This window comes from Paraburkholderia phenazinium (assembly GCF_900100735.1).
GTDB classification, from domain to species: Bacteria; Pseudomonadota; Gammaproteobacteria; order Burkholderiales; family Burkholderiaceae; genus Paraburkholderia; species Paraburkholderia phenazinia.
In genome coordinates, this window is record NZ_FNCJ01000035.1 from 1 (window position 1) to 45823 (window position 45823).

Consider the following 45823-nt stretch of genomic DNA (forward strand, 5'->3'; position numbering starts at 1 on the left):
GTCTGGATGCCCGCCAGCACATCCTCGCCGAGCCCACGCGAGCCGATCATCGAGGCGATCACCACCATCGACAGCGCCATCATCGTCGTCTGGTTGATGCCGGCCATGATGCTCGGGCGCGCCAGCGGCAACTGCACGTTCACCAGCAACTGCCAGCGGGTGGTGCCGAAGGCGCGCGCCGCTTCGACCACGTCGCCATCCACGTGACGGATGCCGAGATCGGTCAGACGGATCAGCGGCGGCAGGGCGTAGATGATGGTGGCGAGAATCGCCGGCACCTTGCCGAGGCCGAACAGCATCAGCACCGGGATCAGGTACACGAAGCTCGGCAGCGTCTGCATGATGTCGAGCACCGGCAGCAGGATGCGCCTTAGCCACGCGCTGCGCGAGGTGAAGATGCCGAGCGGCACCCCGAGCAGCACCGACAGCACGGTGGCCACCAGCATCAGCGCGAGCGTCTGCATCAGCTTGTCCCACAGGCCGAAGCAGCCGATCGCGTAGAGCAGCAGCACGAAGAAGGCGGCGATCGGCAGGCGCCGTGTCGCATTCCACGTGATCGCGCCCACCGCGAGCAGGAGCAGCCACGCAGGCGTGGCCCGCAGCGCGCCTTCGAGCGGCACCAGCAGATAGCGCAGCAGCAGGATGCTGAAGTTGTGGAAGCTGTCACCGTGCGCGGTGACGAACGACTGGACGACGTCGTTCACCCAGTCGGCAATCGACAGATGCAGGAAAAACGAGTTCATGATGCGCTCGGGAATTTAGCTAGCCAGGCTCGCCTGGATTTTCGTGGCGACGTCGGCCGGCACCCACTGCTTCCACATCTCCGGATGCGTACGCAGGAACTGCGTGGCCATCGTGCTGCCGTCGACCTTCTTGACGCTCATGTCGAGGATAGTCTCGTTCAGGAAGTCCATCGGGAACTGGACCTTGTTGAACATCGCCATCAATTGCGGATCGTCGTTGTAGAACGGCGTCGATACGCCCACCGTCACATGCGAGACCATGTACGACGAGGCGCACTGCGAAGTGCTGCTTTCGTCACGCAGGGTCTTCCAGCAATCGGCGTTGTACGGCGGCATCTTCAGTTCGGTGAGCTTGTACCTGGCCATCAAGGCGGCCGGTCCCCAGTAGTAGAAGAGGATCGGCTTGCCGCGCGTGTAGGCCGAGGCGATCGCTGCATCGAGCGCGGCGCCGGTACCCGGGCGGAAGTTCGTGTACGAATCGTCGAGCTTGAGCACCTTCAGAAGACGCGTATTGACGCGCTCGCAATCCCAGCCACTCGGGCAATTGAGGAAGCGGCCCTTGTTGGGCTCCTCGTCATCCACGAACACGTTCTTGTACTTTGGCAGATCGGTCACGGCAGCGAGTCCCGGCGCCGACGGTTTGATGCCGCGCGCAGCGTCCCCCTTCACGACATAGTCCGGTACGAACCAGCCTTCCTTGGTGCCGCCCGGCAGGGTGTCGCCGACCAGCTTGACGCTGCCCGAAGCGACCGCCTTCGCGGTGATCTCGCTGCGGCCCGTCCACTGTTCGGCCCACACTTGCACGTCGTTGTGCGCGAGCGCGGTTTCCGTAGCAGCAGTGCTGCCGGGGACCACATCCGTCTTGCAGCCGTAACCTTTCTCGAGAATCTGCCGCAGCACTTCGGTGGCGAACGCGCCGCTCTCCCATGTGATGCCGGCAAAGTGCACCGTCTTGCCCGCGCCGCACCAGTTGTCCGCCGCATGAGCCGAGCCGGTTGCGAGCAACGCAGCGGTCAGGAAGGCGGCGCGAAGTTGTCTGAGTTTCATGGTTGACTGTCTCCTGTGTCGTTTGAATGTCTTTTTAGTTGATCGTCGTCGTGCGTGTGCGGCACCAGGCCCGGCGTGTAACGCGACTGCCCAAACCTTCGTGCGGCTGTGCGCTCAGGACCCGATCCGCATGCGACGGTGTAGCGTGATTGTGCTGTTCGTTGCCGCTGGCGAAGAACTGATGTTTTTTGATCTCAGGTATGAGCCTGACTCAACTTCGGGTTTTTACCGAGCGGTGCGGCGGGCGGGGAGAACCGGGCGCGTGGGTCGTGCGAGCGCGCCGGGTGGGGTGTAGGTGGCCGCGAGCGCGGCCACCGGCAGGCAACTGCAGAGAGAAAAGGCGGCGGGCTGTCCCGCTTCAGAACGGCTTGCCGTTACCGTTCTTGCGCAGCTTCGCGTGGATTGGACTAGCGGGCCTCGCCGGTCCGGTCTTCATCAGTGGCCTGAGCAGCCTGAGTGGTCTCAGCGCCATGCGTACGCATCGCACAGGCATTCGGATGATCGACCAGCGAAACGAAGCGCGGCGGGGTGAGGCTGCCGTCGATGGTGTCGACCGCGCCTTTTTCGATATCGTAGACCCAGCCGTGCAGGTTCAGCCGCCCCTGCGAGAGCGCTACCGCGACCGATGGATGGGTCTTGATGTTGGCGAGCTGGGCCTCGACGTTATCGCGCACCAGTGCATTGAGGCGCGCCTGCGGCGTGGCATGGTTGCGTGCGGCGTTGACGGCCTTGGCGGCGTCGGCGTGGCGCAACCAGGCGGCCACCGCCGGCAGGTGATCGAGGCACATGCAACTCGAGATGGCCGTCATCGCGCCACAATCCGAATGCCCGCAGATGACGATGTCTGTCACGCCCAGCACGGCGACCGCATATTCGACGGTGGCCGAGACGCCGCCCGGCTCCGGCCCATACGACGGCACGATATTGCCGGCGTTGCGGATCACGAACATGTCGCCGGGCTCGCGTTGCGTCAGCAGTTCCGGCACCACGCGGCTATCCGAGCAGGTGACGAACAGCACGCCGGGGTTCTGGCTGGTGGCGAGCCGCTTGAAGAGCGCGGAGCGGGCGGGGAACACCTCCCGCTGAAATTTCAAAAAGCCTTCGATGATGTCCTGCATGAGCGTTTCTCCCGGTACCGATCAATGACGCAAGCATGATCTCATTTAACTATAGGGTCCAAGACAGTATTATGATGGATCCAATAAGTCACATCTATAGTCGAGTTGGCATGCTGCTACGTCATATCCGTTATCTGCAGGCAGTTGCAGAACACCAGAACTTCACGCGCGCCGCCGAGGCCTTGCACGTCTCGCAGCCCACGCTGTCGCAGCAGATCCGGCAACTGGAAGACGGTTTGGGGGCGCAGCTGTTCGACCGCTCGGGCCGCACGGTGCGGCTGACCGATGCGGGCGAGGCCTATCTGCGCCACGCGCGGCGCGCGCTGCAGGATCTCGATGCCGGCAGGCGGGCGATTCACGACGTGCGCGATCTGAGCCGCGGCGCCCTGAGACTGGCGGTCACGCCGACTTTTACGGCCTACCTGGTCGGCCCGTTGCTGGCCCGCTTCAACGAGCTTCATCCGGGCATCGATGTGAGCTTCGAGGAGACCACGCAAGATCGCATCGAGGCGGCGTTAGCCGACGACCGGCTCGATATCGGCATTGCGTTCGACGAGATGCGCGCTCCGGAGTTGGATAGCGCAGCGTTGTTCGTCGAGACGCTCAGTCTGGTGGTCGGGCCTGCGCATCGCTGCGCTACGCAGACGGCGGCGCTGCCGGCGGGCGAGGTGGCGGCGGAGTCGTTCGTCCTGTTGAACGGCGATTTTGCAACGCGCCGCTATATCGATCTGTACTACCGGCAGCAGGGCATCGTGCCGCGCGTGGCGATCGAGGTGAATTCGATTAGCGCGGTCGTGGAGATCGTGCGGCGCGGCCAGCTTGTCACGGTGTTGCCCGATGCGATTGCCCGCGAGCATGAGGGCTTGTATCCGCTTGCGTTGACGCCGGCTTTGCCGCGTCGCACGGCAGCGCTGCTATGGCGCAGCGGCGCGTATCGGAGTGCGGCGTGCGATGCATTTGCGGAGCTGGCGATCGAGTGGGGCTCGGGCCGGCCGCGTTAGTGCGAAAGGCTGATCGGCGGGAGCAGGTGCAGCGTGTGTTGAAGGACCGGGTACACGCCCACGATGAAGGCGGCGTAGAGCGCGGCCATCGTTACGCCGGCCGCGGTTCCCCAGACGTCGCGCGAGGCGGCACCCTGGCGAAAGTACACCGGCAGGCCCACGATCACATAGCCGAACACGAAGAAGGCAAGCACCGCCCACACGGGCGACATATCGTGGCCGATGTATTCGAGCAGATGGATCAGGTTGGGATTTTGCATAGAGTCATGCGGGATCTGAAGAGTAAAACTACCCAGGTCGAGGCGATTACAACTGATGCGAAAACGCGGGTCAAGCGGCAAAAGGTTAGCGTTTTTTACACAGGAAATAGCACGCTCGACAGCTTTCAGTTCTGTATTGTTTTAGTCGTCTGATTGGCGACTGATTTTGGAGATCTGAAAGCTTGTGCTGGCCCGAATCACGCTCGATGTTTCATGACAAGGCAATGCCGTCTCGCTCAGCTTGCCGGCCGTTCGCGACCTTTGCGCAATGGCTCGATTAATGACGACAGACCGTTGTGGTCGATCTCATGCATCAGGGCGAGCAGGCGGCCGATCTCGCCAGGCGGAAAGCCCTGGCTCGCAAACCAGTTTAGGTAATGCCCGGGCAAATCGGCAATCAACCGGCCTTTATATTTGCCGTAAGGCATCACACGGGTGACGAGCAATTCGAGGTGTTCCGGATTCATCTTTTAGTCTTGCACTGTCGCAGTAGGGTGTTGCCGAATTCGGCCGCTGGCTTCATTTTAGCCGCCCTGCAAGCATTGCGCGGCCGTGGTAAGTTCGGCATCTTTCGTACACTCAGACAACAGGAATCGTTCGATGGAATACCGCAAACTGGGCAATACCGGCGTCGAGGTGAGCCTGATCGGTCTTGGCACGATGACCTGGGGCGAGCAGAACAGCGAGCGCGAAGCACACGAGCAGATCGACTACGCGCTCGACCACGGCGTCACCCTGATCGACGCCGCCGAAATGTACCCGGTGCCGCCGCGTCCCGAGACGCAGGGCTCGACCGAGCGCTACATCGGCACGTGGCTCGCGCAGCATCGTAGCGCGCGCGAGAAAATCGTGCTCGCCACCAAGATTGCCGGCCCGGCGCGTCAACCGCATAACCCGCGCCATATTCGCGGCGAGGGCAATCAGTTCGACCGCAAGAATCTGACCGAAGCGCTCAACGACAGCCTTAAGCGTCTGCAAACCGAATACGTCGATCTGTACCAGTTGCACTGGCCCGATCGCAGCACGATGACGTTCGGCCGCAGCGCGTATCCGTGGGTCGAGGATGCCTACACGGTGCCGATCGAGGAAACCCTGTCGGTGCTCGCCGAGTTCGTCAAGGAAGGCAAGGTGCGGCACATCGGTGTGTCGAACGAAACGCCGTGGGGTGTCGCGCAGTTCCTGCACGCAGCGGAAAAGCTCGGCTTGCCGCGCATCGTCAGCATCCAGAATCCGTACAGTCTGCTGAACCGGACCTTCGAAGCGGGGCTGTCGGAATTCACCCATCGCGACGGCATTGGCCTGCTCGCCTATTCGCCGCTCGCATTCGGCTGGCTGTCGGGCAAGTATGAAGGCGGCGCGCGTCCGGCGGGCGCCCGCATCACGCTGTTCGAACGCTTCCAGCGCTACAGCAAGCCGCAGGCGCTGCAGGCGATCAGCCGCTATGTCGAACTGGCGAAGCGCCATGGCCTGTCGCCCGCGCAGTTCGCACTGGCCTTCGTCAATAGCCGGCCGTTTTTGACGAGCAACCTGATCGGCGCGACTTCGATGGCGCAGTTGAAGGAGAACATTGCGAGCGTGGACGTGAAGTTGTCGCCCGAGGTGCTGGCGGAAATCGACGCGTTGCACGAGCTGCAGCCGAACCCGGCGCCGTAACAAACGTTGTCACTGCGGTGCATGGAGCTGGAGTAAGCGCTAAAGCACTAACTCCAGCCGACAAAGAAACGGGCCCGCTTGCCGATGCAGCGGACCCGTTGTCCATTCGGCGGTGGCTCAGCGAATCCTGAGCTTCGTTCTGACCGCATACAGCGCGATGAGGCTCAGCACCGCGCAGAACATCAGATAAAAGCCCGGCGCCAGCTTGTTGCCGCTCGCGGCGATCAGCCACGTGATGATGAAGGGCGCAAAGCCGCCAAAGACCGTCACGCCGATGTTGTAGCTGACGGCGAGACCCGTCGCCCGTGTGCGGGTCGGAAAGATCTCAGACATCAAGGCGGGCAACGCGCCGAAATACGCGGCCTTCAGCGCGCCGATCCAGATCATCGCCACCAGCATCGTCGCAAACGAGGCGTGCAGGTTCATGTAGAGGAAGGTCGGATAGACGGTCGCCAGCATCAGCAGCGCGGCGGCTGCCATGATCCGCACGCGTCCCGCGCTATCCGACCAGTGGCCGATGACCGGGGTGAGCACGGTCAGCACCAGACCGGTTGCGAGCGTCGCGGCGAACCCGGTCACGGCAGGCAGATGAAGCTGCTTGATCGCGTAGGTCGGCATGTACAGGATCATGTAGTTGGCCGCGGTCGAGATGACAAGCGCACCCACCGCCAGCAGCACACGGGCCTTTTGCGTCGCGAGCAGATCGCGCACTGGTGTGTGGGTCTGCGTTTGGGTCTTGCGCTGCGTGTCGAACTCCGCTGCCTCGTCGACATACTTGCGAATGTAGAAGCCGACCGGCCCGATCGCGAGGCCAAAGAGGAACGGGATGCGCCAACCCCACGCTTCGAGCTGCGCGCCGGAGAGCTGGCTGGTCAGCAGGGCGCCGAAGCCTGAAGCAAGAAGCGTCGCCAGCCCCTGGCTCGCGAATTGCCAACTGCCCATGAAGCCGCGTCGTTCGGGGGCGTGCTCCACCAGAAAAGCCGTCGAGCAGCCGAACTCGCCGCCCGCGGAAAATCCCTGCAGCAGACGCGAGAGCAGGATGCCGAACGGCGCCCATAGGCCGATCGTGGCATACCCCGGCATGATCGCGATCATCAGCGTGCCGATCATCATCAAACCGATCGACAGCAGCATGGAGGCCTTGCGTCCGGCGCGATCCGCAAACGAGCCGAGCACGAAACCACCGAGCGGCCGGATCAGGTACGAGATACCGAAGGTGCCGAGCGTGAGCATCAGCGAGATCGATTCGGTGCTGGCCGGAAAGAACAGCTTGGCGATGGTGACGGCGAAGAAGCCGTAGACCACCAGGTCGAACCATTCGAGCGCGTTGCCGATCGATGCCGCGAGAATGATCCGATGGACTTTCGCCGCGGAGGGCCGCGCGGCAGCAGCAGGCAGGGTGGACGTGCTCATGGTGGTCAGGTCTCGCGACGGCGTAGGGTGGGCCGCCGGCTACGCGGCGGGTTTGCGTCAGATTCGATGCGGTTTCACGAGGTGCTTGCAATGAGCGGCGGCAAGTGCGCCCGCGATACGTCTGCCGTGTGGATGGGCCGCGTGCATCTGCAGCGCTCATGCGCCGGCAGCGTGCTCGCGGCCGACAGCCGCTCGTCAGGCGTGCGTTGCGTGCGCCGTGTGCGCTTTGGGTGGGTTCTCGCCGAGATCCCAGAAGAGCCCCGCCATGATCTGCAGTCCTTCGCGAACGACCGGCCCGAGCAGATGCTCGTTCGGCGCGTGCTGCGAGCAGGCCGGATACGAATGCGGCACCCAGATGGTCGGCAGGCCCAGCGTGTCGGCGAAGACTTCGTTGGGCAGCGTGCCACCGAGGTTCGGCAGGACCGCGGTCTTTTTGCCGGTGGTGTGCTCGAGCGATGCGATCGCCCAGGTGACCCACGGATCGTCCGGATCGAGCCGCGTGGCCGGCGCGCCACGCTCCATGCTGACCTCGACCATCGTGAAGCCGTGCGCATCCAGATGCGTGCGCAGGTGCTGTTCGAGGTTGTGCCAGTCGGTGCCCACCACGAAGCGCAACTGGCAATGCGCGAAGGCGGACGACGGAATCGCGTTGACCGGGTTCTCGGGATTGCCGGACTTCATCGCCAGCACTTCGAAGCTGTTCCAGCCGAACACGCGTTCGGCCGGCGTGAGGCCGGGCTCGCCCCAGTTGTCGTCGACGGCGGGGTCGCCCGGGCCGCCGCCCACGCTGATATCGGCGAGCGCCCGGCGCACCGCCTCGGGGATCGGCGGCGGACGCAGGCCGTCGACGGCAATTACCCCGCGTGCATCCACGAGGCTTGCCAGCGCGTTCGAGAGGACCGTGGCGGGATTGCGCAGCAGGCCGCCCCAGTTGCCCGAGTGATGCGCGCCGTCGCGCAGGTTCAGCTCGAGCTTGAAATTTACCGAGCCGCGCGAGCCGAGGAACACGGTCGGGCGGCGCGCGGCCAGACGCGGGCCATCCGAGGCGATCAGCACGTCCGCAGCGAGTGCGTCCTTATACGTATGACAGATGGCGTCGAGACCCGGCGAGCCGGTTTCCTCGCCCATTTCAATCAGCAGCTTGGCGTTGAAGCCGAGCTTGCCTTCGCGGGTGGCAAGCACGCTGGCGAGCGCCGCCAGATTGATGGTGTGCTGGCCCTTGTTGTCGGCGGTGCCGCGGCCATACCAGCGCTCGCCTTCGATCTTGACGGCCCACGGCGTCAGCGGTTCGCGCCATTGGCTGTCGTAGCCGCGGACCACGTCGCCATGGCCGTAGATCAGCACGGTCGGCAGTTCGTCGCTTTCGTGCCGCGTGGCGATCAGGAACGGCCCTGCGCCGGCCACCGGGTTGTCGACGATGCGGGTGGTGAAGCCGAGCCGCTCGGCCTCCGGGACGATCTCGTCGGTCAGATAAGCGAGCAGGGTGGCGGCGCGGCCGGCTTCCTGGCTTTCGGTGCGAAAGCCGACGCGGCGGTTGAGGTCGGCGAGAAAGGCACCCGAATCGAAGTGGTGCGTCGCGTGCTGGATGGCCTGGGTTCGGCTCAAGTTCGTCTCCGGTGGGGGCGGTAGAGGAAGAGGGAGGACTGTTGATCAGCTTGCGATCAATTCTAGGAGGCCGTTTTTTTTGTCACAATGATCGTATTTCGAAGCTTGCGTTGCCAAAAAGGCAAAGCTCGAACCACCTTCGCGAGATCTGACCGGATGGCTCTTTCCCTGCACGGCATCGCCTTACGCTATTTCGTCGAAGTGGCGCGCACCGGCTCGTTGAGCGAAGCGTCGGCGCGGCTGCACGTGGCCGTCTCCGCAATCAGCCGGCAGGTCGCGCGGCTCGAGAGCGAGCTCGGCACCCCGCTGTTCGAACGGCGGCCGCGCGGCATGGCGCTCTCCGAAGCAGGCGAGCGGTTGCTTGCTTACGCGCAGCGCAGCCTGCTCGAAGCCGAACACGTGATGAAGGAGATTGGCGGTCTCGATGCCTTGCATGGCAGCATGGTCAAGGTCGTCAGTTCCGAGGGTTTTGCCGCGGATTTCCTGCCGGGTGCGCTGGCCGGCTTTCGCCTCAAGCACCCGGGCATCGACTTCAACCTCGCGGTGTTGACGCCAGGCGAAGCGACCCGGCGGGTGCGCGACGGCGACGCAGACCTCGCCTTGACCTTTAGCTTGGCGCCTGAAAAGGGCGTCAAGGTCGAGCATACGGAACGCGCCCCGGTGTTCGCGCTGATGCCGGCCGATCATCCGCTGGCCGCGCGCTCGAAAGTGTCGCTCACGGATCTGCAGCACTATCCGCTGGTGCTGCCCGAAACCGGCACGACCATCCGCCAGTTGATCGACATTACCTGCGCGCTTGAAGGATTGCTGCTCGAACCGGATCTCACCAGCAACAACAGCGGCGCAATGTACCGCTATGCGCAGCAATCCGGTGCGATTATGTTCACCGGCTTGCTCTCGGTGCGCGACCGCTATGCGGAGGACGGCTTCGTGGTGGTTGCGCTGAGCCATCCGCAGATGCGTCAGCGCAGCATCCAGGTGCAGACCATGGCAGGGCGCGAGTTGCCGGCTTCGGTGCGGGCGTTCCGCGATTTCCTGATTGCAGAGATCAAGACCCCTCAAGCGCGCAACCACCCCATGCGATAATTCGGCTTACCGTTTGCTTCCATCCCGGCTATTTCAGCTTCATTTGAAATTGGCCCTTCTTTCGCGCGTCGTCCAATTGAAAAACCTGCTTGTGCCGCTCGATCAACTGGGGCGCTTCGACGAGATCGTCGATGTGCGTACGCCGCTCGAGTTTGCCGAAGACCATATTCCGGGCGCGCTGAACGCACCGGTGCTGAGCAATGAAGAGCGGGTGATCGTCGGCACGATGTACAAGCAGGTGTCGCCGTTCGAGGCTACCCGGGTGGGGGCGGCGATGGTGGCGCGCAACATCGCGCAGCATCTCGAGACTACCTTTGCCGACCGCCCGCGCAACTGGCGTCCGCTGATCTATTGCTGGCGCGGTGGCAAGCGCTCCGGTTCGATGACCACCTGGTTCAACCTGATCGGCTGGCAGGCGCGCCAGCTCGAGGGCGGCTACAAGGCGTATCGCGGTTCGGTGCTCGAGGCGCTCGCGAGCCTGCCGGGACAGTTCGACTATGTGGCGCTGCTCGGCCACACCGGCAGCGGCAAGACCCGGCTGCTGCAGGCGTTGCGCGCGGCCGGCGCGCAGGTGCTCGATCTGGAGGAACTGGCCTGCCATCGCGGCTCGCTGCTCGGCGCCTTGCCGGACCGCGCGCAGCCGGCGCAGAAGGCCTTCGATACCGCGCTGGTCGGCGTGCTGTCCGGCTTCGATGTGCGGCGGCCGGTGTTCGTCGAAGCGGAAAGCCGGCGCATTGGTGCGATCACGCTGCCGCAGACGCTGCTCGAGCGCTTTCATGGCGGCGCGTGTGTGGATGTCGAGGCGAGTCATGATGACCGCATTACCTTCTTGCTGCAGGACTACGCGCATCTGTTCGACAACCCGGCCTCGTTCAAGCAGCAACTCGACCGTCTGATCGGCCTGCATAGCCGCGAGCAGGTCCGGCATTGGCAGCAGTTGATCGACGCGGGGAGCGCCGCGGGTCACGAGGGTGGGGCGGGTGACGCTGGCGCCCGTGCGGAACTGTTCAGCGAGTTGATCGAGCGCCACTACGATCCGGCCTATCAGCGCAGCAGCCGCCAGCATTTCAGCCGCCTGGGCGAGGCGCTGCACTTCCAGTTCAGGCCGAATGCGGCTGACAGCGTCGGCCAGGCGGCAGCGCTGCTGGCGGGCCTGGCAGAGGCCGGTGGCAAGGCGTCGGCGGGTGGGGCCGCCCTTGCATCTGCAAGCGCCTCGCCTGAGCGCACTGCCGGTCAGACCGCGGCGGAGGCTCGCGTGCCGGGCGATAAGGTCGTGCTCCCGGCCGCCGTCAAACCGCAGTAGTCTTCTGACCACACCTACCCATACCAAAAACGATGAACACCACACGCCAAACCCAACCCGCCGCCGGCTGGCTGATCTTCCTGCTGATCGCGGTCGCCGGGCTCTTTTACGTGAAGTGGTTTCCGTACTATCACCGCGCGCTTACGGCTGCCGAAACCCATTCGATCGGCAAATCGATCCTGATGGGCACCGACGCCAGCCCGCCGGCGCCGTCGCTGGCGGCCGCGCTCAGCTATGCGCTCGCCTACGGCATGGCGATCTGGCAGGCGATGGTGCTCGGTCTGGTGCTCGGTTCGGCGGTCCAGGTATTGTTGCCGGTGCAATGGATTGCCCGAGTGCTGGGCAAGACCAGCTTCGGCAGCGTCGCGGCCGGCGGGTTGCTGGCCATCCCCGGCATGATGTGCACCTGCTGCGCGGCCCCCGTGGTGGTCGGCCTGCGCCAGCGCCAGGCCTCGCCCGGCGGAGCAATCGCCTTCTGGCTCGGCAATTCGGTGCTCAATCCGGCCACGCTCGTCTTCATGGGCTTTGTGCTTGGCTGGAACTGGGCAGTGCTGCGCCTCGTGCTGGGCGTGCTGATGGTGTTCGGTCTCGGCTATCTGGTGAACCGGCTGGTCACTCCGCAAGAAGCCACGGCCGCGCAAGGGCAGCTCGCCCAACTCGTCGCCCAGCAGGAAGAGGCGCGCGGCAATGCGTTCATGCGCTGGCTGGGCCTGTTTGCCCGCATGGCAGTGCGTCTGATTCCCGAATACATCGTGCTGATCCTCTTGCTCGGCGCGGCGCGGGCGTGGCTGTTCCCCCATGTCGGCCCGGAAATCGGCAATCAGTTCTTCTGGATCGTCGCGCTGGCGGTTGCCGGCATGCTGTTCGTGATCCCCACCGCCGGCGAGGTGCCGATCATTCAGGCGATGCTCTCGCTCGGCATGGGCGTGGGCCCTGCGGGCGCGCTGCTGATGACCTTGCCGCCGATCAGCGTGCCGTCGCTGGCGATGCTGGCACGCTCGTTCCGGCCACGTCTCCTGACGCTGGTAGCGGTGTCGGTGGTGCTGTTCGGCGTGGTGGCCGGCGGCCTTGCCGTCGCTCTCGGATTCTGAATCGAGCCGGCGGCCCGTGGCGTCGCGCCTGGCAAATCTTCAATGCCAGATGGCGAATCACATCCTACACTGGGGAACGGAGGGCGCTCAGATCGAACTGCAGCCGGGTTCGAGTGGGCTGAGACGTTCACCGGTGGTACGATTCAGCGCAAAAAAAGCACAAGCGGCGTGCGCTCCTGCGGCATGCAGGGTGAGAAAGCGCCGCATACACTCGAGCGATAGCAATCAGGAAATAGAATGGCGCAACAAAAAACAAATCCGAAACTTGAACAGGCGCTGACGCGCGGGGACCTCGCGATCCGCCAGGCGAACTCGGCGCGTGCCACCGCGCTGCTGCGCGCCTTGGGCAAAATGATCATCGAAGCATCGGCAACCATTGGCGTGGAAGCCTTCACGCTGATTCCCGATGGCGATCGCATTTACGATCCCGCCGACGGCCTCTGGCCCCAGGAACTGCTGGTGTCGCTCGACGGCCCGGTGGAAGAGTCCGATCCCGACGAGGTGCGCACGGTTCGCCTGATCGCCGACGATCCGGGCACGCTGTTTCGCGTCGAATGGCAACGGGCGGACGGCAAGATCGGACGCCAGGAAGGTGGCCCGTTCGCGACGGTCGCGTTCATCTCCGACGTCGATATTCCCTGGACGGACGACGAAGACTGAGTTGGGTCTGAGTCTGGCCTGATTCTGGCGTTAGCGCATCATCCGGCGCCGGAACAGCACGGCCGAGATACAGAACGGCACGACCACGTAGGCGGCCAGCACTGCGACGTGCAGCGCTACATGATCGAGCGGCCGGCCGAGCATGGCCGGCCGGATCAGATCCACGGCGTGGGCGAGCGGCAACAACTGCGTGACGAACTGCGCAACGGGCGGCAACTGCGCAATCGGAAAGAACACGCCGGAGAGCAGTAGCATCGGCGTGAGCGCAAGCGTCTGATAAAACATGAAGAAATCGTACGACGGGGCGAGCGCCGTCACGATCATCGCCACAGCGGCAAACGCGAGGCCGGTCAGCGCGATGACCGGTAGCGCCAGCAGCATCGACGGGAAGTTCGCGTAACCGAGCGCACCGGCCACCAGCATGATCGCGACGCCGGACAGCATCGACTTGCTGCCCGCCCACATCACCTCGCCCAGCACGATATCGCCTAACGTAAGCGGCGTGTGCATGATCGCCTCCCAGGTGCGCTGCACGTGCATGCGCGAGAAGCCCGAGTACATCGATTCGAAGCTGGCCGACATCATCACGCTCGAAGCAACCGTGCCGGCCGCCAGAAACGCGATATACGACACGCCGTCGACGTGCCCGACCATCAAGCCGAGCCCGAAGCCCAGACCGAACAGATAGATCATCGGATCGGCGAGATTGCCGAACATCGAGGCGAGTGCGAGCTTGCGCCACACCAGATAGTTGCGGCGCCATACCGCGATCCAGTTGACGGCATTGGCGGGCAGGGCGGCGAAGGGCTCGGCGGCCGGAGCGGCCTGGCTGGGGGTGTCGTAGCTGCGTGCGTCCATGATTGTTATGTCCTGCTTCAGTCCTGCATTTCGCGGCCGGTGAGCCGCAGAAACACGTCTTCGAGATTGGCCGGCCGGTGCAGGTAGCGCAGGTCCGAACGCTGCTTGAGCCGTGCATGCACCGGCTCTGCCTGGGTGACGTAGCAGAACAGCGTTTCACCGCTGATCTCGGTGCGTTCGGCGAGCGGCGCGAGTTCCTCGCGTAGCGCGACGGGGTCCGCTCCGTAAATCTCGATCACGTCGCAGCCGATCTCCGAGGCGATCAGGTCATTCGGCGCGCCTTCCGCAATCTTGCGCCCTTCTTCGATGACGCATAAGCGATGGCAGAGGCGCTCGGCTTCTTCCATGAAGTGCGTGGTCAGGAGAATGGTCTTGCCGCGTGCGAGCAGCGAGCGCAGCCGCTCCCAGATCAGATGGCGCGCCTGCGGGTCGAGGCCGGTCGTGGGTTCGTCCATGATCAGTACGTCCGGATCGTTGACGAGCGCGCGGGCCAGCGTCAGGCGCCGTTTCATGCCACCGGACAGCTCGCCGACCCGCGCGTCCGCCTTGCTTTCCAGCCGGGCGAATTCGAGCAGTGACGGCACCATTGCACGGGTTTGCGCCGAACTCAGGCCGAAGTAGCGGCCGAACACCAGCAGGTTTTCGCGGACGGTGAAGTCCGGGTCCAGGTTGTCGAATTGCGGCACCACACCCACGCGCGCCCGCGCAAACCGCGAGCGCGCCGGAATCGGTTCACCGCACAGGCGGATCGTGCCCGCATCGGGCGCTGCGATGCCGAGCAGCATGCGCAGCGTCGTGGTCTTGCCGGCGCCGTTCGGGCCGAGCAGGCCGAAGCATTCGCCCTGCCGCACGTTGAACGACAGGCCGTCGACAACGGTCTTACCGGCATAGCGCTTGTGGACTTGCAGGAATTCGATGGCGGCTTCAGGCATGGGGTCGTTGGGGATTCCGAAACACGTGAAAGGCCGGTGCGGCTGCCCATTCTAGGGCATTGGCGCTGGTATGTCGGCACGGGTGCACCGGCGGAGTGCGAGTTCTTGCGCTGCGGCATGCGCTGCGCATTGGGTGGGACGCACCGAGCGCGTACTTCACACGCAGTTAGCGTTTTCCATCCCTTGCAAGCTGAATTGCGGCGCACCATGATTCAGGACAGAACCGCGATTGACGCGGTAGGGAGAACCTCATGGCGAGCTACAAGAAAATCCTGCTGTGCTACGACGGCTCGCGCGAAGGCCGCAAGGCATTGCGTTGCGGGGCCGACCTGGCGTTGGACCTGAAAGCCGAAACGCATCTGCTCTCGGTGGTCGACATGCGCTCGAGCATTGCGCAGAGCGCAGGCCTTTTGACCGATGTGGCCTGCGGCAGCTTCGAGAAAACCGCCCGCGACATTCTCCAGGAAGGGGTCGACTGGCTGACTGAACGCGGTGTCAGTGCCCAAGGCCATTTTGCGTTCGGCCATCCTATAGACGAAATCGCCAACCTTGCCAACGAGCTACAGGTGGATCTGGTGGTGGTCGGCCACCGCTGCCGCACCGGGTTGTCTCGTTGGTGGATGGGGGCGGGCAACACGCCGCTGCTCGACCGAATCTCATGCAGCATTCTGGTGGCATGCTCGTCGGTCCAGGAGCAGCAGCAAGCGGCAGCGGCTGCAGCGACGGCGGTTTGATGAGGCGCGGACCGGCTTGCGTTGCGTGTTGAGTTACACGCGAACCGGTCGCCAGCACCTAACAGCGCGCCACCGAGCACGCCACGCCATCTAACCGTTCAGATCCACCGCGGCCAGCTTCCACGAAAACAGCCCTTCGCGCCGCAGAATCGCCGAGTAGCGCGTATCGCCCACGCCGTGCTGATACGTGATGACGAATTCGTTGATGCCGCGATAGCCCGCCGTGGTTTGCGGCGGTTGCGGCGGGGTGCTTGCATCGGCAGTTTGCGCGACTGGCGGCGCCGGTGTGGGTGTCGTAGCCGCAGGCGTCGAATTCGCGGGGCTGGCAGGGGCGTTCGCCACAGTATCTTGTGGCACAGGCGGACGCTGGGTCGGGTCGCCGCGCGGCGGCATGCCATTCAGTAGCGCAGCGACGCCATCCGGCGTGGCGTACGCATCGACCAGTGGACCGATCAAGGCCGCACCGATCATCGCCCCGAGCGCAGCCAGCGGATTGCCGCTTGCACGCGCCTCAAGCTTCTTCGTCAGCAAGCCGGAAACCTGCTCCTTCAGACTTTCGCGCAGCGCGGGATAGTCCACATACTCGCTGACAGTTTGTGCGTCGCGGGCATCGGCGGCACGCTTCAATCGATTGAGTGCGAGATAGGGCGACGCATAGCTGTAGCCAAGTACAGCCATAGCCACAATCACAAGCAGTACGACGATCAGTGGCCGTGCGAAGCCACCTTGAGTATCACTTTGGGCACCGCCTTTTGCACGTTTAGCAGATGTGGAAACAGCCATCGGGCGAAATTCTCCGTGAGGTGTGGTCTTGGATGGACCGCGTTCACGGAGAAACGATCCCTGTTTATTCGAACAGCGCGTTCTGCACGCCGGCCCGTTCTTCGGCGATACAACGGTCGATCATGCGGCACACCGCGTCCACGGTGCCCACCATGATGAGGCGCGACGGGCCGTGGTAGACCCGTACCGGCGCACGCCGGGCCGGTTCGGCCGTATTGAGTCCGGAATTCAGCGACACCCGTGCGAAAGCCGGCAGCGCCGACGGCAAGGTCGAAGTCTGCGGCTCGGGGGCGTCGAACAACGACGGAGTAGTACTGGACGCCTCGATCGGTGCGCAGGGCACCAGATTGCGCAAATGGCGCAGACGACCGAACTGGCGGAAGGGCAGCAGGCGGGCAAGGCGTTCCATGAGTCTCTCCAGTCTTGTTCAGGGCAGGGTTCAGAACTCGGTGGGGCGGATGAGCCCCACTGCGATGCCTTCCAGTGCGAATTCCGCACTGCCGGCCTGAACGAAGATGTTTTCGTAATCGGGGTTCTCGGCAATCAGCTCGATGCCATTCGGCCGACGCTTGAGACGCTTGACCGTCACGTCGTCGCCAAGCCGCGCAACGATGATCTGGCCGTCTTTTGCTTCGCTTTTCTTCTGCACGGCGAGCAGGTCGCCGTCGAAAATGCCGGCGTCCCGCATGGACAGCCCGCGCACCTTCAACAGGTAGTCCGGCTTGCTCGAGAAGAGCGCCGGGTCGCAGGCGTAGTGCTGCGAGATGTGCTCTTGCGCGAGGATCGGGCTACCCGCGGCCACCCGGCCGATCAGGGGCAGCGACAACTGCATGATGCTGGCGTGCGGCAGCGTGAACTGATGCGGCGCATCGTCCTGGCCGGCCAACAGCAGCCGGATGCCGCGCGAAGCGCCTGCCGCGAGCTCGATTACGCCCTTGCGGGCGAGCGCGCGCAGGTGTTCTTCCGCCGAGTTGGCCGAGCTGAAGCCCAGTTCGGCGGCGATCTCCGCGCGGGTGGGCGGAAAGCCGGTGCGTTCGATTGCCCGGCGAATCAGATCGAAAACCTCTTGCTGTCGTGCGGTGAGTTTGGTCATGGCGCCACTGTATGGATAGACAGGTGACTGTATTTTTATACAGTATCTGGCGCAATTCAAGCTTTACTTTAAGTTCGTGACCCTGGGTGTCGCTGCAGTGTCGTTCTCGGGCGTCGCAACAGCCGTTTTCATGCCGCAACACCGCGTCCGGCTGTCATTACCACTTTTGCGTATTAAAAAATGAAGAAACATTATTTTTAATGATGAAAGCCCTTCGATAGACTGGCCTCCACTCTGGCGCACGCAGCAGCGCAGAACAGATAACGCGCAGCACACAACATCGGACGCCGGGCGTCTGAACCAACTACAACGCGGAGAAGGTGGATGATCGATCAGGGCACGGGGTTCGCAGGCAAGACCAGAAAACTCATCGCGGCATGGGCGCTCGGCGCGTCGGCAGTACTTGGCTTCGCCACGCAAGCGCATGCCGCCGATGCGACGCTCCTGAACGTGTCCTACGACCCGACCCGCGAGCTCTACCAGCAGGTCAACGAGGCGTTCGGCAAGCAGTGGAAGGCGCAGACCGGCGAGAGCGTCACCTTCAAGCAGTCGCACGGCGGCTCGGGCGCCCAGGCGCGCTCGGTGCTCGACGGGCTGCAGGCGGACGTGGTGACGCTGGCGCTCGCCTACGACATCGACGCGCTCGCCAACAAGGGCTTGATCGACAAGAACTGGCAAAAGCGTCTGCCGGATAACGCCTCGCCGTACACGTCGACCATCGTGTTCCTCGTACGCAAGGGCAATCCGAAGCACATCAAGGACTGGGACGACCTCGTGAAGCCGGGCGTGTCGATCGTCACACCGAACCCGAAAACCTCAGGCGGCGCGCGCTGGAACTATCTGGCAGCGTGGGCCTATGCCGAGCATCAGCCGGGCGGCAACGACCAGAAGGCCAGGGAATTCGTCTCGAAGCTTTATAAGAACGCCGGCGTGCTCGATTCGGGTGCGCGTGGGGCGACCACGAGCTTCGTGCAGCGAGGGATCGGCGATGTGCTGATTGCCTGGGAAAACGAAGCGTTCCTCTCGGTGAAGGAGTTCGGTCCGGACAAGTTCGAGATCGTCGTGCCGTCGGTCAGCATCCTGGCCGAGCCGCCGGTGGCGGTGGTCGACAAGGTGGTGGACAAGCACGGCACGCGCAAGCTGGCCGAGGCGTATCTGAATTTCCTGTATAGCGAACAGGGGCAGGAGATTGCTGCCCAGAACTTCTACCGGCCGCGTTCGGACAAGGTGCCGGCCACGCTGACTGCGAAGTTTCCGAAACTGAAGCTGTACACGGTGGACGACTCGTTCGGCGGCTGGGCCAATGCGCAGAAGACGCACTTTGCGGATGGCGGCGTGTTCGATTCGATCTACTCGCCGCAGTAATAAGGATGGCGCGCAACGTGGCGGATTTGCGCCTGACGGCCCCGCCACGGATTTCACTCTGACTGAGCATCCAGCATGACGACGTTGACCTTCCGCAAGCCAAGCGCACTGCCTGGCTTCGGCCTGACACTCGGCATCACGGTGGCGTATCTGAGCCTCGTGGTGCTGATTCCGCTTGCGGCGACCTTTCTCAAGACCGCCTCGTTGAGCTGGGGCCAGTTCGTGCATGCGGTGGCGGCGCCGCGCGTGCTGGCCTCGTACCGGCTGACGTTTTTCTCGGCGCTCGGCGGCGCGCTGATCAACGCGGTGTTCGGCTTTCTCGTCGCGTGGGTGCTGGTGCGCTATACGTTCCCGTTCAAGCGTCTGGTCGACGCGGTCGTCGATCTGCCGTTTGCGCTGCCCACTTCGGTGGCGGGGATCTCGCTCGCGGCGGTCTATGCGGGCAATGGCTGGATCGGCCAGTTTCTCGAGCCGCTCGGCATCAAGGTCGCCTTTACGCCTGTGGGCGTGCTGGTTGCGCTGACCTTTATCGGTCTGCCGTTTGTGGTGCGCACGGTGCAGCCGGTGCTGGAAGAATTCGAGCGCGAACAGGAAGAAGCTGCCGCGTGCCTCGGCGCGTCGCGCTGGCTGACGTTTCGGCGCGTGGTGCTGCCGGCGGTGGTGCCGGCACTCCTGACCGGTTTCGCTTTGGCCTTTGCGCGGGCGCTGGGCGAGTACGGCTCGGTGATCTTCATTGCCGGCAACGTGCCGATGAAATCGGAGATCACCTCGCTGCTCATCATCACCAAACTCGAACAGTACGACTATGCGGGTGCGACGGCTCTCGCGGTGGTGATGCTGGTGGTGTCGTTCCTGATGCTGCTTGCGATCAATACGCTGCAGTGGTATCTGCAGCGCCGCACTCGCCGCGGCGCGGCAGGGCCCGCGCTGCCTGGCGCGGTGGCTGTTGGCACGGCCGGAGGTGTGCAATGAGTCACGATTCGGCTGCTTTGCCGTCCGCCGCGCGTGAGGCTTCGAACGGCGCACGGCGGGCCGATCCCGTCACCGAACCGCGTCTCGTGCGCTGGGTGTTAACGGGTATCGCGCTGCTGTTTCTTGCGCTGTTCCTGGTGGTCCCGCTCGCTGCGGTGTTTTATCAGGCGCTCAGCAAGGGCTTGGGCTTTTATCTCGATGCGCTGGTCGATCCCGATGCGGTCTCCGCGATCAAGCTGACGCTCTTCACCGCGGCGATTGCGGTGCCGCTGAACCTCGTGTTCGGGCTAGCCGCGTCGTGGTGTATCGCGAAGTTCGAATTCAGGGGCAAGGCGCTGTTGACCACGCTGATCGATCTGCCGTTTTCGGTGTCGCCGGTGATCTCCGGGCTCGTGTATGTATTGCTGTTCGGCGCGCAGGGCTGGTTCGGCCCGTGGCTGCAGGATCACGACGTGCAGATCATCTTCGCGGTGCCGGGCATCGTGCTGGCGACGATCTTCGTGACCTTCCCATTCGTGGCGCGCGAGCTGATTCCGTTGATGCAGGCGCAGGGCAACGACGAGGAAGAAGCTGCCCATGTGCTCGGCGCTTCCGGCTGGCAGACGTTTCGCCGCGTCACCTTGCCGAACGTCAAGTGGGGGCTGCTGTACGGTGTGATTCTCTGCAATGCGCGGGCGATGGGCGAGTTTGGTGCGGTGTCGGTGGTGTCGGGCCATATTCGCGGCCAGACGGACACGATTCCGCTCCACGTCGAGATTCTCTACAACGAATATAACTTTTCGGCGGCGTTTGCCGTGGCGTCGTTGCTCGCGCTGCTGGCTCTCGTCACGCTTGGTTTGAAGCTGCTTGCCGAGCGGCATTTGTCGGCGGAACTGGCAGCCGCACGCGAGGTTCCCGCGCATGCTGGTCCCGCTATCGCGCAGTCGCCTGCGGCGCTTGCGCCGACGCAGCACCCGGTCCCTTAGGAAACTACGTTGCATGGGACCAGAGTAAGCGCTAAAGCGCTAACTCTGGCCGACAGGAGCAATACATGGGCATCACCGTTCGTAATCTGCAAAAGCGCTTTGGCGATTTCACCGCGCTCGACAACGTCTCGCTCGACTTTCCGCCGGGCGAGCTGGTTGCGCTGCTCGGGCCGTCGGGTTGTGGCAAGACCACGCTGTTGCGCGTAATCGCCGGTCTGGAATATGCCGACTCGGGCCAGGTCGTGTTACAAGGACAGGACGTCGCGACCGTGGGCGCGCGCGAGCGCCAGGTCGGCTTCGTGTTCCAGCATTACGCGCTGTTCCGTCACATGACGGTGTTCGAGAACGTCGCCTTCGGCCTGCGCGTGAAGCCACGCAAGGAGCGGCCGTCGGAGGCGGTGATCCGCGAGAAGGTGCATGAATTGCTCAAGCTCGTGCAACTGGACTGGCTCGCGCAACGCTATCCGTCGGAACTGTCGGGCGGCCAGCGCCAACGTATTGCTCTGGCGCGTGCGCTGGCGGTCGAGCCGAAGGTGCTGCTGCTCGACGAGCCGTTCGGCGCGCTGGATGCCAAGGTGCGCAAGGAATTGCGCAGCTGGCTGCGTCGTCTGCACGACGATCTGCATATCTCGACGATCTTCGTCACGCACGACCAGGAAGAGGCGCTGGAAGTCGCGGACCGCATCGTCGTGCTCAATCATGGCCACGTCGAGCAGGTAGGCAGCCCGCAAGACGTGTACGATCATCCGCAGACCTCGTTTGTCTACGAGTTTCTCGGCGCCGCCAACCGGCTGCACGGCAAGGTCGACCGCAGCGGCTTCGTGGTGGAGGGCGCGGCCTTGCCGGTGGCTGCTACCGCTGGCTTCGAAGGTCCGGCGTTCGCCTATGTGCGGCCGCATGACCTGCAGCTTTATCCGCAGCATGCCGGTCACCGCGAGGGTATCGTCGTGGATGTGCGGCGGGTCGTGACGCTGGGCGGCTCGGTGCGCGTCGAGCTGGCGGGACGCGAGGGCAGCGTGCTCGAAGCGGAACTCGACCGCGAAGCGTGGCGTGCGCTGCAACTGAATATCGGCGATGGCGTGACGGCGGTGCCGCGTGCCTTGCGCGTGTTCCCGGCGCATTGAGAGTGCCCGGCCTATTACTCTATAACTTCACTCTGGCTGAACCGGAGACACACAGATGAACTTTCAGCAACTGCGCTTCGTGCGCGAGGCCGTGCGCCAGAACATGAACCTGACCGAAGTCGCGAACGTGCTGTACACGTCGCAGTCAGGCGTGTCGAAACAGATCAAGGACCTCGAGGACGAACTCGGCGTCGATATTTTCATTCGTCGCGGCAAGCGCCTTACCGGGCTGACCGAGCCGGGCAAGGCGGTGCATCAGTTGATCGAAAGAATGCTGCTCGACGCGGAAAACCTGCGCCGGGTCGCGCGCCAGTATGCGGATCAGGATAGCGGCCACCTCGTCGTCGCCACTACCCACACGCAGGCGCGCTACGCGCTACCCAAGGTGATCCGCCAGTTCACCGAGGTATTCCCGAAGGTGCATCTGGCGCTGCGCCAGGGCAGCCCGCAGCAGATCGCCCAGATGATCATCAACGGCGAGGCGGACATCGGCATTTCGACCGAAGCGCTCGACCGCTTCCCCGACATCGTCACCTTCCCGTGCTATTCATGGCATCACATCGTGGTCGTGCCGAAGGGCCATCCGCTGGTGGGCCGCGAGAACCTGACTCTCGATGAAATCGCCGAGTTTCCGATCGTGACTTACGATCAGGACTTCACGGGCCGCTCGCATATCGACCAGGCGTTTGCCAAGGCGGGCGCGTTGCCCGACGTGGTGCTGACCGCGATCGATGCGGACGTCATCAAGACCTATGTCGAACTTGGCATGGGAATCGGCGTGGTTGCGGCAATGGCTTACGATCCGAAGCGCGATACGGAGCTGGTCGCGCTCGATACGCAGCACCTGTTCGAAGCGAGCACGACCCGCGTCGGCCTGCGCAAGGGCGCGTTCCTGCGGGCTTATGCGTATCGTCTGCTGGAAATGTTCGCGCCGCAACTGAAGGAAGCGGAGATCGCTGCACAGTTGCGCGCGGTGGACTGACACCTTATCGGGCCTGTCGCCGGGTCGGCTGTGGGTGGGCTGTATAGGGCCCGGCAATTCTCGTTTGACCGCATGGCGGCGAGCGGCGCATCGCTTACAATCGCCGCCATGAATACTTTGACTTCCTCCTCCTCCTCCTCCTCCGGCGCAACGGGCGCCGGCTCCACGGCCGCCGGTTCCGCGCCGGCGCGCACCTTGCCGCGCATCGCGGTGCTGGCGACGGGTGGCACCATTGCCGGCTCTGCCGCCGATGTCACCAATACCTCCGGCTATCAGGCCGGAGTGGTCGGCGTCGACCGCCTGCTCGAGGCCGTTCCGGCGCTCTCTACTGTCGCGCAGATCCAGCCTGAGCAGATTGCCAGCGTCGACAGCAAGGACATGGCGCTGACGCTCTGGACGACCTTGGCGCAACGCGTCAACGAGTTGCTGGCGAGCGACGACATCGACGGCGTGGTGATCACGCACGGTACCGATACGCTCGAAGAAACCGCCTATCTGCTGCATCTGACGGTAAAAGGCAGCAAGCCGGTCGTGCTGACGGCGGCGATGCGGCCCTCGTCGGCGCTGTCCGCCGATGGCCCGCTGAACCTGCTCAATGCCGTGACGGTCGCGGCGAGCGTTGCGGCGCACGGGCAGGGCGTGCTGGTGGCCTTCAACAACCGCATTCACAGCGCGCGCGATGTGGTCAAGACCAGCACTTACGCGGTCGATGCGTTTCAGTCGCTGGAAGTCGGCGCACTCGGCTGGGTGCAGGATGGACGGGTGGAGTTCCAGCGCACGGTGGTGCGCCCGCATACCACCGAGACGGAGTTCGTGATCGGCACGAAGTGGCCGAATGTCGAGATCGTGACGAGCTATGCCGGGGCGTCGCGGCTCGGCGTGGACGCGCTGGTGGCGGCGGGAGTGCGCGGGATTGTGGTGGCCGGTACCGGCAACGGCTCGATTCACGCCTCCGTGCAGCAGGCGCTCGCCGACGCGGTGAGCCAGGGCGTGGCGGTGGTGCGCTCGTCGCGCGTCGGTTCGGGGCATGTGATGCGCAATGGCGCCGCGCCCGACGATGCGCTCGGTTTCGTCACGGCGGGTTCGCTCAATCCGTACAAGGCGCGCGTGCTGCTGATGCTGGCGCTTGCGGCCGGTGGCACCGGGCCGGTGGTGCTGCAGAAGATCTTCGATACGTACTGATCGGAGCGAGGTGCGCGGCATTCGTCGCGTATCGAATGGTCTGTGCAGTGAAACACGCGGCGACGCGGGCTAGCTGCCCGTCTCGCCGCGTTGTTTTTTGTATGGCATCAGTATGCAGAATCCGACAGCCGGACACCCGACGACGACGTCTGACCGACCAAGGCTTCCCCGGCGTCGCCGGGTGCCGCTGCGGACCCCACTTGCCGCTCTCAGCCCAGAGCGGCACGATTTGCCCGGTGCGCTACGCGTGCCGCGTAACGCACCGGACGCCCCACCTGCCGGTTGCCGTGGTTTTACGCCAACCGATGTTGTTGCTAATGATTCATTTCAGCGTTGCAGTCTCAGCCAGGCCTGTCGCTCTGCATGTTGCATGATGCAACTGGCCTGACCTTGACAGCGCACTGCGTTAAGCGGCCTTCGCTTCCTTGCCGGGCGCTTGCGCGACTTCGAAGTTCGCCATGATTTCCAGCGCGCGGACCATCGCGGAGTGATCCCATGCCTTGCCGCCGTTTGCGGCGCAGACGCTGAACAGTTGCTGTGCGCTTGCGGTATGCGGCAGCGCGATGCCCAGCTTGCGGGCGCCGTCGAGCGCGAGGTTCAGGTCCTTCTGGTGCAGTTCGATGCGGAAGCCCGGATCGAAGGTGCGCTTCGTCATGCGCTCGCCGTGTACTTCGAGAATCCGCGACGAAGCGAAGCCGCCCATCAGCGCCTTACGCACGCGTTCCGGATCGGCGCCCGAACGCGAAGCGAACAGCAGGGCTTCGGCCACGGCTTCGATGTTCAGCGCGACGATGATCTGGTTTGCAACCTTGCAGGTTTGACCCGCGCCGTTGTCGCCGATCAGCGAGATGTTTTTGCCCATCAATTCGAACAGCGGCAAGGCCCGTGCAAAAGCCTTTTCCGGACCGCCGACCATGATCGTCAGCGATGCTTCACGCGCGCCGACTTCGCCGCCCGAAACAGGCGCGTCGAGGTAGTCCGCGCCCAGCGCGTTGATCCTCTTCGCGAACGCTTGCGTATCGAGCGGGGAGATCGAACTCATGTCGATCACCAGCTTGCCGGCCGCGAGGCCGTTGGCGACACCGTCTTCGGCGAACAGCACGTTGGCCACGTCCGGCGTGTCCGGCACCATGATGATGACGATGTCAGCAGCCTGTGCGACGGCCGTCGAATTCGCGACCACCGTGGTCGTCTTGGTCAGGTCTTCCGGCACCGGGTACGCGCCGTTCACGAACAGCGAGTGGCCGCCCTTGATGAGGTTGCGCGCCATGTGCGCGCCCATGATGCCGAGGCCGATAAAACCAATCTTTGCCATGTGTCTATGTCTCCAGTGGGTTGGGGTAGAGCGTTTGTGCAATCAAGCAGCGGCGTGCGCCGCGCCGCGTGCCTGGCCGGCCACGCGTTGCACCCAGTCCAGACCTTCCGTGGTGGTCGTACGCGGCTTGTATTCACAGCCGATATAGCCGTCGTAGCCGAGCGAATCGAGCAGCTTGAACAGGAACGGGTAGTTGATTTCGCCCGTGCCCGGCTCGTTGCGGCCCGGATTGTCGGCGAGCTGGATATGCGCGATCGACGCCAGGTTTTTCTTGATGGTGGCGGCGAGCTCGCCCTCCATCCGTTGCATGTGATAGATGTCGTACTGCAGGAACAGGTTGTCCGAGCCGACCGCGCGGATCACGTCGAGCCCTTCGGACGAGCGGTTCAGCGCGAAGCCCGGGATGTCGTATGAATTGCAGGGCTCGACCAGCAGCTTGATGCCTTCCTGCTTCAGCGCGGCTGAAGCGAAGCGCAGGTTGTCGACCATGGTCGCGTGAGCGCGGCCGGCATCGACGCCCGGGCCGGGAATGCCGACCAGGCAGTTCAGTTGCGGCACCTTCAGTGCCTTCGCGTATTCGATGGCGCGGCCAACGCCTTCCTGGAACTCGCCGACGCGATCCGGCAGGCAGGCAATGCCGCGTTCGCCGGCTTCCCAATTGCCCGCGGGCAGGTTGTGCAGCACGAGCTTCAGACGGTTCTGCTGCAGACGCTCAGCGAGTTCGGCGATTTGATACGGATACGGGAACAGGAATTCGACGGCGTTGAAGCCCGCGTCCGCTGCCGCTAAAAAGCGGTCGAGGAACGGGACTTCGTTGAACAGCATGGTGAGATTGGCTGCAAATTTCGGCATGGTGCTGGGGTCTCGCTGGTCGGTCAATGAAATCACTTCGACTCAGGCGGTGCAGCGTGGAGAACACGCTGCACCGTCTGGTCGATCAGGTCAAAAGAGAGAGGCTCAGTCGAGCATGCTGATGGCGCTCGGCGCGTCCTGACGCTTCTCGGCCAGTTCTTCGAACTCGTTGATGGCGTCGATTTCGGTGCCCATCGAGATGTTCGTCACACGCTCGAGAATCACTTCGACGATCACCGGCACGTTGAACTCGGAGAGCATCGCCTGCGCCTTTTGCAGGGCCGGCTTCAGCTCTTCCGGCTTGAACACGCGGATCGCCTTGCAACCGAGACCTTCGGCGACCGCGACGTGATCCACGCCATAGCCGTTCACTTCCGGCGCGTTGATGTTGTCGAACGCGAGCTGCACGCAGAAGTCCATGTCGAACGCGCGCTGCGCCTGGCGGATCAGGCCGAGGTACGAGTTGTTCACCACCACATGCACGTACGGCAGCTTGAATTGCGCGCCGACGGCGAGTTCTTCGATCATGAACTGGAAGTCGTAGTCGCCGGAGAGCGCGACGATCGGACGTTGCGGGTCTGCGGCACGCACGCCGAGCGCTGCCGGAATCGTCCAGCCGAGCGGGCCTGCCTGGCCGCAGTTGATCCAGTTGCGCGCCTTGTAGACGTGCAGGAACTGCGCACCGGCGATCTGCGACAAGCCGATCGTGCTCACATAGCACGTATCGCGGCCGAACACCTGGTTCATCTCTTCGTAGACGCGTTGCGGCTTGATCGGCACATTGTCGAAGTGCGTCTTGCGTTGCAGCGTGCGCTTGCGTTGCTGGCAATCCGCGACCCAGGCGCTGCGGTCCTTCAGCTTGCCGGCGGCCTTCCATTCGTTGGCCACTTCGACGAACAGTTCGAGCGCGGCTTTCGCGTCCGAGACGATGCCGAGGTCCGGCCCGAACACACGGCCGATCTGCGTCGGCTCGATGTCCACATGCACGAACTTACGGCCCTTGGTATAAACCTCGACGCTGCCTGTATGGCGGTTGGCCCAGCGGTTGCCGATGCCGAGCACGAAGTCGGAGGCGAGCATGGTCGCGTTGCCGTAGCGGTGCGACGTCTGCAGGCCGACCATGCCGGCCATCAGCGGGTGATCGTCGGGAATCGCGCCCCACGACATCAGTGTCGGAATCACCGGCACGCCAACCAGTTCAGCGAATTCGACCAGCAGGTCTTCCGCGGCGGCGTTCAGCACGCCACCACCGGAGACGATCAGCGGCTTGTCCGAATCGTTGAGCAGCGTCAATGCGGCTTCGATCTGCTTGCGGCTTGCCTTCGGCTTGTAGACCGGCAGCGGTTCATAGGTGTCGATATCGAATTCGATTTCGGCGAGTTGCACGTCGATCGGCAGGTCGATCAGCACCGGACCCGGACGGCCCGAGCGCATCAGGTGAAACGCCTGCTGGAAGGCACGCGGCACCAACGCCGGTTCGCGCACGGTGACGGCCCACTTGGTGACGGGCTTGGCGATCGATTCGATATCGACGGCCTGGAAGTCTTCCTTGTACAGGCGGGCCCGCGGCGCTTGACCCGTGATAGCCAGAATAGGAATCGAGTCGGCCTGAGCGGAGTACAAACCGGTGATCATGTCGGTGCCGGCGGGGCCGGACGTGCCGATACACACGCCGATGTTGCCCGGCTGAGCCCGCGTATAGCCTTCGGCCATGTGCGAGGCGCCTTCGACGTGACGCGCCAGCACGTGGCTGATGTTGCCTGCCTTACGCATGGCCGAATAGAACGGATTGATAGCGGCGCCTGGCACACCGAAGGCGGTGTCGATGCCTTCTTTTTCGAGCACCAGTACGGCTGCGTCGACGGCTCTCATCTTGGCCATGAATGTCTCCTGAATGTCTATGGATGCGGATCAAGGGGGATGAGATGCACTTTAGGCCTGACTCAAAGGTTTGATAAGATCAGTCGAGGTCGCTTATTTCGGAACAAAAAGTATGGAATGAGGGTTGGCGCAAGGCGGTTGCAACCCGCTTGCGTGGGACCGGAGTAACCGCTAAAGCGCTAACTCCCATCGACAGCGGTGCATGGGATGGGAGTAAGTGCTTTGCATGGGGCCCGAGTAACGCGCTGAAGCGCGAACTCTGGCCGACAGCTAAAGCGCTAACTCCCATCGACACAGGAGACAAAAATGGACCGCTTCAAGCAGATCGAAACCTTCGTGCGGGTCGCGGATGCGGGGAGTCTCGCCGCGGCGGCGCTGGAGGAGGGCGTGTCGCCCGTGATCCTCGGGCGGCGCATCGACGCGCTGGAAAAGCGCCTCGGCGTAAAACTGATGTATCGCTCGACGCGGCGCCTCGTGGTCAGCGAAGAGGGCGCAGCGTTTCTGGAGCGCTGCCGCGGCCTGCTGTCGGAATGGGATCAGGCGGAGAACGAACTCGCTGCGGGCCGCCGCGCGGTGAGCGGGCACCTGATCGTCTCAGCGCCGGCGGCTTTTGGCCGCAAACATGTCGCGCCGCTCGCGCCCCCGTTTCTCGCCGACAAGCCGGAATTGCAGTTGTCGTTCAATCTGACCGACCGGGTGGTGGATCTGGTGCGCGAAGGCTACGACCTGTCGATTCGCATTGGTGGTGCGGTCGATCCGAATTTCGTGGCCGTAAAGCTGGCCTCGAACCGGCGCGTGGTGTGCGGCACGCCGGAGTATTTTCGCAAGTACGGCAAGCCGAAGACGCTCGAAGACCTGCCGCAGCACAACTGCCTCGCCTTCAATCTCCAAGGGGGCCAGAACCGTGGCTGGTACTTCCGCCGCAACGGCAAGCTGGCGACGGTGCGCGTCGGCGGCACGCTCGATTGCAACGACGGCGAATTGCTGCATCGGTGGGTTTCGGAAGGGCTTGGCCTCGGCTGGCGCTCGACCTGGGAAATCCAGCAGCAGCTTGCACGCGGCGAGCTGGAAACGGTGCTCGATGAATTCGCGCTGCCGGATTACGACATCCTTGCCGTCTACCCGCAGCAGCGCTACGTGCCGGCCAAGGTGCGCTACTTCATCGACTATCTGAAAGAGGTCTATGCGAGCGAGGATTACTGGAACCGCAGCACGTATTAGCTGCGCCCGTGACCTCATGGGAGGCTCTAAACCCTTGAAAACACACCCGAATCACGCGCCAGATTAACGGGATGTGTTGCAACCCGGCCCCAATCGGGCTATACTCTTCGGCTTCTCACTTGCCACACCGGTTCCGACGCCCGGGTGGCTTTAATCCACAAGGAGTGTGTATGCGTCATTATGAAATCGTATTTATCGTGCATCCCGATCAGAGCGAGCAAGTGCCCGCCATGATCGAGCGTTACAAGAGCACGATCACGTCGCACGGTGGCCAGATCCACCGTATCGAAGACTGGGGCCGTCGCCAACTGGCCTACATGATCGAGAAACTCGCGAAGGCTCACTACGTCTGCATGAACATCGAATGCGACCAAACCACGCTCGACGAGCTGGAACACGCATTCAAGTTCAACGACGCCGTTCTGCGTCACCTGATCGTCAAGATGAAGAAGGCCGAAACCGGCCCGTCGCCGATGATGAAGGAAGTGCAGCGCGAAGAAGCCAAGAAGGCAGCTGCTACGCAGCCGTCCGAAGCGCAGGCTTAAGACACACTATTTAAGCTACCAGGCTAAAGCGTCGCTCTCGTGAATCGGCTGCAACTCTCAGCCAGCGTCGTTGAACGCGAACCGGTGCGGTATACCCCCGCCGGCGTTCCGATCGCAAGCTGTACGTTGCAACACCGCACCGAAGTCGTCGAAGCCGGCATTGCCCGGCAAGTTGAACTGACGATGCCGGCGGTGGCGGCCGGCGAGGCGAGCGGCAAGCTGGAAAACTGTGCGATGGGCGTCGAAACGCTCTTCACCGGTTTTCTGGCGAAAAAAAGCCGCAACGCAAGAACCCTGGTATTTCACATCACAGCATTGCAGGACATTGGAAAGGACTGAACATGCCCCGCCCGACTGGTAAGAAATTCGACAAGCGTCGTCAGCAACAAAACCCGCTCTTCAAGCGCAAGAAGTTCTGCCGTTTCACGGCAGCTGGTGTCGATCAGATCGACTACAAAGACATCGAAACGCTGAAGGACTTCATCGGCGAGAACGGCAAGATCACGCCGGCGCGTCTCACGGGTACGAAGTCGCACTATCAACGCCAGCTGGACACGGCAATCAAGCGCGCACGTTTCCTCGCGCTGGTGCCGTACACCGACCAGCACAAGGCCTAACCCGACGACGCGACAAGGAGCATCAGAATGCAAGTTATTCTTCTGGAAAAAGTCGTCAACCTGGGCAACCTGGGCGACATCGTCAAGGTGAAGGACGGTTACGCACGTAACTTCCTGATCCCGAACAAGCACGCACGCCGCGCAACGAAAGACGCTATCGCTGAATTCGAAGTTCGCCGCGCAGAACTGGAAAAGGTTGCTGCTGAAAAGCTGGCAGCTGCTCAAGCTCAAGGCGAAAAGCTGGCAGGCTCGACGGTTCAGATCAGCCAGAAGGCTGGCGTCGACGGCCGTCTGTTCGGCTCGGTGACGAACGCTGACATCGCTGACGCACTGGTTAAGCAAGGCTTCGCAGTGGAAAAGGCGCAAGTGCGCCTGCCGGAAGGCCCGCTGAAGCTGGTCGGCGACCACGCTGTGCAAATCTCGCTGCACACCGACGTGCTCGTCGATGTGACGGTGTCGGTGCTGGGCGAACACGTCTAAGTACCAAAGCAGTATTTGCCAGGTAGTCTGACTGGCGAAGGGCAGGGGCCGGGTGACCGGCCCCTGCCTTTTTTGTTGGGCGGTTTTGGCCCGCAAAGGCGTGTGTTTTAGATTTCCCTCCGCGCTCATTTACCCCGATAATTCCATCCCATGAACGCACCGTCCAAAGATCCCCAGCTCGAGTCGCTAAAAGTCCCGCCGCATTCGATCGAGGCCGAGCAATCGGTGCTGGGCGGCCTGCTGCTCGACAACGCCGCATGGGACCGCATCGCCGACTTCCTGTCGCAAAGCGATTTCTACCGCTACGACCACCGGATCATCTTCGAGCACATCGGCAAGCTGATTGCGGCGACGCGTCCGGCCGACGTGATCACGGTCTATGAAGCGCTGGGCACTTCGGGCAAGGCCGAAGAGGTGGGCGGCCTCGCTTACCTGAACGCGCTGGCGCAGAACACGCCGAGCGCGGCCAATATTCGCCGCTACGCGGAAATCGTGCGCGATCGCGCGGTGCTGCGGCGCCTCGTTTCCGTGGCGGACGAAATCTCCGCCGACGCCTTCAATCCGCAGGGCAAGGAAGTCCGCCAGTTGCTGGACGAGGCGGAATCGAAGGTGTTCTCGATCGCCGAAGACGGCGCGCGCGGCACGCAGGGCTTTCTGGAAATCGGGCCGCTCTTGACCCAGGTGGTCGAGCGGATCGATACGCTGTACCACACCGCCAATCCGAGCGATGTGACCGGCACACCGACCGGCTTCGTCGACCTCGACCGGATGACCTCCGGCATGCACGGCGGCGAGTTGATCATCGTGGCGGGCCGGCCGTCGATGGGTAAGACGGCGTTCTCGATGAATATCGGCGAGTACGTGGCGGTGGAGTACGGTTTGCCGGTGGCAGTGTTTTCGATGGAAATGCCGGGCACCCAGCTCACGATGCGTATGCTCGGCTCGGTCGGACGGCTGGACCAGCACCGCATGCGTACGGGGCGGCTGACCGACGAAGATTGGCCGAAACTCACGCACGCCGTGCAGAAGATGAGCGAAGCGCAAATCTTCATCGACGAAACCGGTGGTCTAAACCCAATGGAACTGCGCTCGCGGGCGCGCCGGCTGTCGCGTCAGTGCGGCAAACTGGGTCTGATCATCATCGACTATTTGCAGCTGATGAGCGGTTCGTCGTCCGGCGAAAACCGTGCGACGGAAATCTCGGAAATCTCGCGTTCGCTCAAGAGTCTCGCCAAGGAACTCGATGTCCCGGTGATTGCGCTGTCGCAGTTGAACCGGGGTTTGGAGCAGCGCCCGAACAAACGGCCAATCATGTCGGACCTGCGCGAATCGGGCGCAATCGAGCAGGATGCCGACGTGATCCTGTTTATTTACCGCGACGAGGTCTACAACCCCGACAGTCCGGACAAGGGCACCGCGGAAATCATCATCGGTAAACAGCGTAACGGTCCGATCGGTCCCGTTCGCCTCACGTTCCATGGTCAATTTACGAAGTTCGATAACTTTGCGGGCGCGCAGAACTTCTACGGCGAGTAAAGAAAAATCTCGCGGCGCTGTTGTAAGAGCGCTTTCAAAAGTGCGACGGTATCCCGGTAACGGTACAATATTGCGGTTTTATGTCAGCCATGACGTGACCAATTTCCGGGATTCTAATGTTCGGTCGATTCATGCCCACCGAGGGCAAAATGTGTCGTCCGACGCCGTTCAGAGACGTTCGCGGTAACCTGCATAGAGCATTGAAAATTAAGGAATTTGTTCGAATTCGTTCGCGGTCGTCCGGCAGTGATTTTTCGTATAAAATCCGTATACGGAACTTCGCCGGGGTTTTGCATGATGAAGATGAGCATTCAGACGAAAACGGCGCGCGCCAAACTTGAGCCGCGCCGTGAGCCGTATTGGGAGCGCATAAGCACGGGCGTTCACGTCGGGTACCGTAAGTTGGAATCGGGGGCGGGCACTTGGATCGGACGTCGCATGAGCGAGGATGGCAAATACCAGTTCAGCTCGTTCGGCGATACGCTTTGCGAGTACAACGAGGCGCGCAAAGGGGTTGAACGGTGGGCGGATGAGTTGGCGGCGGGTGTTCACCATGACAGAAAAACGGTCGCTGACGTGTGTCGCCTGTATGTCGAGAATCGGCGTTTGGAAAAGGGTGAAGCTACCGCTCAAGACGCCGAGGGCAGATTTAAGCGATTGGTCTATGAGAAGCCCATCGGCATGGTCAACATCGCAAGGCTGCGCCCTTTGGATGTCGAGCGGTGGCGCAATGCACAATTAGATGATGCTTCTCCCGATGACGAGGAAAGTTACAAGCGCGCCAAGGATTCCGTAAACCGCAACCTCAAGTCGTTGAAAGCGGCGTTGAACTATGCCAAGGCGCGACTCAAACTTGTTTCGAGCGACGCGGGATGGAAAGAGGTCATTCAATTCCCTGATGTGGGTAGCCGCCGGAAAGGCTGGTTGACGGCTGAGGAACGTACCCGCTTACTTCAGGCGATGCCTGCCGATTTACGCACATTCGCGATCGCATTGCTGCATATTGGAGCGCGGCCGGGCGAAGTTGCGAGCGCCAATGTGGCAGACTTCGACCGTAGTGCGGGGGTCTTGACGCTCAATGGAAAGACGGGCAGTCGCAAGGTGCCGCTGTCTGACAAGGCACGCGAATTCTTCGCGACGCAGGCTAAAGATAAGATCGCCAATGCGCCGTTATTGACCACTACAGACGCACAGCGTTGGACCGCACCCGTTTGGGGCAAGGCATTCCGGGAGGCTCGAGAAATCGCTGGATTGTTGGATGCGGTTTTATATTGCATGCGACATACCTATATCAGCGAGGCTATCGCGCAGGGCATCGACGTTTATACAGTGGCCGAATTGACCGGCACAAGTGTTGCAATAATCCAATCGAACTATGGGGCATTCACCGACAATATCGTTGAGCGCCTCAATCGCGTTTCCGTGATCGGCGAAAATTACTGACGTTCTACCCGGAGCGCGATTCATGATGATCGGTTGTTTTGGGATCAGAGGGTCGAAGGTTCGAATCCTTTCGCTCCGACCACGAAAAAAAGCAGCAAAAATAAGGACTTACGAGCTAACGCCGTAAGTCCTTATTCTTTTCTTGACCGCTAACATGCCGTCCGTTACCGTCTGGCTACCGGATTTGCGGTAGCTGCGGAACCGTTACCGGCCCGTTTCGGTTCAACATGTGGTCATGTCCGGTTGCGTACACTGCGCTATCGGATCAGTGCCAAGGGACGGCTGATTTTAGTCAGATCGACATTCGCGAGCGTGGAATTGTCGGATATGGGCGCCTATGGCGCGTGCCATTTCGGGGGGGACGGCATTCCCAATCTGCCGCGCCTTCGACTCCAGAGAGCCGATGAAGCGGTACTTGCGTGGGAAGGTTTGCAGACACGCTGCTTCTCGAACACTGATCGCTCGATGCTGCTCCGGGTGCCCGAATCTCCCGTTCGAGTAACTAATACAGCGCGTTGTCAGTCCGGCCGCAGGCTTGGCCCATGAAAGACGCCCATACACATCGGTATGTCCCGAGTAGTCACTATGGCAAGCTAGCCATAGTTCCTTCGGCCAGTGCTGACGCCCGCCGCCTTCGGGCGTGGCTTTAATCCTCTGCAAATTTAAGTCTGACAGGTGCGCGGCGCGGTGGTCGGGGTCGTCCCGGCTTTCTTCCCCAGCTTGCAAAGGCGGAAGGTCAGCTATCCAATCTTGAACGGTTGCAAATGGTTTTTTCGATGTGCCATGCGTCGGCTTGGGAAGTCCGACGGTGCCGATTCGCGATGCAAGCAGCACCAGTCTCTCCCGCGTCTGTGGTACGCCGAACCAGAGCGCAGGAACAATGCCTATGTCTACCGAATAGCCGAGGGAGGAGAGGAGTTTTGTAAATCCACCTAATGGGCCATCTGCCGTCCGAATCTTTTGCATCCCGGGTACGTTTTCAATGAATACGTATTCCGGCAACCATGCTTGAACGAATCGAGCGAACTCGGATAGCAGTTTGCGGCGCGGATCGGATTTCTTTCGCTGACGGTTTTGTTTCGAGAATGGTTGGCACGGCGCGCACCCACTGAAAAGCAAGGGGTCGCGTCGCGGTCCGATTAAAGTTGCTAGCGCATCTGTCGGGAGACTACAGATATCGCCCTCATGGAATGCTGCTCCCGGAAAGTTGAGGCGAAATGTTGCGGCAGCGTCCGGATCGATGTCGAGACCAAAAGCGACGTCTAGCCCGGCTTTGTTGAAGCCGCAGCTAGTCCCGCCGCAACCGGAAAAAAAGTCAAACACCTTTATGGTCATATTCTGTATCCGAAAAGCCTAGTCCGGCAGCCTGCCAGCGATTGCAAGGAGTTCGCTGGCGATAGCAACCATGCTGGGATGGTCCTCTGGGATAGTTGCGAGCCTGCGTCGTTGAGTGGCGAAGATATCGGCGCTTGTTACCGACCGGAAATTCGCGACGCGCATTTCTCTTCGAGTAATCTGCTCAAACCGTTCTTTAACGGGAGTGTCGGCGAGAGCGTTGTCGTCATCGTCCCGTCGCATGTTTTGCCAGAGGAACTCTTCAGGGTTTCCAGCGCCGGGCAGGTAATGCACATGTTCCCTAGACCAAGTCGCGAAGTTTCGCTGCACAGTTCGCAACTGTGCCACATTCGCTCCGCCTGTGCCGCCGTCTACCGGGAAAGTGATGCGACGGCCAGCCACTCTCTCAATCTCATCGACGATCCGGGCGTGATCGGCATCGGGCACGGTCGCGGGGTCAACGAGAGGCGTTTCAGGACGTTTGTCACCGTCAAGAAATACATGTACGTCGCTCCGGTTTTCCGCTGCATAGATTGGCAAGTAGTGACCCCAAAGCGTTTCCGACCCTCCCGGAAAAAATCGAACATCGAAGCGGTTGACCATGGCTTCCCCGTGCGGCTGCAGGGCTTGCTTTACGATTTCAGCAGCCAAGGTGTCTTCGACAACAAGTAGAGTTCGACCAGGATTCGGTTCTCCTAGGTGGAAGAACGCTTCGTCGGCAGTCGCGGTTTGGTTGGCCAATGTCGCCTTGCCGGTGACAGGAGACATTACCAAAACCTTAATGGCATCCGCTGGCAATCTCCTGACGATTGCAGGGGAATGAGTCGAAAGTACAATCTGATGTTTCTTCTTGAGCGCCTGTTCTTCCAAGAACGTCATAATTCGATCCTGCGCTCCGGGGTGCAGAGACACTTCCGGTTCGTCCAGCAGGATAAGTGAACGCTCCGGGGCATTGAGTACGTTGACGACGAGCATGATCGCGGCGAATTCACCGCTACCCGCAAACGCCTCCGAATAATTCAGCTCCGCCGTTTTCATTATCGCAGTACGCGCCTCGCAATCAAAGAACGAGTGCTTAATGATGCTGATTGCGGTGTACTGGCGTCCAAGGATGTGGGATACGGCCGCGCGTTCTTCATCTGTCAGGCTCCGATTTTCGCCTACGACTCGATTCAACCTATGGTAGGTGTACTGTGGGGCGCCTGTTTCGATTGCGTATTTTAGATGTGGCGCACGAGCGCGAACGCGCTCTTTTTTCGCGCGATTTGTGGTGTAACGCAGGCCATTGTGGTAGAAAAATTTGTCAAATGCCGACAACTCAGCGCGAAAGTCGACATAAACGACATTCTTGCGAATTAGATTCCATCGAGTTTTGCTCCGCCCTTCCGGGAGAGGGCTATCGGGGGGGATGTCCTCCATCCTTTCCATTCCGTACTCAAGAACCGGGCGTGACGATTCCCAATAGTCTGGGTTGCCGCCATTCCTATTGAACGGCGACCGCTGCAATAAAACCTCCACCGTCCGCTGGGCCGCGTTATTTCGGTAGCCGTATACGTAGCAGTGGCGTCGCCCACCAGCATCGACGATCGGATCGGTCGCTGTCGAGAACCAATAATCGCCAATATTTGAGCCCTCTGGAGCCCCGTACAGAGCACGCAATATCGAACTTTTGTTAGAACCGTTTGCGCCAACGAGCGCAGTGATGGGATAGGTAAAGTCGATCTGGGTGTTTAACTCGACATTTTTGAAGAACGGAAACCTAATGTGGCGGACAAACGGTTCGAACCGATCCGTGTCGCGCAGGATGCGCCTTAATTGCGCTTGAGCTAGATTGTCCACAACTTGCCCCTCAGCCGCGGTCGATGACCGTTGTTCTTGTAGATTCGCCTGACGATAATTCTTCTGCTGCTCTGCAGCTCGACGTTACAAAGACAGGAATACAGTTAGCGCATAGACACGTAATGATTCAACTGCGTGTTCTGATCTGCCGCATTGGCCCAGCCTGTTTGGATGCATCCAGGCAACGTATGCTCTCAAGCAACTACCCAACGTCGCCTCGCGCCTCATCATACTAAAGTCTTCGCCCCACGGTTATTCGACCGAGTGGAACTGAACGGTAGCTTTCGGCAACAGGGGTTACAACCAGCCGCTGAATCCGACCATTGGTCTGCGTCTCTTCCGTCAACTCGGTCCGCTGCCAGCTTGCGAAATACGGTAAATAATCGTCCGGTTGATTACCGCGCGCTGCGCCGGATGTGAGCCGGTAAGAAAGTCCTTGTAAACTCATTGATTACCTGGCATCCTGGCTACCACCATTACTTACCGGGGTTGCCGATGTCTCGCACGTTCCTGTACGCCCGCGTCTCCACAGCGGAGCAAACGACCGCAAATCAAGTGCTGGAAGCCCGCGCCGCCGGATTCGCGGCCCTGCCGCGCCATACCGTCGAGGAAACCATCTCGGGCAGCGTCCCGGCTGCGGAACGCCCCGGCTTCGCCAAACTGCTGGACCGGCTGGACGAGGGCGACAAGCTAATCGTGACGAAGCTGGACCGGCTGGGCCGTAACACAACCGATGTGCTCGGGACCGTTGAGCGGCTTGGCGCAATGGGTGTCCATGTGCATTGCCTCGCACTTAAGGGCGTCGATCTGACCAGTGCATCCGGCAAGCTTCATATGACCGTACTGGCGGCGGTGTCGCAGTTCGAGCGCGACCTGCTCATCGAGCGGACGCACGCGGGACTTGCTCGCGCCAAGGCAGAGGGGAAAAAGCTAGGGCGCAGACATTCGCTGACCATGGAGCAAAAGGCCGAGATTAAATCGAAGCTATCAGCGGGCGCTTCAGCTCGCGGTCTGGCGAAAGAATATGCTGTCTCGCACCCCACCATCCTAAAGGTGGCGCAGCTTGGCTAACTCGCTCCCCAACGTGCAGACCATGTTCGGCGAGGGTCATAGGAACTGGTGGATCAGCTTCGCCATGTAGATCGCACTCGGTCAATCCAATTGATCCATGTTTGGCGGCTGTTCCGCTTGGGCCGTTTCGGCGTACCCAAAAGAGCCCCGTACGCTATTGCTGTCGGTGATTTCGGGACGTCCTAGTGCCCCTGCTCGGAGGGCACGGAATAATTCGAGCGAACCGGCCAGCTGATGTACGGAACTACCTCCCAATCCCTCGCTTGGAGAAAATGCAAGCACGAAGAAACACTGCTTTGCATGCTTGCATAGTAAGTGCTATAAATGCAAGCATCGACCAAGGAGGATGCAAGCATGCGCGAATCGAAAGCCATTGGCGGTGCTGCCCGAGCGAAAGCGCTTAGTCCGGAAGTGCGCAGTGCCATTGCGAAGAAAGCCGCGCTCGCACGTTGGGGGGAAAGCTTGCCGAAGGCAACTCATGGTTCCCCCGACAAGCCCGTCCGTATCGGCGACATAGAAATCCCCTGTTATGTGCTTCCGGACGAAACGCGCGTCCTATCGCAAAGCGGTCTGTACGCCGCACTTGGGATATCCAAGGGCGGAGGTCGAGGTGGCGAGCGAAAAATTACCGCCTTGATGGACAGAATAGAGCGTAACGGGGTACAAATCGATGATTTGGTAAAGCGCGCAAGCTCCACCATACGTTTTGTTCCTCCGCACGGTGGAAACCCAGCAGACGGCTACGAAGCAACGATCCTCCCGGACATATGTTCCGCGCTTATAAAGGCCGACCAGAAAGGGGTTCTCGACTCCCGATACAAATACTTGGCTGAGCGCGCGGCTATCTTGCAGCACGGTTTTGCGACATTGGGAATTATTGGGTTGGTGGACGAAGCCACCGGATACCAGAATGTACGTGCTCGCGACGCCCTGCAGGCTTTCTTGGACAGGTTTTTGCGCCGAGAACTGGCCGCTTGGGTCAAAACGTTTCCTGATGAGTTTTTCGAGCAACTTTTTCGACTTAAGCGCTGGCGGTGGAAGGGAACCTCGCGACGCCCGGGCGTGGTTGGACATTACATTAACGACCTTATCTATGATCGACTCGGCCCGGGTGTGCTAGACGAACTCCAGCGGCGTAATCCTGTTGATGCGAATGGGCGTCGAAAGGCCAAGCACTTTCAGTGGCTTACGGAGGACATCGGAAATCCCGCGCTCGCGCAACATATGTACGCGACGATCGGCTTTATGCGCTCCCATGACGATTGGGAGGCGTTCAAGACACATTTCAGTCGGGCTTTTCCTAAGCGAGGCGAAAATCTTTCGTTGGCGCTGGACTATCAATCAGACACGAAACGTCCATGACGAAAGTACGCCCCGCATCCTACGATAGCTCGCCGAGGCTAATCTTCAGAATCAAGGATGAGCGACGCTTTAATGTCGTGGCTCATTACGGGGACTGATCCACATGCACGCATATTATTCTCTTCGCGCCGGAAGCAACCCGAATCCAAGTGGCCTACCGCTCGCCGACGTGATTGATCTGTTTACGCGGGTTTTTGCTCTGCTTAGGCAAGATGGATACTTTGATGAAGCGTTCGGGTTCACCTGCGTTGATGCCGGGGACGTCGATGGAAAAGTACGGGACGTCGGGCTCGAAATATTGCTAAATGTCCGAAAGAAGGGGTTGTGGCCCATCGAGGAGGCAGCATCGATGTACAAGGAAGATGACCTATTCGACATGATCGAATTTCTCTTCCAGTATGTCTCAAAACCAGTCGATGGGACAATGCATTCGTATGCGGGCTGCGGGATGCATTGGGAGACGTTTAACAAACGAGATGGCCAGCAGGACTTTCGCGAAAAGATCAACGCTGTACTGTCCCACTACGAGAAGCGGTTCGCGCTTTCTGAGAATGGTCAGGTGCTGCACGAACCGGAATCAGGATTTGAACCCATCTTTAATGCCGATATACCGTCTGACGATGCAAACGTCTCGGGCCGTGTGGCGGCGGCAACATTGCAGTATCGGAGACATGGTGCAACGATCGCTGATCGCCGCCAGGCAGTTCGTGAGTTGGCTGACGTGCTGGAATACCTGCGGCCAAAGATGAAGGAATTGATCACGTCGAAGGACGAGGCTGATTTGTTCAATATTGCGAATAACTTTGGAGTGAGGCATCACAATGAAAAGCAAAAAACCGGCTATGACGCATCGCTCTGGCTAAGCTGGATGTTTTACTACTATCTGTCGACCATACATGTGGTTCTTCGAAAGATGCGTCGGGAGTAGCGGCGGTCAGTCGCAGCCACCATGTGGCATAGCATTACCTTCTGTATAGCCGCTACGCTAACATCATTCCTTGCCGCATATCCAGACCAACCATCTGCCGGCTTCTCGCAATCGAGGGGCTGCAGTCAGATGAAGGTCCGACTGGCATAATTGGTCGAGCAGGGCCACCGATTGAAAAACAATTCCAAACGATCATGATCGACGATCTAACCAAACTACCAGATTATCCGGCTCTCCAGCAATTTGCCCGTGCGCTATGGCGTAACGGCTCCATTCGAGGCGCCGCGGTTCTGATCGGTGCGGGCTTTACCAAGAATGCGATCCGTCCTGGGATGGATACACCGCCACCGCCGCTTTGGTCCGATCTCGCACGCGATCTGGTCGACCAACTCTATTCCGGCGCAAAACACCAGGCTCCGACAAATCCGCTAAGAATCGCCGAGGAGTATCGAACGTATTTTGGGCAGGCTGCCATGGACGACTTCATCCGTGCGCGGTTTCCAGATCGCGCTTGGTTACCCGGCCAATTGCATACCGAGCTCCTGGAATTTCCTTGGTCCGACATCCTGACGACCAACTGGGACACCCTCCTTGAGCGGGCAGCGGAAAGTGCAGTAGACGCAACATATGATGCTGTTCGCTCAGAAGCAGACCTTCCGCACGCACGGTCGCCGCGTATTGTTAAGCTGCACGGGTCAATCGGAGATATCGGACCGTTGATCTTTGCGGAAGAGGACTATCGTACGTACCCGGCCAAGCACGCGGCGTTTGTTAATCTTGCACGGCAGATATTTATCGAGAATGAACTGTGTCTCTTGGGTTTCTCCGGCGATGATCCAAATTTCCTTCAGTGGGCTGGCTGGGTCCGCGACCAACTGGGTGGGAATGCTCGCCGTATCTACCTTGTAGGGAATCTTGACTTGCTACCTGCGAGACGGAAATTCCTAGAGTCCCATAATATCGCTCCGATCGACTTTGCACCTATTGTTGGCAATGTATCCCCAGCGGAAAAGCATGCGACAGCAACGCGCCTCTTCTTTGATGCGCTGAGGGCGGCAAAGCCCATTCCACTGCATGAATGGCCGTTGACATCATCCAGCCTCTATCCGCTCCGAAGCTCAGGAACTGATGTGTTTCAGCGTGTTCGCATAGATGACGCTTTCGCAGCCGAATTGCTCGACAAAACGGCGGCGCTGTTGAAGGCCGACCGGGAACGATATCCTGGATGGTTTGTCTGTCCGCGGAGGTTTCGCCAAAGCCTTCAATATGGCGGCGACGAGGCTTGGCTTTTGCGTGCGCCAGTGCTTGCGCACTTCGACTATGCGCGACGCGCAGAAATTCTTTACGAACTTCTATGGCGTCGTACGACCGGCTTCCATCCGCTGCCGGAGCAACTGGTCCACGCCATCACGCAGCTCCTCGAAGCGGTCGAAACCGAAGTCGAACCAAGTCGTCGTGGCGATTTTGCAGTTGCGCTGATGCGGCACGCGAGGCTGTCGAACGACGACGATACCTTGGACCGGTGGGGGAAATTTATAGAGGCAGATGCCTCGGCGGGTGACTCCATCAGAATGGACGCGCAATACCAGAAATGTTTGCGCGCCAGAGACCGGTTGAACCTGCATGCGCTATCAACGGGGTTAGCTGCCCTCGAGTCGGACGACCCGATCTGGCAGATACGTCGCGCTGCGCTACTTACCGAAATAGGGCGTTACGTTGAAGCGACGAAGTTAATCAAGGATGCGACCGTCGAACTGGAGAAGCGACACAGGTTAGATAGGTTTTCCCTTTGGATTAAAGCCCGACTCGGGTGGGCCGCCTGGTTGAGCCGTGGCATGGATGCAGCGAATTTCAAACGACGATCCGACACGACACGACCGCGAGAATTCAAAGACCTCCTCATCGATCCATTGCAAGAAATCGAACACATCGAAAGTCAGGCACAAGAAATCGCATCGAAGCAGCGTAAAAGCGATGTGGAGGTCGTTCCGTTATTCGATCCTGGACACTATCGTGACTCCTCCGGAGAGGAGCTGGGCAACGCGCTTTCCGTACTCTACGAGCTCGACCAGTTAATTGAAGTGGTGGGGCTGCCAATTCGCATTAACAATGTCGGCATTTGTAGTGGAGCTGTAATCAGCAGTGTAAAAATAACGTACCAGCGGACCGTTGATTGGTACGCTTGGTTGCTTCGCGCGCTACATAGTCATTTCGATGAATCTTTCAACCGGTACTTCGGGCGCGTCGCGATTGCGCAGCTTGCGCCTGAGGTGAGTGGTGAACTTATTTCCATCGTAAATCAGGCAATCTCCTACTGGTTTGATCTCGTTAAAGTATCGCAAAGCCCAGAGCATCGCGACGACCTGATGCACGCCGGGGACCAGCTAAGACTGCACCTGACTGTTTTATCGCGCCTGACGGTCCGAATGTCCGAGGACGAGGCTCAACGTGCATTCGAACGCGCGCTTGAACTGGCCAAGGATTCACTCATATGGCACCACTGGTTGCTTGAGGCGCTGGGCGAGCTTGCGAATTACGCGCTAGCGGCAATCTCAAGTGAACGACAAGGAAAGCTGGCGCTCGTTTCAATGGAGTTTCCGCTCTCCATCGAGAAAGGGGTCGATAAACGTTTCTGGCCATCGATTGTTCAGGCTGCATGGGAGTCGACGCCGGACAGATCGCAAGATCATGGGCGATGGAAACATCGTGTCGATCAACTCATACAAGCAGCACGGAAAAGCCAGCCTGCACGAGAAGAGGCAGTTTTGCGGCTTGCTTACCTTTCGATTCACAAAGTGCTAACAACCGAGGAAGACTCAGCATTCGGGGATGAGTTGTGGTCGGACACAGATGGGCAGGAGGATGCACTTCCTTCTACCACCGGTTTACTGGTTAGTACCATCGCTCAACTGCCTTCCCCCACGAGTATTGACGCATCATCACGTGTACGCGAGAGACTTTTCGGTGTCGACCTCCAAGCCATTCTTGCATTGCCACAGCCATTGGACTCACGGGTTCTTGCAGACAAGCAGTCCCACTTTGCATCGCTGTTACATGCCAAACAAATTGGTTTGACATTGGAAGATCATCAGGCTGTTCGGCTCTTTGATCAATTGGTAAGTTGGACACCGATGAAACCCGATCCCCATGATCCGTTTGGGACGTCTATGGCCAACGACTTCACTGACAGAATGCTAACCCTTGTCGGCCCTATCCTGGGGAACGCTGTTATACCGGCGATGACCGACGCCGACAGAACCGAGCAGCGCGCACGTGCGCTTTTAGAATTTATATCTCGTACGAAGGCATGGCACGGCCTTCTAGGTCTTCCTTACTTCCTTGTCGCGTCTCCGAGCATGATCTACGAAGTTGCGACGATGGTGAGACGGGGATTGGTTGGCACTTTGCATCAGCGCGTCGCCAACGCAACGGCGGCTCTCGTGCGTTGGGCCGCACTTGTTAAGGATCGAGTATTGTCTGAACTGCCGAGCGCTCTCATCGAGCAATTGATTGCGACGATCGAGACGCGACACGAGCATGGACTACATACCCTTTTGGACGCGGCGTTTGTTTTGCTGAAAGACGGATTTATCAGAGACGCGCGTCCCGTTCGATTGATGGGGGCAATCGCTGATCTTCTGGTTGAAACAGAGTATGCCGATATCGATATAGCTAGCCGAAAGGCTGTGTCGGTTTCGCTTGTCCGTGTCGAGTGTGTGAAGCTAGCGATGGCGCTTCGAGAACACGTAGACGATGACGGCACTCTATCCGCATGGATCAACGCGGGAAAATATGATCCTCTGCCCGAGGTCCGCTTTAGCGCGAATCAAGCGTGAGCGTGTGCAGGTGGTGTCGTTCACAGGGTCTCTGACAAAAGGTGTTCTCGTATCATCGAAGGTTATTCGCCTCAAAGCGGCCACCCGTCGTTCGAACTCGAGGAGCCGCTTCCGGCTGGTGAACTGAGCCCGTTGCTGGCCAAACTGCACTAGAGTGACAAGCCGTCGGTTGATGTCGGAGGCTGCAGGATAAACCGATCAACCGTTGCAGCAATCTGTTCGGCAGTACGTTTCAGAAGCGCGACGGACCAATACCTTCACCCGACAGCTTTCACCGCCTCATAGCGGCGTTTGCGACGCGTCTTCTCGCGCGTTATCCGCGACAGGAACCCGCATTGAGCGCACCAGTTCCCAGCAGAGGCTATTTGTCGGGGGCGCGCCCACCACCGATGACCTCGCGCGCACTCCCATTCGAGCTTTGTCTGGTTATCAACGTAGGTATCGGACAGACACCGCCCGCCACGTTCCGCCGCAATAGCATGCATCGTCTCGATGCCTCGCCGCTGCCGGTCTTCGGTGCGGCACGTCGGACACCAGCTCCCTTTAAGAATCTCTGAGCCCCACGCCAACCATTCGTGCCCTCGCTCACACTGGAACGGATAGCGGGTCTGTATGCGTTGGTAACCTGATGCCAGGCATTTGCCGCCTCGACGTACGGCTACCCGCTGAAGCTCCGCCAGTCCATCCGGTCGACGTGCCCTCTCGTAGACGCATTGCGGGCACCACGCCTCGCGCATGACTTCGATGCCGCTCGTTTCCCACTCGTGTCCCTGAACGCATCGAAACCTGTACTGTGCGGACTTTCCTTCGTACACCGTGGACAGACACTCCCCGCCGCGTTCGCGGGCGCGGTTCTGTATCGGGAGAAGCCCGCCTGCGGCCCATAGCTGACGTTCGGCCCTTCTCATGTTTGAGCAGATCGGGCACCAGCAGCCCCGAAAGATGGTGGCGGCGGTCGTTTCAAACTCGTGGCCGATTGCGCAAACGAACCGGTATCGACCCTTCAATCCAAGATACGTGCTGGTCAGACAGTGACCACCCGACTGTCGGGCGATATCGTGCATGCGCTTCATGCCATCTTCGACCAGGCAATCCGGACACGCGATGCGGGCGATGCGTAACAGTTGTTGACCGCCGCGCTCCCACTCGTGACCCCGCTCGCATCTCAATCGATACCGGACGTTCTGTCCGCGCCAGCTTGCATCAAGCAAGGACAATCCGGCATCGACAAACTTGCTGCGAATCTGGTCCAGCTGTTCGTCGCGCAAACGCTGGGCGGACAGATCGGCTGCTTCCGTCCGGTGCCGGAGTAAAAGCGAGACGGCCTGGTAAGCGGTTGAAATGTGCCCTTCCTGCGCAAGCGCAGCCTGCGTAAAAGTCAAACCGTCGATCAGAACAGCACGCGCCATTGCCGCGCTGCGATCCGATATCGGTCTTCCCAGCTTACCCGGCCGCCTTGCAGCCGCTACCAGCGTCTCGAATTCCTCGCGCGTGAGGCTCGGCAGGTCAGGGGGCCGACGTGGCATGCTGTTTTCTCTCCTGAAAGTGATCGGGTCATTCGATTCCGGGCAGCTCGCTGTCTTTCTTCGCGA

At 60.9% G+C, this 45823-nt stretch carries 42 protein-coding genes and 1 tRNA gene; 25 read left to right on the top strand and 18 right to left on the bottom strand.

Annotation, left to right across the window (positions count from 1 at the left end):
• The 3 genes from BLQ92_RS37830 to BLQ92_RS37840 all read right to left on the bottom strand — a co-directional run.
• The coding region (locus BLQ92_RS37830; RefSeq protein ID WP_090695851.1) for an ABC transporter permease at positions 1-743 on the bottom strand (743 nt) is incomplete at its 3' end.
• Positions 744-758: 15 nt separating this feature from the next.
• Positions 759-1790, bottom strand: coding sequence for an ABC transporter substrate-binding protein (locus tag BLQ92_RS37835; RefSeq protein ID WP_090695853.1), 1032 nt, complete (start codon positions 1788-1790; stop codon positions 759-761).
• A gap of 407 nt (positions 1791-2197) precedes the next feature.
• A complete protein-coding gene (locus BLQ92_RS37840; RefSeq protein WP_090695855.1) occupies positions 2198-2908 on the bottom strand; it encodes a carbonic anhydrase in 711 nt (236 codons plus the stop codon).
• A 110-nt stretch (positions 2909-3018) separates the two neighbouring features.
• Here BLQ92_RS37840 and cynR point away from each other — a divergent pair, with 110 nt between their 5' ends.
• A complete protein-coding gene (gene cynR, locus BLQ92_RS37845) occupies positions 3019-3909 on the top strand; it encodes a transcriptional regulator CynR (protein WP_090695857.1) in 891 nt (296 codons plus the stop codon).
• On the opposite strand, the gene BLQ92_RS37850 is transcribed toward cynR, so the two are convergent.
• A complete protein-coding gene (locus tag BLQ92_RS37850) occupies positions 3906-4169 on the bottom strand; it encodes a hypothetical protein (protein WP_090695860.1) in 264 nt (87 codons plus the stop codon). The genes cynR and BLQ92_RS37850 overlap by 4 nt on opposite strands.
• 236 nt (positions 4170-4405) lie before the next feature.
• A complete protein-coding gene (locus BLQ92_RS37855) occupies positions 4406-4636 on the bottom strand; it encodes a DUF3820 family protein (RefSeq protein ID WP_090695862.1) in 231 nt (76 codons plus the stop codon).
• A gap of 133 nt (positions 4637-4769) precedes the next feature.
• On the opposite strand from BLQ92_RS37855, the gene BLQ92_RS37860 reads away from it, so the two are divergent.
• Positions 4770-5822 (top strand): NADP(H)-dependent aldo-keto reductase, encoded by a 1053-nt coding sequence (locus BLQ92_RS37860; RefSeq protein WP_090695863.1) that lies wholly within the window; start codon positions 4770-4772, stop codon positions 5820-5822.
• A 117-nt stretch (positions 5823-5939) separates the two neighbouring features.
• On the opposite strand, the gene BLQ92_RS37865 is transcribed toward BLQ92_RS37860, so the two are convergent.
• Entirely contained in the window at positions 5940-7235 is a 1296-nt protein-coding gene (locus BLQ92_RS37865; protein WP_090695864.1) for an MFS transporter, read from the bottom strand.
• A gap of 195 nt (positions 7236-7430) precedes the next feature.
• On the bottom strand, positions 7431-8840 hold the full coding sequence (locus BLQ92_RS37870) for a M20 family metallopeptidase (RefSeq protein ID WP_090695865.1): 1410 nt from the start codon (positions 8838-8840) through the stop codon (positions 7431-7433).
• Positions 8841-8996: 156 nt separating this feature from the next.
• On the opposite strand from BLQ92_RS37870, the gene BLQ92_RS37875 reads away from it, so the two are divergent.
• The 4 genes from BLQ92_RS37875 (at position 8997) to BLQ92_RS37890 (ending at position 12980) form a co-directional block, all read left to right on the top strand.
• Positions 8997-9926 (top strand): LysR family transcriptional regulator, encoded by a 930-nt coding sequence (locus BLQ92_RS37875; RefSeq protein WP_090695866.1) that lies wholly within the window; start codon positions 8997-8999, stop codon positions 9924-9926.
• Between the two features lie 76 nt (positions 9927-10002).
• The gene (mnmH, locus tag BLQ92_RS37880; RefSeq protein ID WP_090695867.1) at positions 10003-11229 is read left to right on the top strand and encodes a tRNA 2-selenouridine(34) synthase MnmH; all 1227 of its coding nucleotides are present in this window, start codon (positions 10003-10005) and stop codon (positions 11227-11229) included.
• 32 nt (positions 11230-11261) lie between these two features.
• Positions 11262-12320, top strand: a complete 1059-nt coding sequence (locus tag BLQ92_RS37885) for a permease (protein WP_090695868.1) — start codon at positions 11262-11264, stop codon at positions 12318-12320.
• 237 nt (positions 12321-12557) lie between these two features.
• Positions 12558-12980, top strand: a complete 423-nt coding sequence (locus BLQ92_RS37890; protein WP_090695869.1) for a hypothetical protein — start codon at positions 12558-12560, stop codon at positions 12978-12980.
• A gap of 30 nt (positions 12981-13010) precedes the next feature.
• Here the strand turns inward: BLQ92_RS37890 and BLQ92_RS37895 are convergent, their stop codons facing one another.
• Positions 13011-13838 carry an ABC transporter permease gene (locus tag BLQ92_RS37895; RefSeq protein ID WP_090695870.1) on the bottom strand — a complete coding sequence of 276 codons (828 nt, stop codon included), beginning with the start codon at positions 13836-13838 and terminating at the stop codon, positions 13011-13013.
• Positions 13839-13855: 17 nt separating this feature from the next.
• Complete coding sequence (nodI, locus tag BLQ92_RS37900) at positions 13856-14770, bottom strand: nodulation factor ABC transporter ATP-binding protein NodI (RefSeq protein ID WP_090695871.1); 915 nt, start codon at positions 14768-14770, stop codon at positions 13856-13858.
• Positions 14771-15021: 251 nt separating this feature from the next.
• Here nodI and BLQ92_RS37905 point away from each other — a divergent pair, with 251 nt between their 5' ends.
• Entirely contained in the window at positions 15022-15504 is a 483-nt protein-coding gene (locus BLQ92_RS37905; RefSeq protein ID WP_090695872.1) for a universal stress protein, read from the top strand.
• Between the two features lie 90 nt (positions 15505-15594).
• Here the strand turns inward: BLQ92_RS37905 and BLQ92_RS37910 are convergent, their stop codons facing one another.
• From BLQ92_RS37910 to lexA, 3 genes are all read right to left on the bottom strand, one after another.
• The gene (locus tag BLQ92_RS37910; RefSeq protein WP_090695873.1) at positions 15595-16287 is read right to left on the bottom strand and encodes a DUF2939 domain-containing protein; all 693 of its coding nucleotides are present in this window, start codon (positions 16285-16287) and stop codon (positions 15595-15597) included.
• A 64-nt stretch (positions 16288-16351) separates the two neighbouring features.
• On the bottom strand, positions 16352-16696 hold the full coding sequence (locus BLQ92_RS37915; protein WP_090695874.1) for a hypothetical protein: 345 nt from the start codon (positions 16694-16696) through the stop codon (positions 16352-16354).
• A 30-nt stretch (positions 16697-16726) separates the two neighbouring features.
• The gene (lexA, locus tag BLQ92_RS37920; RefSeq protein ID WP_090695875.1) at positions 16727-17380 is read right to left on the bottom strand and encodes a transcriptional repressor LexA; all 654 of its coding nucleotides are present in this window, start codon (positions 17378-17380) and stop codon (positions 16727-16729) included.
• 324 nt (positions 17381-17704) lie between these two features.
• Here lexA and BLQ92_RS37925 point away from each other — a divergent pair, with 324 nt between their 5' ends.
• From BLQ92_RS37925 to BLQ92_RS37950, 6 genes are all read left to right on the top strand, one after another.
• Positions 17705-18745 carry a sulfate ABC transporter substrate-binding protein gene (locus tag BLQ92_RS37925; protein ID WP_090695876.1) on the top strand — a complete coding sequence of 347 codons (1041 nt, stop codon included), beginning with the start codon at positions 17705-17707 and terminating at the stop codon, positions 18743-18745.
• 75 nt (positions 18746-18820) lie between these two features.
• Positions 18821-19717, top strand: a complete 897-nt coding sequence (gene cysT / locus BLQ92_RS37930) for a sulfate ABC transporter permease subunit CysT (protein WP_090695877.1) — start codon at positions 18821-18823, stop codon at positions 19715-19717.
• The gene (cysW, locus tag BLQ92_RS37935) at positions 19714-20682 is read left to right on the top strand and encodes a sulfate ABC transporter permease subunit CysW (protein WP_090695878.1); all 969 of its coding nucleotides are present in this window, start codon (positions 19714-19716) and stop codon (positions 20680-20682) included. Before cysT ends, cysW begins: the two co-directional genes overlap by 4 nt.
• Positions 20683-20747: 65 nt before the next feature.
• A complete protein-coding gene (locus tag BLQ92_RS37940) occupies positions 20748-21806 on the top strand; it encodes a sulfate/molybdate ABC transporter ATP-binding protein (protein ID WP_090695879.1) in 1059 nt (352 codons plus the stop codon).
• A 55-nt stretch (positions 21807-21861) separates the two neighbouring features.
• A complete protein-coding gene (locus BLQ92_RS37945; protein ID WP_090695880.1) occupies positions 21862-22788 on the top strand; it encodes a CysB family HTH-type transcriptional regulator in 927 nt (308 codons plus the stop codon).
• A 108-nt stretch (positions 22789-22896) separates the two neighbouring features.
• Complete coding sequence (locus BLQ92_RS37950) at positions 22897-23970, top strand: asparaginase (protein ID WP_090695895.1); 1074 nt, start codon at positions 22897-22899, stop codon at positions 23968-23970.
• Positions 23971-24376: 406 nt separating this feature from the next.
• Here BLQ92_RS37950 and BLQ92_RS37955 read toward each other — a convergent pair whose 3' ends face one another.
• From BLQ92_RS37955 to gcl, 3 genes are all read right to left on the bottom strand, one after another.
• The gene (locus BLQ92_RS37955) at positions 24377-25285 is read right to left on the bottom strand and encodes a 2-hydroxy-3-oxopropionate reductase (protein ID WP_090695881.1); all 909 of its coding nucleotides are present in this window, start codon (positions 25283-25285) and stop codon (positions 24377-24379) included.
• Positions 25286-25327: 42 nt separating this feature from the next.
• Positions 25328-26137 (bottom strand): 2-oxo-tetronate isomerase, encoded by an 810-nt coding sequence (otnI, locus tag BLQ92_RS37960; RefSeq protein ID WP_090695882.1) that lies wholly within the window; start codon positions 26135-26137, stop codon positions 25328-25330.
• A 105-nt stretch (positions 26138-26242) separates the two neighbouring features.
• Complete coding sequence (gene gcl, locus BLQ92_RS37965) at positions 26243-28018, bottom strand: glyoxylate carboligase (RefSeq protein WP_090695883.1); 1776 nt, start codon at positions 28016-28018, stop codon at positions 26243-26245.
• Positions 28019-28324: 306 nt separating this feature from the next.
• Between gcl and BLQ92_RS37970 the strand changes: the two genes are divergently transcribed.
• The 8 genes from BLQ92_RS37970 (at position 28325) to BLQ92_RS38005 (ending at position 33942) form a co-directional block, all read left to right on the top strand.
• The gene (locus BLQ92_RS37970) at positions 28325-29239 is read left to right on the top strand and encodes a substrate binding domain-containing protein (protein WP_090695884.1); all 915 of its coding nucleotides are present in this window, start codon (positions 28325-28327) and stop codon (positions 29237-29239) included.
• Between the two features lie 170 nt (positions 29240-29409).
• A complete protein-coding gene (gene rpsF / locus BLQ92_RS37975; protein ID WP_090695885.1) occupies positions 29410-29784 on the top strand; it encodes a 30S ribosomal protein S6 in 375 nt (124 codons plus the stop codon).
• A 39-nt stretch (positions 29785-29823) separates the two neighbouring features.
• Positions 29824-30123, top strand: a complete 300-nt coding sequence (gene priB, locus BLQ92_RS37980; protein WP_090695886.1) for a primosomal replication protein N — start codon at positions 29824-29826, stop codon at positions 30121-30123.
• 2 nt (positions 30124-30125) lie between these two features.
• Entirely contained in the window at positions 30126-30401 is a 276-nt protein-coding gene (gene rpsR / locus BLQ92_RS37985) for a 30S ribosomal protein S18 (RefSeq protein ID WP_074264854.1), read from the top strand.
• A 27-nt stretch (positions 30402-30428) separates the two neighbouring features.
• Positions 30429-30881, top strand: a complete 453-nt coding sequence (rplI, locus tag BLQ92_RS37990; RefSeq protein ID WP_074298444.1) for a 50S ribosomal protein L9 — start codon at positions 30429-30431, stop codon at positions 30879-30881.
• Positions 30882-31031: 150 nt separating this feature from the next.
• Complete coding sequence (locus BLQ92_RS37995; RefSeq protein WP_090695887.1) at positions 31032-32417, top strand: replicative DNA helicase; 1386 nt, start codon at positions 31032-31034, stop codon at positions 32415-32417.
• A 294-nt stretch (positions 32418-32711) separates the two neighbouring features.
• Positions 32712-33860: a tyrosine-type recombinase/integrase gene (locus BLQ92_RS38000; protein WP_090695888.1), complete on the top strand. Its 1149-nt coding sequence runs from the start codon at positions 32712-32714 to the stop codon at positions 33858-33860.
• A gap of 9 nt (positions 33861-33869) precedes the next feature.
• Positions 33870-33942, top strand: a tRNA-Pro gene (locus BLQ92_RS38005).
• Between the two features lie 206 nt (positions 33943-34148).
• Here BLQ92_RS38005 and BLQ92_RS38010 read toward each other — a convergent pair.
• Together BLQ92_RS38010 and BLQ92_RS38015 are read right to left on the bottom strand one after the other, a co-directional pair.
• A complete protein-coding gene (locus BLQ92_RS38010; RefSeq protein WP_090695889.1) occupies positions 34149-35195 on the bottom strand; it encodes a DNA cytosine methyltransferase in 1047 nt (348 codons plus the stop codon).
• Positions 35196-35213: 18 nt separating this feature from the next.
• Positions 35214-37034 (bottom strand): ATP-dependent nuclease, encoded by a 1821-nt coding sequence (locus tag BLQ92_RS38015; protein WP_090695890.1) that lies wholly within the window; start codon positions 37032-37034, stop codon positions 35214-35216.
• Between the two features lie 495 nt (positions 37035-37529).
• On the opposite strand from BLQ92_RS38015, the gene BLQ92_RS38020 reads away from it, so the two are divergent.
• From BLQ92_RS38020 to BLQ92_RS38035, 4 genes are all read left to right on the top strand, one after another.
• Complete coding sequence (locus BLQ92_RS38020) at positions 37530-38105, top strand: recombinase family protein (protein WP_090695891.1); 576 nt, start codon at positions 37530-37532, stop codon at positions 38103-38105.
• Positions 38106-38459: 354 nt separating this feature from the next.
• Positions 38460-39467 carry a P63C domain-containing protein gene (locus tag BLQ92_RS38025; protein WP_176860803.1) on the top strand — a complete coding sequence of 336 codons (1008 nt, stop codon included), beginning with the start codon at positions 38460-38462 and terminating at the stop codon, positions 39465-39467.
• Between the two features lie 103 nt (positions 39468-39570).
• Positions 39571-40395, top strand: coding sequence for a hypothetical protein (locus BLQ92_RS38030; RefSeq protein ID WP_090695893.1), 825 nt, complete (start codon positions 39571-39573; stop codon positions 40393-40395).
• A gap of 194 nt (positions 40396-40589) precedes the next feature.
• Positions 40590-44231, top strand: a complete 3642-nt coding sequence (locus BLQ92_RS38035) for an SIR2 family NAD-dependent protein deacylase (RefSeq protein ID WP_090695894.1) — start codon at positions 40590-40592, stop codon at positions 44229-44231.
• Positions 44232-44488: 257 nt separating this feature from the next.
• On the opposite strand, the gene BLQ92_RS41005 is transcribed toward BLQ92_RS38035, so the two are convergent.
• The coding region (locus BLQ92_RS41005) for a hypothetical protein (RefSeq protein ID WP_244896713.1) at positions 44489-45823 on the bottom strand (1335 nt) is incomplete at its 5' end.

What these genes read in the sequence shown, in the direction of transcription:
- BLQ92_RS37955 (WP_090695881.1), bottom strand. Translation starts at nt 25,285, where the DNA reads ATGGCAAAGATTGGTTTTATCGGCCTCGGCATCATGGGCGCGCACATG.
- lexA (WP_090695875.1), bottom strand. Translation starts at nt 17,380, where the DNA reads ATGACCAAACTCACCGCACGACAGCAAGAGGTTTTCGATCTGATTCGC.
- BLQ92_RS38025 (WP_176860803.1), top strand. Translation starts at nt 38,460, where the DNA reads ATGCGCGAATCGAAAGCCATTGGCGGTGCTGCCCGAGCGAAAGCGCTT.
- BLQ92_RS38010 (WP_090695889.1), bottom strand. Translation starts at nt 35,195, where the DNA reads ATGACCATAAAGGTGTTTGACTTTTTTTCCGGTTGCGGCGGGACTAGC.
- BLQ92_RS37945 (WP_090695880.1), top strand. Translation starts at nt 21,862, where the DNA reads ATGAACTTTCAGCAACTGCGCTTCGTGCGCGAGGCCGTGCGCCAGAAC.
- BLQ92_RS37910 (WP_090695873.1), bottom strand. Translation starts at nt 16,287, where the DNA reads ATGGCTGTTTCCACATCTGCTAAACGTGCAAAAGGCGGTGCCCAAAGT.
- BLQ92_RS38035 (WP_090695894.1), top strand. Translation starts at nt 40,590, where the DNA reads ATGATCGACGATCTAACCAAACTACCAGATTATCCGGCTCTCCAGCAA.
- BLQ92_RS37970 (WP_090695884.1), top strand. Translation starts at nt 28,325, where the DNA reads ATGGACCGCTTCAAGCAGATCGAAACCTTCGTGCGGGTCGCGGATGCG.
- gcl (WP_090695883.1), bottom strand. Translation starts at nt 28,018, where the DNA reads ATGGCCAAGATGAGAGCCGTCGACGCAGCCGTACTGGTGCTCGAAAAA.
- BLQ92_RS37835 (WP_090695853.1), bottom strand. Translation starts at nt 1,790, where the DNA reads ATGAAACTCAGACAACTTCGCGCCGCCTTCCTGACCGCTGCGTTGCTC.
- rplI (WP_074298444.1), top strand. Translation starts at nt 30,429, where the DNA reads ATGCAAGTTATTCTTCTGGAAAAAGTCGTCAACCTGGGCAACCTGGGC.
- BLQ92_RS37890 (WP_090695869.1), top strand. Translation starts at nt 12,558, where the DNA reads ATGGCGCAACAAAAAACAAATCCGAAACTTGAACAGGCGCTGACGCGC.
- BLQ92_RS37850 (WP_090695860.1), bottom strand. Translation starts at nt 4,169, where the DNA reads ATGCAAAATCCCAACCTGATCCATCTGCTCGAATACATCGGCCACGAT.
- BLQ92_RS37905 (WP_090695872.1), top strand. Translation starts at nt 15,022, where the DNA reads ATGGCGAGCTACAAGAAAATCCTGCTGTGCTACGACGGCTCGCGCGAA.
- BLQ92_RS37925 (WP_090695876.1), top strand. Translation starts at nt 17,705, where the DNA reads ATGATCGATCAGGGCACGGGGTTCGCAGGCAAGACCAGAAAACTCATC.
- BLQ92_RS37885 (WP_090695868.1), top strand. Translation starts at nt 11,262, where the DNA reads ATGAACACCACACGCCAAACCCAACCCGCCGCCGGCTGGCTGATCTTC.
- BLQ92_RS37865 (WP_090695864.1), bottom strand. Translation starts at nt 7,235, where the DNA reads ATGAGCACGTCCACCCTGCCTGCTGCTGCCGCGCGGCCCTCCGCGGCG.
- cysT (WP_090695877.1), top strand. Translation starts at nt 18,821, where the DNA reads ATGACGACGTTGACCTTCCGCAAGCCAAGCGCACTGCCTGGCTTCGGC.
- cysW (WP_090695878.1), top strand. Translation starts at nt 19,714, where the DNA reads ATGAGTCACGATTCGGCTGCTTTGCCGTCCGCCGCGCGTGAGGCTTCG.
- BLQ92_RS37950 (WP_090695895.1), top strand. Translation starts at nt 22,897, where the DNA reads ATGAATACTTTGACTTCCTCCTCCTCCTCCTCCTCCGGCGCAACGGGC.
- BLQ92_RS37940 (WP_090695879.1), top strand. Translation starts at nt 20,748, where the DNA reads ATGGGCATCACCGTTCGTAATCTGCAAAAGCGCTTTGGCGATTTCACC.
- BLQ92_RS38030 (WP_090695893.1), top strand. Translation starts at nt 39,571, where the DNA reads ATGCACGCATATTATTCTCTTCGCGCCGGAAGCAACCCGAATCCAAGT.
- cynR (WP_090695857.1), top strand. Translation starts at nt 3,019, where the DNA reads ATGCTGCTACGTCATATCCGTTATCTGCAGGCAGTTGCAGAACACCAG.
- rpsF (WP_090695885.1), top strand. Translation starts at nt 29,410, where the DNA reads ATGCGTCATTATGAAATCGTATTTATCGTGCATCCCGATCAGAGCGAG.
- otnI (WP_090695882.1), bottom strand. Translation starts at nt 26,137, where the DNA reads ATGCCGAAATTTGCAGCCAATCTCACCATGCTGTTCAACGAAGTCCCG.
- nodI (WP_090695871.1), bottom strand. Translation starts at nt 14,770, where the DNA reads ATGCCTGAAGCCGCCATCGAATTCCTGCAAGTCCACAAGCGCTATGCC.
- BLQ92_RS38020 (WP_090695891.1), top strand. Translation starts at nt 37,530, where the DNA reads ATGTCTCGCACGTTCCTGTACGCCCGCGTCTCCACAGCGGAGCAAACG.
- rpsR (WP_074264854.1), top strand. Translation starts at nt 30,126, where the DNA reads ATGCCCCGCCCGACTGGTAAGAAATTCGACAAGCGTCGTCAGCAACAA.
- BLQ92_RS37895 (WP_090695870.1), bottom strand. Translation starts at nt 13,838, where the DNA reads ATGGACGCACGCAGCTACGACACCCCCAGCCAGGCCGCTCCGGCCGCC.
- BLQ92_RS38000 (WP_090695888.1), top strand. Translation starts at nt 32,712, where the DNA reads ATGATGAAGATGAGCATTCAGACGAAAACGGCGCGCGCCAAACTTGAG.
- BLQ92_RS37875 (WP_090695866.1), top strand. Translation starts at nt 8,997, where the DNA reads ATGGCTCTTTCCCTGCACGGCATCGCCTTACGCTATTTCGTCGAAGTG.
- BLQ92_RS37860 (WP_090695863.1), top strand. Translation starts at nt 4,770, where the DNA reads ATGGAATACCGCAAACTGGGCAATACCGGCGTCGAGGTGAGCCTGATC.
- BLQ92_RS37915 (WP_090695874.1), bottom strand. Translation starts at nt 16,696, where the DNA reads ATGGAACGCCTTGCCCGCCTGCTGCCCTTCCGCCAGTTCGGTCGTCTG.
- BLQ92_RS37855 (WP_090695862.1), bottom strand. Translation starts at nt 4,636, where the DNA reads ATGAATCCGGAACACCTCGAATTGCTCGTCACCCGTGTGATGCCTTAC.
- BLQ92_RS37840 (WP_090695855.1), bottom strand. Translation starts at nt 2,908, where the DNA reads ATGCAGGACATCATCGAAGGCTTTTTGAAATTTCAGCGGGAGGTGTTC.
- BLQ92_RS37995 (WP_090695887.1), top strand. Translation starts at nt 31,032, where the DNA reads ATGAACGCACCGTCCAAAGATCCCCAGCTCGAGTCGCTAAAAGTCCCG.